At 39.9% G+C, this 57,671-nt stretch carries 55 protein-coding genes and 1 pseudogene (1 of these 56 running past the window's edge); 7 read left to right on the top strand and 49 right to left on the bottom strand.

Annotated features, from left to right (window positions below):
• Nucleotides 1-54, top strand: partial view of a sigma-54 interaction domain-containing protein gene (locus tag BABA_RS17795; protein WP_007086614.1) — the end only. 1,983 nt of this gene lie to the left of the window's left edge; only the last 54 of its 2,037 coding nucleotides appear in the window; its start codon lies off the left edge, out of view; the stop codon is at nucleotides 52-54.
• A 76-nt stretch (nucleotides 55-130) separates the two neighbouring features.
• Here BABA_RS17795 and BABA_RS17790 read toward each other — a convergent pair whose 3' ends face one another.
• The 5 genes from BABA_RS17790 to BABA_RS17770 form a co-directional block, all read right to left on the bottom strand.
• A complete protein-coding gene (locus tag BABA_RS17790) occupies nucleotides 131-1,504 on the bottom strand; it encodes a sensor histidine kinase (RefSeq protein WP_007086613.1) in 1,374 nt (457 codons plus the stop codon).
• Nucleotides 1,501-2,178 (bottom strand): response regulator transcription factor, encoded by a 678-nt coding sequence (locus BABA_RS17785; protein ID WP_007086612.1) that lies wholly within the window; start codon nucleotides 2,176-2,178, stop codon nucleotides 1,501-1,503. The genes BABA_RS17790 and BABA_RS17785 overlap by 4 nt, the downstream gene beginning before the upstream one ends.
• A gap of 207 nt (nucleotides 2,179-2,385) precedes the next feature.
• Nucleotides 2,386-3,321, bottom strand: coding sequence for an HPr(Ser) kinase/phosphatase (gene hprK, locus BABA_RS17780; RefSeq protein WP_007086611.1), 936 nt, complete (start codon nucleotides 3,319-3,321; stop codon nucleotides 2,386-2,388).
• A 69-nt stretch (nucleotides 3,322-3,390) separates the two neighbouring features.
• Nucleotides 3,391-3,831 carry a YaiI/YqxD family protein gene (locus BABA_RS17775; RefSeq protein ID WP_007086610.1) on the bottom strand — a complete coding sequence of 147 codons (441 nt, stop codon included), beginning with the start codon at nucleotides 3,829-3,831 and terminating at the stop codon, nucleotides 3,391-3,393.
• Nucleotides 3,832-4,051: 220 nt separating this feature from the next.
• Nucleotides 4,052-4,336, bottom strand: coding sequence for a hypothetical protein (locus BABA_RS17770; RefSeq protein WP_007086609.1), 285 nt, complete (start codon nucleotides 4,334-4,336; stop codon nucleotides 4,052-4,054).
• Between the two features lie 334 nt (nucleotides 4,337-4,670).
• On the opposite strand from BABA_RS17770, the gene BABA_RS17765 reads away from it, so the two are divergent.
• Together BABA_RS17765 and BABA_RS17760 are read left to right on the top strand one after the other, a co-directional pair.
• The gene (locus BABA_RS17765; protein ID WP_007086608.1) at nucleotides 4,671-5,819 is read left to right on the top strand and encodes a glycosyltransferase family 4 protein; all 1,149 of its coding nucleotides are present in this window, start codon (nucleotides 4,671-4,673) and stop codon (nucleotides 5,817-5,819) included.
• Between the two features lie 46 nt (nucleotides 5,820-5,865).
• Nucleotides 5,866-6,855, top strand: coding sequence for a metal-dependent hydrolase (locus BABA_RS17760; RefSeq protein WP_007086607.1), 990 nt, complete (start codon nucleotides 5,866-5,868; stop codon nucleotides 6,853-6,855).
• Between the two features lie 84 nt (nucleotides 6,856-6,939).
• On the opposite strand, the gene BABA_RS17755 is transcribed toward BABA_RS17760, so the two are convergent.
• The 38 genes from BABA_RS17755 to BABA_RS17570 all read right to left on the bottom strand — a co-directional run bounded on the left by BABA_RS17755 (nucleotide 6,940) and on the right by BABA_RS17570 (nucleotide 48,997).
• Nucleotides 6,940-7,797 carry a PhnE/PtxC family ABC transporter permease gene (locus BABA_RS17755; RefSeq protein ID WP_007086606.1) on the bottom strand — a complete coding sequence of 286 codons (858 nt, stop codon included), beginning with the start codon at nucleotides 7,795-7,797 and terminating at the stop codon, nucleotides 6,940-6,942.
• Nucleotides 7,797-8,582, bottom strand: a complete 786-nt coding sequence (locus tag BABA_RS17750; RefSeq protein ID WP_040346827.1) for a phosphate/phosphonate ABC transporter permease — start codon at nucleotides 8,580-8,582, stop codon at nucleotides 7,797-7,799. The genes BABA_RS17755 and BABA_RS17750 overlap by 1 nt, the downstream gene beginning before the upstream one ends.
• Nucleotides 8,572-9,360: a phosphonate ABC transporter ATP-binding protein gene (gene phnC / locus BABA_RS17745; RefSeq protein ID WP_040346824.1), complete on the bottom strand. Its 789-nt coding sequence runs from the start codon at nucleotides 9,358-9,360 to the stop codon at nucleotides 8,572-8,574. The genes BABA_RS17750 and phnC overlap by 11 nt, the downstream gene beginning before the upstream one ends.
• A 40-nt stretch (nucleotides 9,361-9,400) precedes the next feature.
• Entirely contained in the window at nucleotides 9,401-10,462 is a 1,062-nt protein-coding gene (locus tag BABA_RS17740) for a phosphate/phosphite/phosphonate ABC transporter substrate-binding protein (protein ID WP_007086603.1), read from the bottom strand.
• Nucleotides 10,463-10,602: 140 nt separating this feature from the next.
• Nucleotides 10,603-11,313: a phosphonate C-P lyase system protein PhnL gene (locus BABA_RS17735; RefSeq protein WP_040346821.1), complete on the bottom strand. Its 711-nt coding sequence runs from the start codon at nucleotides 11,311-11,313 to the stop codon at nucleotides 10,603-10,605.
• A gap of 52 nt (nucleotides 11,314-11,365) precedes the next feature.
• Nucleotides 11,366-12,544: a phosphonate metabolism protein PhnM gene (gene phnM / locus BABA_RS17730; protein WP_007086601.1), complete on the bottom strand. Its 1,179-nt coding sequence runs from the start codon at nucleotides 12,542-12,544 to the stop codon at nucleotides 11,366-11,368.
• A gap of 26 nt (nucleotides 12,545-12,570) precedes the next feature.
• Nucleotides 12,571-13,416: an ATP-binding cassette domain-containing protein gene (locus BABA_RS17725; RefSeq protein WP_007086600.1), complete on the bottom strand. Its 846-nt coding sequence runs from the start codon at nucleotides 13,414-13,416 to the stop codon at nucleotides 12,571-12,573.
• Nucleotides 13,403-14,272 carry an alpha-D-ribose 1-methylphosphonate 5-phosphate C-P-lyase PhnJ gene (locus BABA_RS17720; RefSeq protein WP_007086599.1) on the bottom strand — a complete coding sequence of 290 codons (870 nt, stop codon included), beginning with the start codon at nucleotides 14,270-14,272 and terminating at the stop codon, nucleotides 13,403-13,405. Before BABA_RS17720 ends, BABA_RS17725 begins: the two co-directional genes overlap by 14 nt.
• Nucleotides 14,256-15,401: a carbon-phosphorus lyase complex subunit PhnI gene (locus BABA_RS17715; RefSeq protein ID WP_007086598.1), complete on the bottom strand. Its 1,146-nt coding sequence runs from the start codon at nucleotides 15,399-15,401 to the stop codon at nucleotides 14,256-14,258. Before BABA_RS17715 ends, BABA_RS17720 begins: the two co-directional genes overlap by 17 nt.
• The gene (gene phnH, locus BABA_RS17710) at nucleotides 15,401-15,997 is read right to left on the bottom strand and encodes a phosphonate C-P lyase system protein PhnH (protein WP_007086597.1); all 597 of its coding nucleotides are present in this window, start codon (nucleotides 15,995-15,997) and stop codon (nucleotides 15,401-15,403) included. Before phnH ends, BABA_RS17715 begins: the two co-directional genes overlap by 1 nt.
• A gap of 13 nt (nucleotides 15,998-16,010) precedes the next feature.
• Nucleotides 16,011-16,436: a phosphonate C-P lyase system protein PhnG gene (phnG, locus tag BABA_RS17705; RefSeq protein WP_007086596.1), complete on the bottom strand. Its 426-nt coding sequence runs from the start codon at nucleotides 16,434-16,436 to the stop codon at nucleotides 16,011-16,013.
• Nucleotides 16,437-16,602: 166 nt separating this feature from the next.
• Nucleotides 16,603-17,304, bottom strand: a complete 702-nt coding sequence (locus BABA_RS17700) for a GntR family transcriptional regulator (RefSeq protein WP_007086595.1) — start codon at nucleotides 17,302-17,304, stop codon at nucleotides 16,603-16,605.
• A gap of 122 nt (nucleotides 17,305-17,426) precedes the next feature.
• Nucleotides 17,427-18,062: a DapH/DapD/GlmU-related protein gene (locus BABA_RS17695; protein ID WP_007086594.1), complete on the bottom strand. Its 636-nt coding sequence runs from the start codon at nucleotides 18,060-18,062 to the stop codon at nucleotides 17,427-17,429.
• Complete coding sequence (locus BABA_RS17690) at nucleotides 18,063-18,947, bottom strand: PHP domain-containing protein (RefSeq protein ID WP_007086593.1); 885 nt, start codon at nucleotides 18,945-18,947, stop codon at nucleotides 18,063-18,065.
• 304 nt (nucleotides 18,948-19,251) lie between these two features.
• Nucleotides 19,252-20,427 carry an amidohydrolase gene (locus tag BABA_RS17685; RefSeq protein ID WP_007086592.1) on the bottom strand — a complete coding sequence of 392 codons (1,176 nt, stop codon included), beginning with the start codon at nucleotides 20,425-20,427 and terminating at the stop codon, nucleotides 19,252-19,254.
• A gap of 1 nt (nucleotide 20,428) precedes the next feature.
• Complete coding sequence (locus tag BABA_RS17680; protein ID WP_007086591.1) at nucleotides 20,429-21,658, bottom strand: Zn-dependent hydrolase; 1,230 nt, start codon at nucleotides 21,656-21,658, stop codon at nucleotides 20,429-20,431.
• A gap of 17 nt (nucleotides 21,659-21,675) precedes the next feature.
• On the bottom strand, nucleotides 21,676-22,881 hold the full coding sequence (locus tag BABA_RS17675; RefSeq protein WP_007086590.1) for a hypothetical protein: 1,206 nt from the start codon (nucleotides 22,879-22,881) through the stop codon (nucleotides 21,676-21,678).
• Between the two features lie 523 nt (nucleotides 22,882-23,404).
• Entirely contained in the window at nucleotides 23,405-25,000 is a 1,596-nt protein-coding gene (locus tag BABA_RS17670) for an FMN-binding glutamate synthase family protein (protein WP_007086589.1), read from the bottom strand.
• A 152-nt stretch (nucleotides 25,001-25,152) separates the two neighbouring features.
• Nucleotides 25,153-26,337, bottom strand: coding sequence for an acyl-CoA dehydrogenase family protein (locus BABA_RS17665; protein ID WP_007086588.1), 1,185 nt, complete (start codon nucleotides 26,335-26,337; stop codon nucleotides 25,153-25,155).
• A gap of 56 nt (nucleotides 26,338-26,393) precedes the next feature.
• Nucleotides 26,394-27,239 carry an alpha/beta fold hydrolase gene (locus BABA_RS17660; RefSeq protein WP_007086587.1) on the bottom strand — a complete coding sequence of 282 codons (846 nt, stop codon included), beginning with the start codon at nucleotides 27,237-27,239 and terminating at the stop codon, nucleotides 26,394-26,396.
• Between the two features lie 22 nt (nucleotides 27,240-27,261).
• Nucleotides 27,262-28,209 carry a VOC family protein gene (locus BABA_RS17655; protein WP_040346830.1) on the bottom strand — a complete coding sequence of 316 codons (948 nt, stop codon included), beginning with the start codon at nucleotides 28,207-28,209 and terminating at the stop codon, nucleotides 27,262-27,264.
• Nucleotides 28,210-28,429: 220 nt separating this feature from the next.
• A complete protein-coding gene (locus BABA_RS17650) occupies nucleotides 28,430-30,307 on the bottom strand; it encodes a XylR N-terminal domain-containing protein (protein ID WP_007086585.1) in 1,878 nt (625 codons plus the stop codon).
• Nucleotides 30,308-30,569: 262 nt separating this feature from the next.
• Nucleotides 30,570-31,871 carry an MFS transporter gene (locus BABA_RS17645; protein ID WP_007086584.1) on the bottom strand — a complete coding sequence of 434 codons (1,302 nt, stop codon included), beginning with the start codon at nucleotides 31,869-31,871 and terminating at the stop codon, nucleotides 30,570-30,572.
• Nucleotides 31,872-32,231: 360 nt separating this feature from the next.
• Complete coding sequence (locus tag BABA_RS17640) at nucleotides 32,232-33,122, bottom strand: alpha/beta fold hydrolase (RefSeq protein ID WP_007086583.1); 891 nt, start codon at nucleotides 33,120-33,122, stop codon at nucleotides 32,232-32,234.
• Nucleotides 33,123-33,148: 26 nt separating this feature from the next.
• Entirely contained in the window at nucleotides 33,149-34,129 is a 981-nt protein-coding gene (locus BABA_RS17635; RefSeq protein ID WP_007086582.1) for a DODA-type extradiol aromatic ring-opening family dioxygenase, read from the bottom strand.
• Nucleotides 34,130-34,162: 33 nt separating this feature from the next.
• Nucleotides 34,163-34,984, bottom strand: coding sequence for an FAD synthetase family protein (locus BABA_RS17630; protein ID WP_007086581.1), 822 nt, complete (start codon nucleotides 34,982-34,984; stop codon nucleotides 34,163-34,165).
• A 22-nt stretch (nucleotides 34,985-35,006) separates the two neighbouring features.
• Complete coding sequence (locus tag BABA_RS17625; RefSeq protein WP_007086580.1) at nucleotides 35,007-35,486, bottom strand: flavin reductase family protein; 480 nt, start codon at nucleotides 35,484-35,486, stop codon at nucleotides 35,007-35,009.
• An 86-nt stretch (nucleotides 35,487-35,572) separates the two neighbouring features.
• Nucleotides 35,573-36,757: an acyl-CoA dehydrogenase family protein gene (locus tag BABA_RS17620; protein WP_007086579.1), complete on the bottom strand. Its 1,185-nt coding sequence runs from the start codon at nucleotides 36,755-36,757 to the stop codon at nucleotides 35,573-35,575.
• Nucleotides 36,758-37,264: 507 nt separating this feature from the next.
• Complete coding sequence (locus BABA_RS17615; RefSeq protein ID WP_007086578.1) at nucleotides 37,265-37,936, bottom strand: GntR family transcriptional regulator; 672 nt, start codon at nucleotides 37,934-37,936, stop codon at nucleotides 37,265-37,267.
• 189 nt (nucleotides 37,937-38,125) lie between these two features.
• Nucleotides 38,126-38,830 carry an ABC transporter ATP-binding protein gene (locus BABA_RS17610; RefSeq protein ID WP_007086577.1) on the bottom strand — a complete coding sequence of 235 codons (705 nt, stop codon included), beginning with the start codon at nucleotides 38,828-38,830 and terminating at the stop codon, nucleotides 38,126-38,128.
• Nucleotides 38,814-39,590, bottom strand: a complete 777-nt coding sequence (locus BABA_RS17605; protein ID WP_007086576.1) for an ABC transporter ATP-binding protein — start codon at nucleotides 39,588-39,590, stop codon at nucleotides 38,814-38,816. Before BABA_RS17605 ends, BABA_RS17610 begins: the two co-directional genes overlap by 17 nt.
• On the bottom strand, nucleotides 39,574-40,560 hold the full coding sequence (locus tag BABA_RS17600; RefSeq protein ID WP_007086575.1) for a branched-chain amino acid ABC transporter permease: 987 nt from the start codon (nucleotides 40,558-40,560) through the stop codon (nucleotides 39,574-39,576). The genes BABA_RS17605 and BABA_RS17600 overlap by 17 nt, the downstream gene beginning before the upstream one ends.
• 6 nt (nucleotides 40,561-40,566) lie before the next feature.
• Nucleotides 40,567-41,436 (bottom strand): branched-chain amino acid ABC transporter permease, encoded by an 870-nt coding sequence (locus BABA_RS17595; RefSeq protein WP_007086574.1) that lies wholly within the window; start codon nucleotides 41,434-41,436, stop codon nucleotides 40,567-40,569.
• Nucleotides 41,437-41,511: 75 nt separating this feature from the next.
• Entirely contained in the window at nucleotides 41,512-42,774 is a 1,263-nt protein-coding gene (locus BABA_RS17590; protein ID WP_007086573.1) for an ABC transporter substrate-binding protein, read from the bottom strand.
• Between the two features lie 548 nt (nucleotides 42,775-43,322).
• A complete protein-coding gene (gene hpaD, locus BABA_RS17585; RefSeq protein WP_007086572.1) occupies nucleotides 43,323-44,279 on the bottom strand; it encodes a 3,4-dihydroxyphenylacetate 2,3-dioxygenase in 957 nt (318 codons plus the stop codon).
• Between the two features lie 68 nt (nucleotides 44,280-44,347).
• Nucleotides 44,348-45,814 carry a 4-hydroxyphenylacetate 3-hydroxylase family protein gene (locus BABA_RS17580; RefSeq protein WP_007086571.1) on the bottom strand — a complete coding sequence of 489 codons (1,467 nt, stop codon included), beginning with the start codon at nucleotides 45,812-45,814 and terminating at the stop codon, nucleotides 44,348-44,350.
• Entirely contained in the window at nucleotides 45,814-46,680 is an 867-nt protein-coding gene (locus tag BABA_RS17575; protein WP_007086570.1) for an alpha/beta fold hydrolase, read from the bottom strand. The genes BABA_RS17580 and BABA_RS17575 overlap by 1 nt, the downstream gene beginning before the upstream one ends.
• A gap of 439 nt (nucleotides 46,681-47,119) precedes the next feature.
• Nucleotides 47,120-48,997 (bottom strand): XylR N-terminal domain-containing protein, encoded by a 1,878-nt coding sequence (locus BABA_RS17570; protein WP_157273222.1) that lies wholly within the window; start codon nucleotides 48,995-48,997, stop codon nucleotides 47,120-47,122.
• 296 nt (nucleotides 48,998-49,293) lie between these two features.
• Between BABA_RS17570 and BABA_RS17565 the strand changes: the two genes are divergently transcribed.
• Nucleotides 49,294-50,130, top strand: a complete 837-nt coding sequence (locus BABA_RS17565; protein WP_007086568.1) for an RMD1 family protein — start codon at nucleotides 49,294-49,296, stop codon at nucleotides 50,128-50,130.
• On the opposite strand, the pseudogene BABA_RS26705 reads toward BABA_RS17565, so the two are convergent.
• A pseudogene (locus BABA_RS26705) lies at nucleotides 50,127-50,822 on the bottom strand (beta-ketoacyl synthase N-terminal-like domain-containing protein); the annotation flags it as partial. The gene BABA_RS17565 and the pseudogene BABA_RS26705 overlap by 4 nt on opposite strands.
• Before the next feature lie 134 nt (nucleotides 50,823-50,956).
• Here BABA_RS26705 and yedE point away from each other — a divergent pair.
• The gene (gene yedE / locus BABA_RS17555; RefSeq protein ID WP_007086564.1) at nucleotides 50,957-52,186 is read left to right on the top strand and encodes a selenium metabolism membrane protein YedE/FdhT; all 1,230 of its coding nucleotides are present in this window, start codon (nucleotides 50,957-50,959) and stop codon (nucleotides 52,184-52,186) included.
• Nucleotides 52,187-52,255: 69 nt separating this feature from the next.
• A complete protein-coding gene (locus BABA_RS26700; RefSeq protein WP_268870167.1) occupies nucleotides 52,256-52,435 on the top strand; it encodes a sulfurtransferase TusA family protein in 180 nt (59 codons plus the stop codon).
• Nucleotides 52,436-52,918: 483 nt separating this feature from the next.
• Here BABA_RS26700 and BABA_RS17550 read toward each other — a convergent pair whose 3' ends face one another.
• From BABA_RS17550 to BABA_RS17530, 5 genes are all read right to left on the bottom strand, one after another.
• Nucleotides 52,919-53,371 (bottom strand): NUDIX hydrolase, encoded by a 453-nt coding sequence (locus tag BABA_RS17550; protein ID WP_007086562.1) that lies wholly within the window; start codon nucleotides 53,369-53,371, stop codon nucleotides 52,919-52,921.
• Nucleotides 53,372-53,469: 98 nt separating this feature from the next.
• Entirely contained in the window at nucleotides 53,470-54,393 is a 924-nt protein-coding gene (gene cysK, locus BABA_RS17545) for a cysteine synthase A (RefSeq protein ID WP_007086561.1), read from the bottom strand.
• Nucleotides 54,394-54,470: 77 nt separating this feature from the next.
• Entirely contained in the window at nucleotides 54,471-55,469 is a 999-nt protein-coding gene (locus tag BABA_RS17540) for an aliphatic sulfonate ABC transporter substrate-binding protein (RefSeq protein WP_007086560.1), read from the bottom strand.
• Between the two features lie 13 nt (nucleotides 55,470-55,482).
• Nucleotides 55,483-56,244 carry an ABC transporter permease gene (locus tag BABA_RS17535; protein WP_007086559.1) on the bottom strand — a complete coding sequence of 254 codons (762 nt, stop codon included), beginning with the start codon at nucleotides 56,242-56,244 and terminating at the stop codon, nucleotides 55,483-55,485.
• A complete protein-coding gene (locus tag BABA_RS17530; protein WP_007086558.1) occupies nucleotides 56,228-57,013 on the bottom strand; it encodes an ABC transporter ATP-binding protein in 786 nt (261 codons plus the stop codon). The genes BABA_RS17535 and BABA_RS17530 overlap by 17 nt, the downstream gene beginning before the upstream one ends.
• Nucleotides 57,014-57,293: 280 nt before the next feature.
• On the opposite strand from BABA_RS17530, the gene BABA_RS17525 reads away from it, so the two are divergent.
• Nucleotides 57,294-57,479, top strand: coding sequence for a hypothetical protein (locus BABA_RS17525; protein ID WP_007086557.1), 186 nt, complete (start codon nucleotides 57,294-57,296; stop codon nucleotides 57,477-57,479).
• Nucleotides 57,480-57,671 lie beyond the last annotated feature (192 nt).

The following is a 57,671-nucleotide window of genomic DNA, read 5'->3' as shown; positions in this document are numbered from 1 at the left end:
ATTACCTCTACCGGGGCGGAGTATTTACAGATACTTAAATTACACGCACATTAATTTCGACTTTTTGTGAAAATACCTGTGAATTCATTAGTGTAAACCTTGTGAATTCACAGGATTTGAAATTTCCGTTTTACCGTTTTTCATCGTGAACACGACGCTTACTATTCTGTGCTATCCGAATCTTAAACGTAGTTTCTTGCCCTTCTGTACTTGTAACGGATATTTCCCCATTGTGAAGTTCGATAATCCGTTTCGCCACTGCTAATCCGAGCCCATAACTTTCTGCTGCTCGCGTATGAGCTTTCTCCACTCGATAAAATCGCTCAAAAATATACGGTAAATCCTCTATTGGAATACCTTGACCTGTATTGCTGATGACAACCTCGATTTCATCTTCGAAGTCATAGCCCTGGACGGTTATTTTTCCGTTTTGCCAATTATATTTGATGGCATTTACATATAAATTTGTCCACACTTGATTCAACAATCCCTCATCAGCGAATATTTCGATGTTTGGGAGATCAAAATCAACGTCAAGCTGTTTTTCCGCCCATAATGGCTGAAGCGCTACGAGTTGATTGCGCATTTGTCGGTCTAAACGGAATCGTTTTGGGTGGAAAGGAGACTTGCCCGCCTCCAAAATTGACAAGTTCAACAATTGCTTAGTTAAGCTGGAAAGACGATCACTCTCTTGTTCCATCAATCCGAAATAACGCTTTTGCTCTGAATGGTCAACGACTCCATCTTTTAAAGCGATGACCATTCCCTTGATCGCTGTCAGCGGTGACTGTAGCTCATGGGATACATTCGCAACAAAGTCTTTCCGCATTTGCTCTGTTTTTTCTAGTTCCTCGACCATGAAATTAAAGCTTTTCGCCAGTTGGCCGATTTCATCTTTACTTTTTACATGCAAACGGACTTGGAAATTTCCTCTAGCTAATTGCCTTGTCGCGTTTGTTATATGTGCTAGTGGTCTTACTAAAAATTTGGTCGTGACCAAAATAAGCGAAATTCCTAGGAGTAAGACTAAAAAAAGTGCAGTAAGGATGATGCTTCGGATTTGGCTAAATTGTTCTTTTAAACTAGGTGTAATAAAGAGCGCATATGGTTCATTTTTTATATCAAATGGCAATCCAACCGACATATGGTGCCTGCCCGAGATATTTCGATAGACGCCCCCGTCTAGGACATAATCGATGTTTTTTCTATTCAATTCCCGCTTTTTTGCTGCCTGTGGTGATTTTGACGCTAATCCATTCTGATTATAAATATAAACATCATAGGGTAAGGAGGAGAGGCTGTTTAAGTATTCATTAAACCCACTCTTATCTAATCGTTGATATAGATGAATGATGGCTTTTCCTTGTTCAATGACCTCAGCCTCACGATTTTGTGTCACTTGATTTTGAAATAGAAAAAACGTAATCACAAATGAAAGTATTAAGGACACGATGATCACAAAAAAATAGTTCAAGATATTTTTTGTATAAATAGACCTAATCATGATGGTATTTCTACTTTATAACCCAGTCCCCTTACCGTGACAATTTGCAGCAAATCTTCGTATTCATTCAGCTGTTTGCGGAGTTTTTTAATGTGCGAATCGACCGTTCGTTCATCGCCTTCATAATCCAATCCCCAAATTCTCTCAATCAACTGATCTCTTGTAAAAATTTTTCCGGGGTAACTTGCTAACAAATATAGTACTTCAAACTGTTTCACCGGCAGCATGATCACTTCATTCTTTATCTGCACTTTATAGCTACTACTGTCAATCGTAATATGGTTAAAGGTCAGATTTCCTACGGCGATCACCCGATACCTTTTTAACAGCGACTTCACCCGCATCACCAGTTCACCTGGATGAAACGGCTTTGTCACATAATCGTCCGTCCCGATTTGAAATCCTTTAATGATATCGTCTGATTCAGCCCTGGCAGTTAATATTAAAACAGGTATCTCGTAGTAGGATTTAATTTTTTCACAAAGCTGCCAACCATCGATATTCGGCATCATCAAATCAATGACAGCGCAATCGATTTTCTCCTCTTCTAAGATGTTGAGCGCTTCCTTACCATGACAGGCTATTTTTGTGTGGTAGCCTTCTTTCTCTAAATAAAGCTGTGTCACCATGCGGATATTTGGGTCATCATCTGCAATTAAAATTGTTGGCTTCATTACGAACCTGCTCCCCCATCCAAGATAATCTTTATCTAGATTGAAGTTTAATGAACTTTTTATGTAAACACAAGTAAGGTAAATGATAAAGAGCTAAGCCAGTTCTAGATCTGACTTAGCTCATTTCCCATTTAGTAATGGTTTTAATACATCTAGTGTGAATCATGTCTGTAAATAGATTACTAGCAAACTCTACTCCTTAAATCATTATTCCCCAGCAGAATTCGACATATCCGCCTCGATCCTGCTCATGAATTCTTCTGCTGCACTGTATCCTTGCTGCTTCAAATACCAGTTATTTGCGGCCGCTTCAATTAACCCCGCCACATCACGTCCGGGCTGGAGTTGGATTTCCATGGATGGAATCTTCACACCCATATAATCTGTATATTGAAGTTTCTGGTCCAAATCATTATACAAGGCATCTTTTTCCCATTTCGTTAAATTAATATCAAGGGCAATTCGTGATTCATCTTGAAAAGCCTTGCGACCGTAAAGGCGAACCACATTCAACAACCCAATACTACGAAGAGCCAAAAACTCCTTGGTTTTCTCATCATGCGTACCCAAAATGGTTTGCGGGCTAAGCTTTTTTAGGACAACAATATCATCTGCAACCAGGCGGTGTCCCCGGCGAATTAACGTGTGCGCCGTTTCACTTTTCCCTACCCCTGAATTTCCGCGAAGTAAGATCCCAATGCCGGACACATTCACACAAACTCCATGCACTGCAATTTCCTGGGCTAATTCCTTCACCAAATAAGCATCCAATTTTGTGATAAACTCTGAAGTTGTCTCAGGCTTGTTTGTTAGTAACAAGGGTATACCTTGTTCAACACAATGGTGAGTTAAATAGGTAAGTCCTTCCGCGCCAGCCGTTACAATAAAGCAGGGCGGGTGATAATGAACGATATTTCCAATTCGTATTTTACGTTCTTCTTTACTTAATTTATGTAAATAGGTAACTTCCTTTTTCCCTAAAATTTGAACCCGTTCTGTCGGAAAAAAGTCAAAATGGCCGACAAATTCCAAGCCAGGACGATGCACCCGTGATTGCGTAATCATTTTCCCCAGTTGATTTTCACCGGCCATTACTTTCAACGAAAACTTACGAACTAAGTTTTCGACTGTTATTTTTTTCACCTTTACTCACCGTCCTTATAGCCTTTCTATAGTTGAATTATACTGAAGTACACTGGAAGTGTCATCCATTTACGAACTAATGGCTTTTTTAAAAAGCTCCCTAAATTGATCCCTATCTTCAGTTGTAAAAGGCTTTGGCCCCTTTGTACGCTTTCCACTTTTTCGAGCCATGGCGCTAAAATAACGTGTTTGTAATAATTGATCAATGTTTTCATTTGTATAGATAAACCCTTTATGGTGGAGAACTATACACCCTTTTGCTAAACCTAACGAAGCAAGACCATAATCCTGCGTAACAATTATATCTCCTCTCGCTGCTAACTTCATAATTCGATAATCCGCAGCATCCGCCCCAGCATCAACATAAATGGTTTCCACTCCTGATGGTTGCTCCGCATTAGAAAAATGTGAAAAACTTGTAACAAGGATTACAGGAATGTCCGCATTCGTACCTTCTGAAATAACAATATCTTTTACTGGACAAGCATCCGCATCAACATAAATTTTCATTTTTATCTCCCTTGTAAATGAGTTCAATTAATTCCTAATATTCTTTACCTCATTGATTTAGGGCTAATGCCCGTTTAACAGAAAAAGTTAACGCTTGGATCTGTTTTGATCCAAGCGTTAAATGCGAATGTCTTTCGTTAATCCTAAGATTCCATCATCATTAAATCCGAATAGTTCTTTCCCATGCGAGTCAATAGAATCTTCATAATAAAGCCATTTCTTACTCCTGAATCCTCTTCATCATGTATTCAATCAAATCAATATTGTTATCAATGAGGTTCAATCTCTCACGTGCAATAACAGCCCATTCTGAACTTTGACCCATAGATGAGAAAATATGGCGATAGCTAAATGCGTATTTTGAATAAAGTTCAGAAATGACATAGCTGATTCGTAATTTGACAGTCTTCTCTTTGTTCACTATATTTTCAAGATCCTCAATTAACCAAGCAGGAGCATTTTCAATCGCTTTGTTTACTAAAATGTCACTTTCCACAATATTCATCGCTTAACTCCTTATGTAGTTTTGTAATTATTCTAGCAAATCATATACATTGAAGCAAGGTAACCATTCTCGTGTTCATTGCAGAAAGATGCTTGTATTTTTCATTTTGGAAAAATCATCAGTTCCTTTTTATGTTTATCCACGAAAAATGTTTAAGTAAACGCCTACATGCGTCTCCAATATACAGAATCTTTACAAATGCTTAACAGTATCTTAAGAAGATTCCCCCCAGAATTCTAATACAATAAAGAGGAATTGACATAAGGGGAATCACCATTAAGGAACCAGTGTAGTCCGCTTGCGGCAGATTTAAACTGTTGAGGAGGAGAATGTTATGAAAATTGCTATTTTCACAGATACCTTTTATCCGGATATCAATGGTGTGGCAAGAACGCTTAAGCACTTTACAAATTATTTAGAGAAACAAGGCATCTCCTATAAAGTTTTTGCACCAGATTCGGAGTCCCACGCAAATGAATACATTTCGTCCCAAATCAGCCGCTTTAAAAGCTGGTCCTTTTTCTTATATCCTGAGTGTCGCCTGGCCTTCCCCAATCTGTTTCGAATTAAGTCTGAACTAGAAGCCTTTTCTCCCGATATCATCCATGTTGCGACGCCTTTTAATATGGGACTATGCGGCATCTATCTTGCCAAAAAATTATCGATTCCGCTTGTCGGCTCCTATCATACTGATTTTGACTATTATTTAAAATTTTATGACCTTCAATTTCTTTCAAAAATCCTTTGGAAATACATGAAATGGTTCCATAAGCCCTTTAAAAAGCTATTCGTCCCGTCACAGGAAACGTATATGCAGCTCCATCGCCGAGGGTTTGCTAATTTAGAAATTTGGCCACACGGAGTAGACTGCCAGCTTTTCCATCCGCGTTACGCCAAACACACACTACATGAGAAACGAGGGATCACCAAAAAGTACCTTTTGACCTTTGTGGGCAGATTAGCACCAGAAAAAGATGTTAAGACACTACTCTCTGTAGCAAAAGCACTTCCTACCCGGGTCAATGAGCAGGTTCAATGGTTAATAGTTGGTGACGGGCCATTAAGGGAAGAACTAGAGGATAATTCTCCTGCCAATATGGCCTTTACAGGATATTTAACTGGGGGAGAGTTAGCGGAAATTTACTCTGCATCTGACTTATTTGTATTTCCTTCACCCACTGAAACCTTCGGAAATGTTGTGATTGAAGCGTTGGCTAGCGGTACTCCTGTCATTGCAGCTAATTCGGGCGGTGTAAAAAATATTATCCAGCCAGGGGTTACAGGATATTTGTGCGAAACAGGCAATGCAGCAGAGTTTGCACATGCCATCCTCAAGCTGCTAGAAAACAAGAGCTTGCGAAGCCAATTTGCTCAAGAAGGAAGAGATTATGCTCTAGCACAAAGCTGGGATGCCATTTTAGCGCAATTACTTTGGCATTATCAAGCCGTTTTCGAGGAAACGAACATAGAAAAATATGCTTGATTGATATCAGGAGTTAAACCCAATTAATAAGTTAAGGGGTGGCCAGATGGATACTTTTTCACATATCGTGATTGGCTTAGGCATTGGTGCTCTTGCTCAGATTGATCCTTTTGTCTCTGAAAATCAAACTCTATCACAGGCAGTCCTTTTAAGTACGGCCATAGGTTCAAATGCACCTGATTTTGACTTTATCTATCGGTTACGTGGAAAAGGAAGTTACTTCCGAAATCACCGTGGTCTGTCACATTCCCTTCCAGCACTTCCATTATGGGCTATCCTGGTTTCAGGATTACTTTATCCATTCTTCCCAGGGATTGATTTTCTTCATCTATTTTTATGGACGCTTTTAGCAGTCATACTTCATGTACTATTTGATTTATTCAATGTTCATGGAACGCAAATCCTCCTGCCATTTTCCCGAAAATGGTTTGCCTTTGATGCAGTTCCATTAATCGATCCCTACATGCTTGTCCTTCATTTTCTAGGATTTGGTTTACTTCTATTCTATCAACCTGGCATAACCTTTTTGGTCATATACCTATTTACCTTTTTATACCTAGGAATTCGGGCTTTTTTTACATCAGCAGCAAAACGTCACTTAAACCATCACTTTATGAATGCTGTCCGGATTAAGCTTATTCCTCAAATCACTCTATTAAAATGGGATGTCATTATTGAAACCGATGAAGATTTCTTATTTGGCGTCTATTCTGAAAAAAGTCTAGCCATTGAGCACACTCTTTCTAAAAAAAATGATTTTCCCGTGTTAGTTTCAGAGAGTCGAATGGACCAATCTATTTCAGATTTTCTTGCTTGTACAACGTTTGCCTACCCGTTTGTGGATGTAAGAAAAAACGGATACTTTATTTATTGGAAGGATCTCCGCTTTCGAACAAAAAAATTTTTTCCCTACCTAGCTATTCAATTTATTTCATCTGATTTCAAACATAAGAATAGCTATATAGGAAAAGTACACTCGTTAAAACACTATAAAAAGGTGCTAAGACTGTTATCCAACTCGACCTCTATGAAATAAAAACAAAAAGATGACCACGGGCCCAACCCCTGGTCATCTTTTCTCCCATTACACATCGGATCGATTTCTTCATTCGCTAGGTTATCAGCGGGTTTTCAAATGATGTTTTATTCTAGTGGCTGCGAGTTCTAGGACAATGGCAACGGTTAAGATGAAATAAGTGATCACCCCAACTTCTCTTATATCATAATAAAATCCGCTTGCCATGAACATGTCGAATCCAATTCCGCCTGCACCTGCAGCAGCACCCATCGCAACTGCGACAGCAAAATTAATTTCAAAGCGCAGGAAAGTCCATGAGATTAAATATGTAATAGTGGATGGGATAACGGCTTGAAAGACAATCTGCCACCAATTTGCTCCGCTTGCCCGGAGCGCTTCTATTAACCCTTCATCCATTTCCTCAAATGCCTCGGAATACGCTTTGATTAAATAACCGACAGAGTGAAATGTCATTCCAATTACCGCAGCCTCGCTTCCCAGACCAGCAGCAACGGCGAATATTAACACCCATAGGACGGTCGGGACCGATCGGATGAAGGTTACCACTCCCTTAATGCTCATCGATACTTTTTTATTCGTTAAATTCTGTGCTGCAAGTAACCCAAAGAGCAGGGCGATCACAGCCCCAAATAACGTGGTTAGAAACCCAAGACCAAGGGTCACCGCTACTTGATAGACAGCCTTTCCAAATGTGAAATGGCTAAATTGGGGTTCAAGGAACATCGTTTTGACATTTTCTACTGTAGAGAGAGCAGCGTTGGCGAAGTTAATATCCTTATAATCAAAGCTATAGAATCCATAAATCGTCAAAATCACAAGAGAAATTAAGGTTCCAGGTATCACCAAGGACGTTTTGTTCATTGCCCTTTCTCTTTTTGGTCTTGATCCCCTTGCTTGAAGTCTGGTCCCTGTCCCAACCGTTACCGATTTTATTTCCACTATAAAATCACCCTTCTGATATAATTTGAAACCCATTCAATCATAAAAATTGCCGCGATAATCACGATTACTACTAAGGATGCACTATTATAATCAAGACTTTTATAGTACAAATTAAAAGCAAATCCTATCCCCGTACCCGTTAGAATTCCTACTAAAGTGGCATTGCGGATATTGGTCTCAATCATAAATAGAATCCAACTGATCAACTGTGGAATAGTGGATGGAATGACAGATTGAAAGATAATCGATAAATAGCTAGCACCTGTTGCCCGGAGCGCTTCGACTGAACTGCTGCTGACTTCATCAATGGATTCAATAAAGGCTCTGGTCAGAAAACCGAAAGAGCCAAAAAACAAAGCAAAATATCCTGTTAACGCACTTTGTCCAAATGAAAACAATAGAATCATCGACCATGCAGAAATATCAATGTTCCGAAATACGGTAGCGATTCCTCTGCTGATTTTACTTAAGAAAGAATTAAATTGGGTTGCAGTCGAACCTGCGATGGAAAAAAACAAAGCTAGGATAGAAGCAACCGTCGTTGCTGCAATAGAAACTAATATTGTTTGCTGAAGTTTATCCAATATATTGGGCAGTTTCTCCATAGAAGCCGCATCAGGATAAAAATTTGAGAATGACCATACAATCGCCTCTGGAATGGAGGAAAAACCTCTAGCCAGATTAAATTCTGTCATGACGACAGCTACAATCGTGACGGCTACGAGCAATAAAATAAATGCCAATGAACGAATCTTTTTTGTTAAAAAAATATCAGCCTGCATTTCTTCCTCCATGTTCAAAGATCAATTCTCCCGCTTCAGAGCCGTAAATTTTGTGGATGATCTCATCTGTTATTTCATCGGGAGCGCCATCAAAAACCACTTTCCCCTGGTTAACTCCAATAATTCGATCTGAATATTTTAATGCTGCATCTACCTGGTGAAGATTAACCAGGCATGTAATACCATAGGAAGTTGTGATATTTCTTAGATGATCCATTATGACTTTGGATGAATTCGGATCAAGTGAAGCAATCGGTTCATCACACAACAGCATTTTTGGCTCCTGGATTAACGCTCTGGCAATTCCTACACGCTGTTTTTGTCCACCGCTCAGTTGATCAGCTCGTTTATAAATCTGTTCCCCTAGTCCCAATCCTTCGAGCAAGTTCAAGGCCTTTTCTTTTTCATCTTGATTGTATATTCCAAGTACACCAGCAAAGGTTGATTTATATCCTAATCTTCCATGGAGAACATTTTCCATGGCACTCAATCGTTTAACTAGATTGTAATGTTGAAAAATCATTCCAATTTTCGTTCGGAGTGTTTTCAGATTCTTTTTTCCTAGTGTACAAACATTGTCACCATCAAAAATGATGTCTCCGCTGCTAGCATCAATCATCCTATTGATGCAGCGAAGGAGAGTTGATTTCCCTGCTCCTGACGGCCCAATGATGGAAACAAACTCCCCTTCTTTAACAGAGAAATTAACATCTGATAGCGCTTTTGTATCCTTCCCATATTGCTTTGATACATTTTTCAGTTCTAATAGCACAGTCATCGTTAACTCCCCTTGCATTCAATTAGTTTTCACCCTTCGATTACTTAGACAGTTCTCGAATCGGGTCAAAAAATTTATCTTCAACCTTTAACAAACTTTCTTTTCCTGATTTCTTGCTGAACAACCCGGAAAATTTAGAGTCTGCGGGCACAAATACTTTTTCATTTCCAGCTATTTTATCACTCGTTAATAATTCAAGAATCTTCTTTTGATCCTCTTCATTGATTTCCTTCGTGTTAACAACAAATGGTGCGTTTAAAACTGGTGTAACAGAAATAAGTTCAAATTCTTTACCTGGAAGAGTATTAAACGGCTCAGCTGCATCTTTTTTCACTTTGTAAACAGCCCCAGGTCTGTTTTCATCTCCATTGGCAAGTTCCACGTAGTTGTTTACACATGTATCACAAAACGCAGCAATATCAGCTTTACCCGTTAATAGGTTGACGGCAGAGCCCTGATGAGATCCTCCATATAATACTTCACTAAAAAACTTGTCCTTTCCACCTTCTTGTAAATCTTCTGCTTTTAAATCCTTGTAGTCACCCTTTTTACTGAAATAGTCAACAATTCCTGTTGAAGGAACTTTGAACCCAGAAGTAGAGCTGTTCGAAACAAATGAAAATTTCTTTCCAGAAATATGACCAAGAGAAAATTTATTACCGTCTTTATATTTACTTGCATCCCCTTTATTTACTGCCAGCCAGCTGTAGTAAACGGCATCATCAAGCGTGCCCGATTCACCGCTTGGAACAGCCAGCGGAAGGACTTTCTCATTTTTATTATGTGCTTCAATATAACCTTGTGCCCCCAGGAATGCCATATCCGCATTTCCATTTGCAATGGCTTCAATCGCAACAATATAATCCGTTGTTGTCTTATGTTCTACCTTTTTCCCTGTTGCGGCTTCAATTTCTTTTCCAATTTCTGTTCTAGCTGCTTCTAAATCTGCACCGGATTCATTAGGCAGCCAAGCAATCGTAATCTTGTCATCAGCTGATTTCCCTGTAGTAGCCCCTTCAGTTTTTGATGAACATCCCGCTGCAAAAATGGTTAAAGCAGACATAGAAACTAACAACGCACTTTTCAATAGTGATTTCTTCATTTGTAGAAAATCCTCCTAGGGATACAGAATTTTGGTCTTTTCAATTTCCTTTCATGCCTAGACAACTGAATTATACAAAGCTAATATTAATAGACTGTAAATTTACTATTTTAAATATGCTAAGTTATGGTAAGAAATTATTAAGACTTTGTCGAAATGAGAAATTTCCCTGCCTGAATATTGTATTCCCTGTCGCACAAATCCTTCATAAATTCGAGGTCATGAAATATTCCAAGCATTGTGGTTCCTTCCTCCATTAGCTGTTTGATTAACACTTTCACTTTTTGTTTGGAGGCTCCGTCAAGACTTGCCGTAGGTTCATCTAATAGCAAAAGCCTTGGCCGCTTTACCATTGCTCTAGCAATGTTAAGACGGAGCTTTTCTCCTCCTGAAAAAGTGGCTGGATAACTATCCCATAGTTCCCGATCTAATTCAAAATGCTCAAGCATTTTCACTGTTTCCATTTCTGCGGTGTATTCCTGATAGCCCATTTCCATAATGGATTGTTTCACCAGCTCTCTGGCAGTTGTTCTAGGCATCACATTAAGAAACTGCGACACATAACCAATTTCATGCTTTCGCAAATCAACAATCTCCCGCTCATTAGCTGATGCCAGGTTAATCGGGCCGAATTTCGTTGAGTTGTACCAAATATCACCTTCATCTGACAAATAGGTGCGATAAATACATTTTAAAATGGTCGATTTCCCGCTACCGCTTTTACCTGTTATTCCGATGAATTCCCCTTCTTTAACATACAGGCTGATATTATTAATTGCTTTAATCCGCTTGTTCAGATTGTGCAGCTTAAACGATTTAGCTAAACCTTCAATTGATAGGATGTTTTCCATTGATCCACCTTCTTTCATTAAAATAAACCAACTCTTCCGCTTCTGCTTCCTGTCAAATACGGTAGTTTGTTTTTTGAATCAGCTTCCCGTCTACCATTACCGCTGTAATCACTGGAAAATCAGGCTGGATTTTTTCAATAATGAGCAGGTCTGCCTTTTTACCTTCCTTGATCGACCCTATTTCATGATCAAGGTTTACTGCCTTTGCCGGATTGATCGTTACTAACTTGAACATTTGTGCTAAATCAAGGTCATATTTCTGATGCAGTTCAAAAATGGAATGCAGCATCGCTGCTGGGTAATAATCACTGCATAGAATATCGATGGCCTTCTCCTTGATGGCCTCAGCCGCGGAAAGATTCCCGCTGTGCGAGCCTCCCAGCAGGACATTTGGCGCCCCTGCCACCGTGTACAACCCTTGTTCTTTTGCCATTTTAGCTATTTCCATCGTAATTGGAAATTCGCTGATTTGAGCACCTAAGCTTTTAACCAGTTCCAGCTTTTCTAGTGAATCATCATCATGTGAAGCAATGGCAATATGATTTTCCGCTGCTGCCTGGGCGATTTCCTGCATCGCTTCAATCGCAACCTTCTCTTTGGTCAGATGCTTGGTTATGATTCTATCAATCTCTGCATCACTAATATCGTTGTAGCCTTTCACTGTATGCCGATAGACTTCCAGGTCACGATATTGTCCCTGCCCCGGGGTATGATCCATGAAGGAAATCAGGTGTACCTTTTTTTCGGCAATATATGACTTTAAATTATCAACCTCATCCACATTGTCGATTTCAAACCTCGCATGAAATCGATGGCGCACTAAATGGCTGTTAGTATGGCTCTGTTCAATCAGGTCAATAAATTTCCTGACGTTTTCAGGTTCACGAATTGGTTTATAGGCATACTCCGTAAACTTAAACAAGGAAAGGGAGTGAAACATGGTAGTAATACCATGGGCAATTAACTCTTTTTCCGCTTCCCTCAGACTTAAATGGAAATTCATCAAGGAAGTAGGCCTTGGTGCTGCCATACTTTCTATATAATCAGAGTGAAGGTCGATAAATCCTGGGGAAATAAAGCCGCCAGCAGCATCAATGACCTCCATCGTTTCCTCGACCGGTATTTCACCCCTGAAAGCAATTTGTTCAATTCTGTTTTCTTTGATGAGCAGGTCAAAGCCCTCCAATATAGCTGCTTCTGTCACGATTTTACCGTTTGTAATCAGGTACATCCTTTTTTCCTCCTTCTATACAGAACTTAAAGAAGCGATTGAACGAGCTGCTGTGTGTAAGGACCTTGCGGGTCTTCAAGAATTTGATCAGTAAGTCCCTGTTCGATAACTTTCCCATCTAGCATGACTAACGTGCGATCCGCAAGCATCCGAATTACCCCAAGGTCGTGGGAGACAATAATCATGCTGATGGCAAGCTCCCTTTGCAAATGCTTGATTAAATCCAAAACGCTTGCCTGAACGGATAAATCTAGCCCGGTCGTCACTTCATCCAGCAGTAGGATTGGTGGATTATTGGAAAGTGCCTTCGCGATCTGGACCCGCTGCTGCATACCGCCGGAAAAATTTTTGGGTGCTTCTTTCATGCGGTAATCCGGAATGTTCACATATTCCAGCAGTTCCTTTCCTCTCGATTCCATCTGCCCTACATTCCGATTCCCAGCTGCAATCAGTTTTTCAGCAATATTCCCGATAGAAGAAAAATTCATTTTCAAACCTAGCAAAGGGTTTTGGTACACCTTTCCCATTAAGTGATTACGAATATACCGTTTTTTCTGCGAAGATTCCTGAAATAGACTCTTCTCCCCTCCTTCATACTGGCTCAGATAAGCCTCACCACTTGTTACTTCCTGGTCAAAATAAAGACATCTCATCAGCGTGGATTTGCCGCTCCCGCTTTCACCAACAATTCCTAAGATTTCTCCGGGATACAAGTCAAAGCTGATATCCTGGCAGGCGTAAACTGTTCCGCATGCCTTGCAATAATTTTTTATCAGTGCCCTTCCCGTTTGATCCTGGCAAGTACTGCAGCCAGCGCCAAATTGTTTGTGTACGTTTTTAATCGATAGGATCGGTGCCTCAATGCTGCTCATTTCCTTCACCTCCTACTATTGGTTTTTGATTCATTTGGGATAAGCAATAGCTGGTATCATTGCATTGAAAGTAAGTTTCGCCTGTTTCATCATCGAAAAGCTCATCCATAAAGACCCCTGTGGTGCCACACAGCCTGCAGCTTTCATCCTCAAACGATTCCACTGAAAATGGATAATCCTCAAAAGCCAGCGATTCGACATCCGTATAAGGAGGCACAGCATAGATTTTTTTCTCTCGGCCTGCACCCAGCAGAATTAATCCCTTAGACTTGTGCATTTTAGGATTATCGAATCTTGGAATTGGGCTTGGTGCCATAACATATCTGTCGTGGATCATGACCGGATGGTCGGCATCTGTTGTAGTTGTCCCAAATTTCATGATCTGCTCGAACAGCATGACCCATGCCCCGCTGTATTCCTTTTCAGCATGAAGCTTTTTCGTTTCCCATTCACTCGGCTCATAAAAACGCAGGGGTTCTGGAAGAGGGACCTGTAAGACTAGAATCTGATTTTCCCTTAATGGGACTTCCGGAATCCGGTGTCTAGATTGAATAATCGTTGCCTTTTCGGTTTCTTCTGTCACTTCAATTCCGGTTGTATCGGAAACAAGCTTTTTGATATTGACTGCATTGACAGATTCATCAGAACCCTGGTCAATCACTTTTAAACTATCGTTTTTGCCGACAAGGGAGAGTGTTAACTGAAGTCCGCCTGTCCCCCAGCCTCTGGCTATGGGCATTTCTCTTGAGGCAAATGGCACCTGATACCCGGGAATAGCGATGGCTTTTAACGTTGCTCTCCTGATTTCCCGCTTGGAGCCCTCATCAAAAAAAGCAAAATTATATTTTAATTGCATTTGTGCCGGTCTCCTCCCTGTTCGTCAACTCTTCCTGTTTTTTCGTTTTTCTGACACTGTCCAGCTTCGATTGGAACGTGACATAATGCGGCATTTTCAGATGTGAAATAAAACCTGTGGATTCCACGGAATCAATGTGGTAAAGAACAAACTCCTCGTCCTGTGTAGGAAACTCGGCATTGCCTTTTTCAAGGCTATGATCGAGAATTCCCATGGCGATGGCTTTTGTTTCATTTTGTCCAAAGCAAATGCCATAGCCAATTTCAAACTCAATCTCTTCCTTCCCGTTTCCCTTCTGAATCGGCACAGGAATCAGCATTTCCGCTTCTGTCACTTTGATTTCCCCAATATAATAGGAATCCTCATCTTCCTTCCACTCATCCACTGGATTATCAATATAGAGCGGCTGGCTCCCGATACGAAGTTCACCGACGGTTGGGTGCAGGGCTCCATACCCGCGAATAACAGCATAAGCAAGCGAAGTTACAGCCCCGGTCTGACCGCGTGTTAAAATTTGCATGCGCTGGCTTCTAGTACTTGGGAACTCCAGACTTTTTTTTGTGACGTCATCAGGCACTCTGTCATCAGGGCTGCACTCTGCCATTAACCCTTGTTTTCTTAGATAGTCAAGAACTTTGGGAAAACGCCCTGTATGATTACTCTCACTAATCTGCAGGCTTTCAAGCTGATAGTCATGGAGCCATCGTCTAGCATCCTCATCTGTTTCCGAAACCAGACCAAAATCCAGCAGACGGTGGGTATAGTCCGTGGTCGCCCCTAAAACCTGCCCCCCTGGTATATCTTTAAAACTTGCTGAAATCCTTCTTTCGATTACCATTTCCTCAGGATCGGCAATTCTGGTGTAATGTTTTCTTGGCAGCGTGGACCTGTAGGCCCTGAGCTGGAATACAGCTTCTTCAGGATTCCCTTCCGCCTGTTTGATGGCAATGGCAGTAAGTATCGGTGAATAAAGGCTACTTTCTGACATCACTTGGTCAATCAACCCCCTCATTCCCGCTTCGATTTTTTCTATTCCCAGAACGGTTCCATGCTTTAACCTTTCATATTTCATTCGCTTGATTGATTCTTCAATGGCCTGTGTTCCGCCTTTTACCGCAACGTATCCCATTAAACTGTCACCCGTTTCTTAATTTGAGTGGTTCTAGGCAAACAAAGAATAGAATGGCTGGTATCTGTTAAAATGGTGTCAATTCCCAGCGGGTATTCCTTATTTTTTTCAGCTCGTATATCCAGCCATGTATCAGCTCCATCAATACTTGCTTCCTGTTCTGTTTCAATCCCGGGGCCGGCCATAACAAGGTCAGTGCCCGTACTGACACTTTCCGTTTCAATAATCAGAATGGCTGATTCATTCGGATTCATGAGATTCCCAGTCTTGGCTGACTTAATTGCTGTCTCAAGTTGATTCCGATCATAATCCTTTAAGATAAAAATAAAGTCAGCCTCATTAGCCTCTACTGCTTTTGCATAGGTTAACTGATTCAACATGCCAGTTATTTTCTCTTCCCGTTTTGAAACCACCTTAAAGGTTACTTCTATATCCAGAAGCATCAGGGCTAAAACCTCTGTTGAGGGAAAACAGCCTGTATGAAACTCAAGCATGGCGGTCTCCTCCTTCAGGGTCGAAATCAAGCCCGGTCTAGAAATCGAATCAACTACCTTGCGATAGGCCCTTTGTATATCATGAACTAAATCAAATTTCATCATGTCACCATCCTTATTCCGTATCCATTGTTTCAAAGCTTACCTTTGTATTCAGAACCTGTTTCAATTTGTCGGCACGATCCATGGCAATCTTTTTCTCTTCCTGCAACAGCAGTTTCTCCCAGCTTTCCGTTTCTTTCAGTCCGGCTGTATAGGCTGCATCAATGACAGCTAATTGATAGGCAAGCTCTTTCTCGTGCCCGGTCACCACCCCAATACCCAACGAATCATGAATGCTAACTTTGCATTCCGTAACAAAAACTTCACCTATATAGAAGAGGCTTTTCTTGGCGGATTCTCTAACTTTCACCATGACGAGTCCATCATTCGGCTCCTCCATCATTGAGGCTATATAGTTTTCTAGTATTTCGTTTGCCATTGCGGCTGCCAGTTTTTTAGAACCGTTGATTAAAATCTCTGTTCTTCTTTTTCTTTTCATCAGCCTGCCTCCGTTTTTAATAGATTTCTTATTTCCAATGTACCTTGTTGCCAAGCTGGTGAATGTTAAGAGACTGTTAAAAGTGATAAGGTATTGTTAACCACGTGTAAATAATTGTTTGAACGCTTTTGTTGCAAAAAAAATAACCAGCATTTCTGCTGGCTGGTTATATGCCATAAGTGAATCGATCACTTCGATAGATAATTTTTGTACATTCCAATACAGTTCCTGTTACCTGATCCAAGCAACCAGATTCTAAAACTAACAACGGTACCAAGCTCGAGCAGCCAAGAACCTCCCTTTCAAATTTACTTGGGAACTTCACGCTTAAAGTACTGGAAGCTGAAGTAAATTCCGAAAACCCTCTTTTATGATAATAATCAAACATCGACGTAATATCCCGTCCCTCAGCTTCGATATCTTGAAACACCGATTGAGCCACAAAAGAAATATGTAAGGCTACCGGTGTTTGATCTACCAGCCTAAGCCTGCCGATTTTAAATACTTTGTCCATCTTATCAACGCCTAAAAACTGGAAAATCCCCTTATTATAATCGGTTTTCTCACAGAAAATGGCTCTAGTTTCAAAAGGATAGCCCATTTCGCTCATTTTTTTGCTGAAGGAAACATTACCGGAAAGCATGAGAGGAATTTGTTTTTTTCTGTCTTTCACAAAGCTCCCTTTCCCTTGTTTGGAATAAATATACCCAAGCTCCTGCAGCCTTTCATACGCCTTCCGTATCGTTATTCTTGGAACCAAATACTGATCTGCCAGCTCATTTTCCGAAGGAAGCTTCTCCTCCTGTTCATATTTTCCTGATTGAATATCTGCAATCATTTCATCAACAATCAACATTTCGTCTACCATAACCATCCCTCCGAAAGCTTAGTTCTTCTTTAGTATTTCAAAGCAGCTTTATAAAGGGATAATTGAAAAAAGACGGTATACCTTTTTCGGCAGCACCGCCTGCAGCCGCATATCTGGCTATCCTATTGCCCATATTTCTCAAGGAACATTTCCAAATCATTTAGTTCATAAAATCGCTCTTCCATCACTTCTCGCGGCCAATTCCACCAGGCAATGAGCTGCAATTTTTCTGCAACCCCTCTTGAAAATCGCTCCTTTATTAGTTGGGCTGGGACTCCGCCAACAATGGTGTATGGCTTGACATCTTTTGTCACAACAGCCCCGGAAGCGATGACTGCTCCATTTCCAATTTTTACACCTTTCATGATAATGGCCCCATGCCCAATCCACACATCATGGCCTATCGTGACACGATTTACCCGTCTCCAGTTAAAAATCTCCTCATCATCTGTGTCAGCAAATCGATAAGCAATTCGACGGTAGGTCATGTGGTGCTGTGTCACACGGTCCATTGGGTGATGGACAGGATTGATGCAGACATGGGAAGCAATCGAGCAATACTTGCCAATTTCGGCATAATTGATTGTTACATCATCCATGGTATACGTGTAATCCCCTATTTTTGATTCAATAATTTTATTGGCAGGGCCAATGGATGTCCAGTTTCCTGCGTAAGTATTGACGATATGACTAGTTGGATCAACGATAGGCTTGGACAACTGGATTTTCTCCTTTTTAGGCTGATGGATAAAGTTCATTTACATCCTTCCCTTTTCGACTAAAGTTTGGAATGACAAGACTTCTTTCCGTTTCTTTAATCCCTCGATTGCCTTTTTTCCCGGATCTTCCGAGCCAAGTACCACTTCATTTTCACCATAAAATCCATGAAAATCGGTGCCTCCGGTCGTAATTAGGTCATATTCTGCGGCGAATTGTTTCGCTCTTTCCACATCCATTCTTGTATGAAGCGGGTGCCATACTTCAATTCCTTGGAGTCCTGCTTCCACAAGCTCCGGTACAGCCTCAAAACTTTTGTATTGGCCAGGGTGTGCAAGAACCGGAACTCCTCCAGCTTGAAGAATCACCTGAATGGCTGATCGTGCATCGACATACTTGACAGGAACAAACGCAATTCCTGGTGCCTCACCATTTTGGCCGCGAGAGAATAACTTCTTATATAGGTCTCCATAGATGGAATCGGTATAACCATTATCGATTAAGGCATGCATGATGTGCTGCTTGTAGACACCCGTTCCGCCTGCTGCATTTTGTTCTACCTGCTCCCATGAAATAGAATAGCCTGCTTCTATTAAATGTTGAACCATGAGGTAAGAAGCCTGATGGCGTTCTGTAAGGAGCGGTTCACAAAGGTCTTGAATGGAGGAATGTCCAGGTTCAATTAAGTAACCTAGAACATGGATTCTTCGATTTCTCTTAAAGTCATAGGCTGATATTTCTATACCCGGAATGATTTCGATTCCTTTTTCCTTCCCGAGGACAGTCATTTCCTCCAGCCCTTTTGTTGTGTCATGGTTTGTGATGGCTAGATGGCTTACCTTTTCCTTCAGCGCAAACTGAACAATCTCTTCAAAGGAAAAAGAACAATCTGAGATATTTGTGTGGCAGTGCAAATCAACTTTCATCATAGCTTCCCCCATTCCAACTGGCATTCTTTTCATATTAAGCTTAACTTGATACCTTGGTGAATAGGTTAATCCAGTGTAAAAATATTGTTAAAACATTATAAAGTCGTAAAATAGTGAAAGATCCCTCCATCTTTTTTTGGAGCTAATCTGATATATCGGCGAATTTCCTAAGTTTATCAGCGGATTTTCCATTTTATCAGCGAATCCACCCACTATATTGGCGATTTTTCAATTTTATCAGCGAATCATTAAAAAGAGACTGCCCTAACCGAAGTTAGAACAGCCTCTCTCAACCCAAATATTATTCATTTAAGTACGCCCAAGCATACTGTGCATAAAGTTCCGCTCCGGTAACGAGTGCATCTTCGTCGATGTTGAATTTACCATGATGATGCGCCCATTCTGTATCTTTTTCAGGATTACCACTACCCACAAGAGCAAAACTGCCAGGTACTAATGCCATATATTCGCTGAAATCCTCCCCGCCCATTGTCGGCTTTTCAAAATAGACAGCATCTTCACCAAAGGCCTCTGCAGCCACCTTTTGGACCAATTTAGCACTGTACTCATCGTTATTAACAGCCTGGGTACCGTGAATATAGTCTACTTTTGCCGTTGCACCGTACATAGCCGCGACCTGTTCTGCATAATGCTTGAGCTGTGTTTCAATATGATCCCTTGTTTTAGGATCAAAGCAGCGGACTGTTCCTTCAATGACGGCATTCTCAGCGATGACATTAAAGCGGGTACCGACCACCATTTTTCCAACAGTTAGAACTGCTGGATTCAGCGTATCTACCGTTCTCGAGACGATTGCTTGCACATTCATCACAAACGAAGAGGCCACAATCGCTGCATCGATACAAGCATGCGGCATTGCGCCGTGGCCGCCTCTTCCTTTAAACGTTACTGTAAAAAGATCAGCAGATGCGAATGTTGGTCCCACTGGACAAGAAACCTTGTTTGTCGGCATTTGCGACCAAATATGAATACCGAAAACGTTATCCACTCCTTCAACAGCCCCTTGCTTCACCAACGCTTTCGCACCTTCCGCTACTTCTTCAGCTGGCTGGAACAGTAACCGGACATTGCCGGGAATATCATCTTTTATTCCATTTAAAGCTTTGGCAGCAATCATCAGCATGGCGGTATGAGAGTCATGTCCACATGCATGCATTTTCCCTTCCGTTTTTGATGCGTATGGTAAGTCCTTATTTAGTTCCTCGACGGAAAGGGCATCCATATCCCCTCTTAAGGCGACTGTTTTCCCTGGCTTGCCGCCTTTAATTTCGGCGATCACACCTGTCGGCTCCGCTTTTCTATACGAGATTCCCAATTGGTCGAGATAATCGCAAACAAAATTGGTTGTATTCACTTCCTCCCAAGATAACTCAGGCTCACTATGAAGCTTCCTCCGAATGGCTGTTAATTCCTCACTATATTGTTCAATCGCTTGTTTTATTTTTTCGTTAATCATGTTATTCCGCCTCCGTTAATTTCTTAGCTGTTTCAAAAAATATTTGTACGGCATTTGCGATATGCTTGGAATCTGACCATTCCTCCGGACAATGACTTAGGCCATCCTTACTTGGAATAAACAGCATTCCTACATTCGTAAAATCGGAAAAGACCATCGCATCATGGCCAGCCCCGCTGTTTATTGAACAAAACGGCTTTTCCAATTTGCTGCTCGTTTGTTTAAATAAAGCTACAATTTCCTGGTTCATGGCTTTTGGCTGCATATATAACTGCTGTTCAGCCGAAATCTTCATACCATCAGTACTATATGATTCTATTAAATCATTCATTTTTCTAATGACATTCTGGATATGTTCTTCCTTCCCAGACCGTATATCAACTGTAAAAACGGTCTTCTTCGGGATGACATTGGCGCCGTTCGGAAAAACGTTCAGCTGTCCCGTTGTCATTACCGTTCCTTCCCCTTCTTCAATTGCAAGATCAGGAAATTGCGCAATCATCTTAGCAGCGGCAACAAGTGCATCCGACCGGCGATCCATCGGTGTGGTACCTGCATGTCCTGCCTGCCCTTCAACGGTTATTTCAAATTGGGTCAGCCCGACAATGGCCTCAACTACGCCAATTGGAATATTTTTTTCCTCAAGAATCGGCCCCTGCTCGATATGCAGCTCCAGGAATGCCTTGATCGTTTTCGGATCCCTTTTTTTAGGAAGTGATGGATCCAGTCCGATTTTCACCATCGCTTCTTCTGTAGTGATCCCATCTTTATCTTTTAACTTTTTAAAATCTTCCTCACCCAAAAGCCCGGTAATGCCTCTTGAACCCATCAACCCGCCGCCGAATCGTGCTCCCTCTTCTTCAATTAAGGCAATCACCTCTAGCGGGAATTTGGGTTTGATTTGATTTTCGGCAAAAAGAGCGGCTACTTCCAGCCCTGCCACAACTCCTGCAGGGCCGTCATAAGATCCTCCATTTGGGACAGAGTCAAAATGGGAACCGATTAGAACGCTCGGCGCATCCCTCAGCATACCCTCCAGCTTTCCGAAGATATTGCCAAAACCATCTTCACGAACGGTTAATCCGTATTCCTTCATTTTTTCAATAATATAGTCCCGCGCCTGTCTGTCTTCTTTACTATAGGTCAGCCTCGTTGTCCCTTTTCCAGGCGTGGCTGTAAATTGACTTAATTTGTTTATATGTTCTTCAATTCGTTTTTGTAGGGTTTCCATTCAAATCGCCTCTTTAGTTACAAGAATTTCACAAAGATACCTGCTAGTATAACCGATACAATTGTAACAGTGATGAACCCGCCGACCAGCATTGGCGGCAGCATACGGCTTGTCAGCATTTCTTTTTCTTTCTCATCATTTGTTAATGATTTGATTACTTCGTTTGTGATGATGTAGTCAGCTGGAAATCCATATAAGGCCGTTAACGATACCGCGAATGCCATTTCTTTGCTTACCTTTAGGATTTTACCTGCGATAATGGAGAAAATATACATACCGATAACACCGATCACAATTATCCCCACAAGCGGATAAATAATTTCTAGCATCATGCTTGGTGTCGCTTGTTTTAACCCGTCAAACACAAATAGCATAAGACCCATTAAGGCAAAACCAAAAGCATTTGCTTTTTGAAGAACCTGCTTTTCCAGAAAACCAACGCTTTTTGCAATAATCCCAAACAATAAGCAGAGAACAAACGGGCTAACCGAGACAACAGGTGCCAATAGTGTTGAAATAAGATAGGCAAGAAACGCAACTATGGCCAGTCTAAAAAACTTAAAGTACTCCGTGTTATATTTTTCAGGCAGCTTTTTAAAAAGTTTAAGCTCATGCTGAGTTGATTCAACTGAAGCAGCTACTTCTGCAGCCGCTTCGGGATGGGCTTTTAATGCTATTTCACCCTGACGATACTGAGCAAGAAGTCTTTTCCCTTCTTTTTTCAACATGATTGAGGTAAGCGGGTATCCTGCAAACCCCTGCATAACGTAGATGACGATAGCAAACACGGATAGGGATGCGAGGCCAGCTTCCTTTGCTCCTTCCGACATGATTAATGCCGAAACTACACCACCAACCAAAGGTGGAATGGCGACAATGATTGTTTCAAAGCCGTAAATGAAGGTTCCAATCCCGAATAACAGGACAATAATCCCTAAAATCCCAGAAAGGGCAATGACAATAGTCTTCCATTGTTCTTTCAATTCCTTTAAAGACAGCAGTGTTCCCATATTTGTAATAAGTAAGTACATCAGCATGGTGGCTACAACCGGTGGTATACCTGCTACTGAAACAATTTCCTTTGGAAAGAATGTCCAATATCCGATCAGAAATAAAACGGCTGAGATAAAGATCGATGGCACCCAGGCTTTTGTTCGAATCGCCACCCAGTCTCCGATTAATAGTATAAGAACGACAATGACTAAAGCTAGCATTTGCGACATATAGTTTACCTTCTTTCTATGAGTATCTATTTTTCGTGTCACGAAGGATTAATTTATATTAAGATAATAATATAATTATATTTTTCTGTCAATTCAAATTATTAATATTTTTCTTGCAATCGTTTTCAAAAGGTTTATTATTTCCCAATATAGATTTTTATTATTTTAGAAAATTATTAATATTATTTTTAAAGGTAACGTTTAGTTTGGAGGGAGTGGTTAGAGAAAGGGGGACATTGATTCATTGAATGGAATAGATAAAAAGCAGGCTCATTCGGGTAATGAAACCCCGTTACATTTACCAAATTGTATTAAATTGCTCTCATTCGGGCAATGAAAACCGGTTACATTTACCAAATTGTTTTAAAGTAATCTCATTCAGTCAATGAAAACCGGTTACTTTTACCAAATTGTTTTAAAGTAATCTCATTCGGGCAATGAAAGCAGGATACATTTACCAAATTTAAATAAAGTTACCTCATTCGGGCAATGAAAACTGTAAAGGTCTATTAGTTTCCCTGCTTTAACTAATCTGTTGTCCCATATCATCGAGTATCTTTTCTAGAGAAATGACAACACCCTTGTCATCCTTATAACAAATATGTTTCGGATGGAAATGAACTGGCGAATCTAGACCTGCCGCTGCTGCAATACGAAATAATCCCTGTCTTAGGGTTACTAGATAATTGACGACACGATATTTTTTCTCATCAATGACGAGTGCCTTTTGCAAGTCAGGGTCAGTAGTGGCAACACCGACCGGACAAGCGTTGGAATGGCATTTTAATGTTTGAATACAGCCAACTGTAATCATGAAACCACGGGCAATGTTAACTAAATCTGCGCCCAACGCCAATGCAATAGCAATTCGGTCGGGGGTGAACAGTTTACCTGAAGCAATGATTTTAACGCGGTCACGTACACCATATTTTTTCAAAGTTAAATCTAAAATGGGGAGAGCTGATTTAATTGGCAGGCCTACACTATCAATTAACTCCTGATAGGATGCTCCTGTACCGCCTTCACCCCCATCCACAGTAATAAAGTCTGGACCTTTCCCGGACTCTTTCATATATTTTGCCAATTCTTCCGCACTATCATTGCTCCCAATCACAATCTTCATTCCAACTGGTTTTCCTGTGTGATTGCGAATTTTTTCAATAAAATCACACATCGTAGCAATATCACCATACAGTTTAAACCGATTTGGGCTGTCCACGGACTTGTAAGGTTCCACTTTCCGGATTTCCGCAATTTCCGGATTGACCTTTTCCGCGTCAATATGCCCACCGCGTGTTTTAGCACCTTGAGCCAATTTGAGCTCAAATGCTTTCACTTGTTGTATCTCGCTTTTCCTCTTCAGTTCATCCCAATCCACGTCACCATTATTGTCGCGGATTCCAAACAGCCCTGGACCAATCTGCATTATGATATCAACCCCGCCTTCTAAATGGTAAGGTGATAATCCGCCTTCTCCAGTGTTCATCCAGGTACCTTTAGCTAAAGCTAAACCTTTGGATAAAGCAGTGATTGCGTTTTTCCCCAACGCCCCGTAACTCATTGCTGACATACCAATCAGGCTTTTTAGAACGAAGGGATATTTGGTATTTGGACCAATAACCACTGTATCATCATCGTGCAATAAATTGGCAAGTGATTCCTCATCCTTCCACTTCTCTTCCCTGTCCGCAAACAGTGGATCTTTCAATAAAATATACTTTTTGGTAGTAACAGTGGTTTCCTGATCCATCTTAATTTCTTCGGTTAGTTTTGGAAACATATCATTTCGAACGAAAAACCCTTCTGCTTCAAAATCTCGTTTCGATCCAAATCCAACTACATCCCGCTTATATTTTGCACTCTTTACGATATGCTCATAATCATCTCTGGAAAACGGTTTTCCTTCCGTATCGCTATTAAACCAATATTGCCGCATTTCCGGACCGATTTTTTCAAAAAAATAGCGAACCCGGCCCAATGCAGGATAATTCCTTAAAATAGAATGCCTTTTTTGATTTCGGTCAAAAATAAGTAAATAAGCGATAAAAGCAATAATCGAAAAAAGCACAAGCACAAAAAGGACAAAAACAATAATGACAAATGTATCGGCAATATTCATTTCAAATGGCTCCTATGAAAGACTGGATTTTTTAATACTTTTTCCCTCGCTTGGAAATTTATTCAACAGAACATCCATCCATCTTTTTCAGAAAAAAAATAACGCTTGGATCTGCTGCATTCATCCAAGCGTTATTATGAAAATGTCTATTGTTATCCTAATGTCTCACCGTTAAATCCGAATAGTTCTTTCCCATACGAAGCAACGGAATCTTCATATAAAGAAGTTTTATGAGTACCGACAGAGATTAAATCTCTTAAGATCAATTCAATCGGACCGCCTTTATAGAGCGCTGCACCTCCAAGTGTCAGGAGAAGGCGTACAACGATATCTACACACGACTTGATAATTTTCGTCCGAATGGCAAAAAACTCTGCTGGGCCAGGTGTCCGCTCATTTTCATTTTCATAGTTTTCCAGCATTTGAATGTATTTCTCCATCAGAGCTTCAGCAGTACGAAACTCGGTTGTGGCTTCAGCAATTACCCTCTGGCTTCGCGGTGACTCGCTTTCCCTTGTGTTATCCATTAATCGTACCCGTTTTTCCGTGAGCTGCTTGAATTCAGCCAGTGCCCGTTCTGCCCCTCCGAGAGCAATATTGGCAAATCCAATATAGAATGCAGAGAAGAATGGTACATGATAAAAAGGGTATTCCGTATCGTAATCTTTTTCTGGCGGTCTTCTCGTTGAATCCATGACTTCTAACCGTAGAATCCGGTCAAGCGGGACATACACATTGTCCGCAATCACTTGATTGCTGCCTGTTCCTCTCAATCCAAACGTATCCCAGTTTTTCACAACCGTCACCTCAGAAATCGGAATGATCGGCATGCAAAACTCCGGCCGGTCGCTATCGGGATGCTCCATGACCACCCCTAAGCCGACCCAGTCACTAAACAGGACACCACTTGCAAAATTATAGGTTCCAGAAATCCGGAAGCCATCTCCATCTCTTTCTGCTTTTCCAACCGGTGCAAATACATCGCAGATTAGCCCGCCCTGATTCACTACTTCGTCCCTGCTTTTTGGAGGAAGATAGGAGGGCAGCGTATTGTGGAGCGGAAATAAATAGGTTAACCAGCCGGCAGAAACATTATAATAAGATACCGTACGGATAATCTTGGCGAACGTTTTTAAATCAATTTGGGGGCCACCGTATTTTTTCGGAAGCAGCAATCTTGTAATCTGTGTTTCTTTTAATAGGTCTACTACATTTTCTGAAATGGAGGCATTTTTCTCCGCTTCCTGTGCCTCAAGTTCAGCTAGCTTACCGACCTTTACTGCCCCATCTAACAGCTGCTGAATTTGTTCCATTTTTTCTACCGTATAATTAGACATCCTTACACTCCTTTATAAGTAAAATTCCTTACCTACTCCAGTTCATGAATACCGCCTTACATATCTCCTTCAAAAAAACGAACTAACATGTTAAAAAAACTTTCCCGTTTTTCGATTTGAATCCAATGACCACAGCCCTTGAAGAGATGCAGCTGGGCATTTGGAAGATGCTCCAGCATGGAGAGACTGCTTTCCTTTGCAACAAAGCGATCCTCTACCCCATGCAATAATAAAAATGGCTGCTCCATTCGTTTTAGTGCCGATGGAGGAATGATGTTTTCTCCCGGACCCATTGGAAACATATTGTTAAGGTACGATTTTCGAACCTCCGGACGCATGATCATTTCATAGCGCTCGCGTAGCACGGATTCTAACTCTCCGCCAAGGCTCTTTTCATCATAAACAAACCACTTTGTTAAATTTTCCAATGCTGCATGAGTGGGATTGCGATAAAATCCTATCATTCTGCCAATCTCCGGAGTTGGCGGGGCTTCACCGCCAGCACTACCCATCAACAGGACTTTTTCAAACCGTTCCGGTGCTGTCATCACCAGATTGAGTGAAACGTAACCCCCCATTGAATTTCCTACTAGCTTCGCTCTCTCAATTTTCAATTGATCCATTAACGCTAAAACTTGTTCCACTCGGCAATTGGTCCATTCCCAGAAACTCTTGGGCGGTTCATCAGGATGGTCTGTATTTCCAAAGCCATACATGTCAGGTGCGATGACATGATAGCGATCTGTTAATGCAGGAAGAATATTTCTCCAGTTTGTTTCCGAGGTAGCTCCAGGACCTGAACCATGAAGGAATATGATCGTTTCCGAATTAGATTCTCCGCCTTCACAATAAAAGGTCTGAAAATTTCCTGTAGTAATTTTCTTTGTTTCATACGAACCCATCTACTTAAAGCTCCTCTCTCTTTTAGGCTTCCGTGGTATCTTCATTGCCTGCAACTGCGTTTTCTCCCCAGAAGGTAAGCCCTAACTCCATATCCTTCGGTGTCCACTCGATTGGCTCCCAGTCTGGTTCAAATATTAAATAACCATTCGTAAAGATCTCAACTCGGTGGCCGCTTCCAGGATCCTTGACATAGATATACATCGCCTGAGAAATCCCATGCTTCCCAGGGCCAACAAATTTAATAGATTCTTCACTTAAAATATCGGCTGCACGCAATAAATCCTGGGCATTATCAAGCCAATATGCAAGATGATGAAGACGATTCGGACCAGCGTTTGTGGTATCCCCCATTACAGCCACATCGTGAACAAGTGGGGTGACACTCATCCATCCTGATACAACAGGGCCATTTGGTATTTTTATATATTCTCGCATTTTAAATCCTAGATTCTCTGACAGCCATGTGTGAATACCTCCGGGATCCATGTTGGTTGCAAGATTCACATGATCGATTCGGCGAGGGGAAACCCCTTTTCTCCATGACTTATAGGTTTGGTTTTTCAAAACAGATTTTAATCCTTCTGGTGCTTTGGGTTTTTCCATATCATAATAGATTTCAAATGGATGCTTGCTTGGCAGCTGGAAGCGAATGGCTCTTCCTTGCCCTGCTTCATGGCCCGCTTCTATCCACTTCACTTCAGTCCCTGCTTTTTCAAGCATCTCTGCAAATCCTTCTACATCCTCAGGACGTTTTGTACGCCAGCCAATATGATCCACATGGGAACGGTCGCCTGCAGTTAAGGAAAGAGTATGGTGTTCAAAGTCACCCCATGCTCGTAAATAATGTGTCCCCTCTTTTTCTTCCGATTCTTCTAATCCAAGGACATCCCGGAAAAACCAAAGCGATTTTTCTAGATTTGGTGTGATTAAAGCAATATGGCCTAACTTTGCAATTTCTGGTACTAACATCATTATTCGCTCTCCTTAGGTAAAAGATAGGTATTTCACAATTGTCATCGCTTACATTTAAATCTTGTCTTAATACTAATTAATTTCGAATTTTCAGAACAGGGCAATATTTATTTGACATTCTTTTAAACTTTAACTAATATTTGCCCTTGACAAACTACCCAGTCCATGGCTTTACCTAAAAAAGACCAGTTCAATGTTTGAACTGGTTTCAAAAGGTCTATTCTATCTCTAATTCTCCTAAAGCAATTAAGGATTTTACAATAGTCAGCAACTGATGATTTTGGTTTGGATCTCGAAGATCTTTTTCAACTAGAATTTCAATCTTTTCTAATCTATGCCTCAACCCGCTCATGGATAACGAAAGATCATGCGTGGTTAGTTTTAGGTTTCCTCCATTTAGTAGAAAATAATACAATGTTTTCAATAGCTCTAGATTTTTAGGATCTTTGAAATCATATAAAGGTCCAAGCGCCTTTTTAGCCAATTTATAGATCTTATCCTTATTTTTTGAATTGATCATGACACCCATAATTCCTAAAGAATCAAAAAATACTAGGTTCATTTTTTTATTTAATCTTAAGGCCATAACAGCCTCTTCATAGTAATCTTGTATTTCTTTAATCTCATCCCCTGCACTGCTGATTCCTAATTTGAATTCCATTTTAGGATAGTTTTTTTGTAAATCTAGATGAAATTCCTTTATCGAGTTATAGATCATGGAAGTAGTCATCGTTTCGGTTGAAATTAGGAGAACGATCGTATTTTCCCGCTGGCCTGCTAAAATATTTTGATTTTTTTTAGAAAAAAATCGAAAAGTCGCTTCGAGGATTTGTTCATGTAAACGAAATTCCTCTTCAAAGGAAATTTGTGACTTCTTATGGTCCATTACTGCAATAACATAGGGTCTTCCCAAATCCAAACCTGTATATTTTCCTCTGCTAAGGATTTCATTTTCAGGGAGATGACCATCTAAAAGCTGCTCCAGAAAATTACCCTTCATTCTCTCAAAGGATTCAAACCTTGTTTTTTCATTTAAGAGAATGAGTGAAGCTGCATTGGCAAACCGCTCGAGAAATAAATAATCTTCTTCCGATTTGCTCTTTTTCACACCATCATATATGAAGGCACAATATCCAATAACTTCTTTTTGCACAAGAATGGGGGCAATCAATCGTTCCTGAATGGTTGTTTTAATCGTTTTATTTCGAAAAGGTAATTGTTGTTTTTCTCTTCGGCTTAAAGTTGATACATGTTCATCAATATAAAAATGTTGGATATCTGCTGTTAATTCCTTGAACACTTCACTCGATACACCTGAATAACTGATGGTACGGAAATCAATATCATCAATCATAGTTGGCAGGTGAACTATTTTCTCCACAGTATTGGCAATAGATTGTAAATCCCCCCCGCTTGCTATTTCCTCTGTTAATCTTTTTTGAAAATCTGCAAGCCGTGTGATTAAATTTTTTTGTTCAAGTAATTGTTCATACGTATACTCAAGTTCCTTAACGATAGGAGTTTCATTAAAAATATCCCATTCGTCTCCGCCTTCATCTTCCCATTCTTTTTGTGTTCGTACAATCCAGCGGCACTCCTTATCCCCTTTTCCAATACATGAAACCTCTTTTACGATGACAGGCTTGCCACAAACCGTTGACATAAAGCCGCTGGAATAGCCAACAAGTGTATGACAAACTGGTGCAGCAGAAAGCCCTAGTTGTTTAATATGCTCCAACGCCTCATAGGAGTCAATCCAAATCCCTGAACCTTGGGTTGAGATCAGGTTTTGGTCTTCGTCTAACTCAGCATATCCTTCATATTCTGTACCAAGAAAATGCCCATTCTCCCCATGAAGGATTGGCCCATTTTTAATTAAATAGTCAATTGACTGATTGGTTTGCATAATTTCCTTTGCGTCGTTCACACCTAATTCCCAGCCAAAACGAATAAGAAACCCTTTTATTCGTTCAATTCCAATATTCTTAGCCAGCTGCTCACGGAGAATACCGAGCGCTGTGGAGGATGTTACAATTTTGCGGCCATAGACCGGTAAATTGTGGTTATAATTATGTTCAGAAAAACTGATTCTCATGTTATCGTCCCCTTCATTTTGGGATGATGATATCTTTACAAATATGTACCTGACTTTATTGTGTAGTTTTGTCCACAGGGTTCTTTTCTAGCAATTGGCATTGCAATCTACCAATGTAACTGCTTTCATTTTTAACTAAAAGGGCGAACAGTTACACTGTTCGCCATCATACGCAACTTAAGACTAAGCAAGAATTTTGCTTACTGCTGCCAAGTATCCTGCTGATTATCAAATCATAAATTAATAAGCTATTTACCTTATTTTACACAACATTTGTTATATTTGCATCTAATGAAGCAGAATTTTCGTACTTTTTCGGACGAACCGCCAGCCACACTAAACCTCCGCAAACAAGCAGGATCAGTCCACATAACTGGAACGCGTAATGAAAACCTGCAGCCTGGTTGGCTGAGTGCCCAATCAGCCAGCCCGTTACATATGGACCAACGATACCGCCCAGTGAAGTGATGGCCATAAACCAGCCTTGAATTTTCCCTTGATGCTTATGAGAAACCAAATCCACCAGAATGGCCGGTCCCATAACTAAGGTAATACAGCCAAATGTTAATCCAAGTGATAATAAGGCAATTGCTAAAATATTGGAGCTGACGATTGTACCCAAGAAGTAGCTGACCGCTCCTGCTGCCATGACAGGGCCAAGGACAAAAATCCGTCCCTTTACCATGCTCTTTGTCTTTTTATAAATCCGATCCGAAACAGTTGAAAATGTAATCTGCGATAGAGTAATCATAATCCAAGGCAATGCGACAACAATACTTAAGGTTTCTGCACTCAATTTCCGGACATTTTCCAGATAGTTAGGCAGCCAGTTCAATCCAATCGTAAACGACCAATAAGTGGCAAACCCACATAAGGCAACGAAGATAAAGTTTTTCGAAAATAAAACAGAGGTGAATTTTGTTTCATTCTGAACCACTGATCCTTGAGAATTGCCTTTCGTCTCAGCAGATTCTCCTTGTGTAACTGCTTTCCCCTTAGCGGCGAAAATCCACACTATTGTCCAAATAAACCCGACTGCTCCGGTAGCAATAAACGCCGAACGCCAGCCATAATTCATAATAAGATGCATTAAAACAGGTGCTGAAATCGCAACACCAAGCGGTCCACCGACCGAAACCAGTGTTAACCCAATACCCAACTTTTCCTTTGGAAGATACTTTGAGGCTGCTGTCATCGCTAAAGCGTATGATGGACCTTCCCCGGCTCCTAAAATGATTCTTGTCACCAATAAAAAAGCAAAACTGCTGACAAAGACGGTTGAAACTTGAACAATCGACCATAACACAACCATACCGACAATTACTTTTTTCGTACCAATTTTATCGGCCAGACTTCCACCTAATACAGCCGCAAGTGAGTACAGTAGGAAGAAGACACTGCCAACTACACCCCATTGCTCTGGCGTTAATCCCAATTCCTTGATAATTGGAACCGAAGCGAACCCAATAATTGCCTTATCGGCATTACTAATAACGGTTAATAAAAATAATAAGAAAATGATAACCCACGCTTTTTTGGAAACTGCACCTTTCTTTTGCTCCATATGGAACCTCCTTAAATTTCTCCCATTTTCATATGAATAGAAATAATTGCTTTACAGGAAGACCTTTCCACTCCCCAATGGAAAGACCCCTGACCTATTACTTAAAGAAAAACTCCTTTTAATAAAAAATAGAGCACTATCTCATAGATTCAAATTTATGTATACTAATGAATCAATGCAGGTAGCGCTCTCAATGGTTGGTCTAAATTATTTTGCTCATTTCTGTAATATGGTTGCTTATTTTGATTCGCAAATAAACATGCCGTATTCGCAAATAAGCGTGCTAAATTTGCAAATAAGGTGTAATTATACACTAAAATGTAGTTCTTTAAGGCAACTTTCTCTAAAAAAAACGGCCTTTTATTTAGATGCTAATGCAGGATCTTCTTGATTAACTGCTTCTTTTCCACTATTAAGTAAGAAATCTATTAAAACGTTGTTAAATTCTTCTGGTTTTTCCCATTGCGGCCAGTGACCCGCATCTTTAATGACCACTAATTTGCTATTTGGAATCATATCTTGAATTGGTTTCGCTTCTTCGACCGTTGAAGTTGGATCATGGTCTGTCCAAGCTAACAATGTAGGAACGTTGATTTTTCCGCACCATGATGGATCCCAGCTGTATAGCTTTCTTATCTCGATGTCCTGAAGGCAAACGATATGATGTACGGCTTCTTGATAGGATGGCTGTGTATAAATTTTATAACGAGTTTCAATTAATTCTTCTGTTACTTGGCTCTTATCATACATTAACCACTCAAGGCGTGTTTTCACATTTTCATAATTTGCTTCAAGTACAGCTTTTAAAGTAGAATCCTTCAATCTTTGCATCACTTCAGGCTTGTTGTTCACGTTTCCAGGAGTATTTAAAACCATGGCTTTTACATATTCTGGATGTTCAGCTGCAAACCAAGCGGCTACCCATCCGCCCAGGGATTCACCAGAAAGATAGACTTGCTTCAAATCTAAGGCTTGAATCACCCATAATAAATGGTCACTATAATAGTCAATACCGTACTGACGATCCGGTTTATCTGTAAAGCCATGCCCTACCATATCAATATTGATGACGCGAAAATGCTCACTTAAGCCCTTCATATTTCTCGCATAGGCCTCAATATGGCCGCCGGTGCCATGAAGCAGAATCAATGGTTCCCCTGTTCCCGCTTCTAGTACTCGCGTTTTAATCCCATTAGCGTCCAAATAATAGAGTTTATATTCTAAATCAGCTAAATCTGTCCAAATAGTCATCTAAATCTCTCCTTTTTCAAAAAAGTTTATTTACTTAATTCGTATTCCGATGATTGACCTGTCTTTTGCTCAACTGGCTGTGAGAACTGGACAATTGCCATTCCAGTTACCCATTCCGGAATCGGCTCATAGCAGGCGACACTTGCATCAAAATTTTTCAGGATCCCTAGCAGTACAAGCCAGTTATGAATTTCCTGACCGCCGTTTCCTAAATGTTCCTCGATATAAGCAGCACTCCAGTTTCTTAAGGTTGTAAAATCCTTTTCAGTCACCAGTCGTAAAAATTCCCGGTCAATCTGCTCATTCACTGGACCTGATTTAATTCTTGTTACATTCGTTTCCCGTAGCTTTAAATATTCATCAAGCTGGTCGATTTCCTGGCGGCCATTTTTTAAGACATTAATCAAGAATTGGTCTTCTGGCTTTTCACTTTCAATCTTTGGAATCGGCACCCAGTGCGATAACCCGCCAGAGGCAACAATCGCCACTTTAAGATCCTGATCCCATGACTCAATCGCCTTCCGGACGATTTCACCAAGCTGAAAACAGCGGTCCATTGTGGGCAGCGGCGGTGCAGACGTATTCACTGCAATTGGAACAACTGGTATTTTAAGATCAGGATTTAAAAAGTAAATCCCTTGTGTGTGACCGTGGTCAATCTTCATTTTCAACGTAAAGGCAAAATCAACATTATTTTCCAAGCTAGTATGAAGAATGTGTTTCGCTAGTTCTTGCTGTACAGGAACATTGTATTTTGGCAGCTGCCAGTCTCCCCAGCCTTCACATTCACCAATCCCAATCGTAAAGGACGGCATGTGGTCGTAGAAATAACTATTAAAATGGTCATCAGATATCAATACAATGACGTCAGCACCAACGTTCTCCAGCCATTTTTGCATTCCTGCCGCTGTTTGTAAGAAACGCTGCCCTTTTTCTCCCGCACCCGCTTCATTCGTCATGATCATCGGGCTGTGTGACATTGCCACACCTGCAATAATTTCAGCCATATTTCCCACTTCCTTTTTTTTAAAATAATAAGCTTAAGAGATTAATAATTTCTTTTTATTTGTTTCTTCTAAAATGCGGCTATGCCACACAATGGATACCCTGCCCTTCATGAAGGAAGGAATATCTTTCACACATAAAAGTGATAGGTCTTCCTTAACGAGTAATTCGGATTGGATGGAACTGCTTTCATTTTTGAGTGTAACGAAGTAGCGTCCTGGTGCAGGGAGAGTATAGAATGGCTGTGTCCTCAGTATAACGCCGTCCCACTCACATTTAATTTCATATAGCTGACCAAGAAAATCAGGCAGTTCCTCGACATTCCCTGTTAACAATCGTTCGCGGATACAAGTAGAGCTAACTTTCTCCCCGCGGCATTCTACTTTTGCTACTTTTGTCACCTCGATTAGGCCCTCGGAATCATCGCCTAGGCGATCGAGATGCCCCGCACCGCGGCAGCCATAGGAAAAATCAAAACCAGCAACTGCATGCACCACTCCGAATTCGACTAAGTAGTTGGTCACAAACTCTTCCGGTGACAATCCGGCAAACTCTTGGTTAAATTCAACGATATAAAAGGTATCGACGCCCATTTCCCGAAGCTTTGCCTCTTTTTCTTCAAGAGGCATTAAATAATGAATGTGAACTTTCCCTTTTGAGATAACAGTCTTCGGATGAGGAAAGAAACTCATAACAGATAACGATACCTGTTTTTCTTCTGCCTTTTGTAAGGCGGTTTTGATTACTCTACTATGACCGTGATGGAGACCATCGAAACAACCAAGTGCCATCACATTTGGCCTCGCCCTTTTCTGCCATTCTGCCAAATTACTCATGTTTAAGTGAATTGTTTCCATAAATGGTCTCCCTTCAAGTTTTTTAAATGGTCACGGGCTGTTGTTCAACTATTGAACGATACTTGCCACTGTAAAAAATTAATGGTTCTTTGTCTTCAAGGTGAATATCGGTTACTTTTCCAATAAACAAAGTGTGGTCGCCTTCAACATGCTCGGCCGATACCTCACATGCAATCTGTGTTACTGCACCAGTCAATACCGGCTTTCCATCAAGGCGGCCGAATTCGACTTCCTTATGCTCTTTCAATTGACCGGCGAAAATCATCGAAAGCTCCTGCTGGTCAGCTGCTAAAATATTTACAGTGAAAATGTTACTTTCTTTAATTTTATTCAAGATTTTTGCCTTTTCCCCGATTGAAATGACAACAAGTTTTGGATCGAGCGACACAGACATAAAAGCATTCGCTGTCATGCCGTGGACATCACCCTCTACTTCTGTTGCAATAACGGTAACACCTGTTGCAAATTTCCCCATTGCTTGACGAAATTGACGATCATCCATTAAAAAAAACCTCCTGTGATAAAAATTTCACTAAATAAAACTTTTAATCTTTTATTTACTCCAAACATCCCCCGCTGGAAGGATAGTTATCCCCTAACACCGCTTTCAAAACCAAACAAATCTTTACCATATGCAGCAACCGCATCTTCATATAATGAAGTTTTATGTGTAGCGACGGAGATGATATCCCGTAAGAACAATTCCATTGGACCGCCTTTATACAGAGCGCCGCCACCTAAAGTCAATAATGCTCTGACAGCGATATCCACGCAAATCTTAATAGCTTTCGTCCGAATCGCGAAGAATTCAGAAGGCTGTGTTTTACAGCCATCCTTTTCATAGTTTTCTAGCAAGTCAATATATTTATCCAATAAGCTTTCAGCAACGTGAAAGTCGGTTGTCATTTCCGCTAATACCCGCTGGCTCCTTGGTGACTCACTTTCCCTTACACCATCCATTAAACGTACGCGTTTTTCGGTAAGAACTTTGAATTCTTGAAGAATCCGTTCTGCCCCGCCAAGTGCCATGTACCCAAATCCAAGATAGAAAGAAGGAAAGAATGGAACATGATAGAATGGATAATCAGTATCATATTCTTCTAAAGGCGGTCTTCTTGTAAGCTCGGCTTGATCTAACCGTAAAATACGCTCCATCGGAACATATACATCATTGGCAATAATCTGATTGCTTCCCGAACCTCTTAACCCAAAGGTATCCCAATTGTGGATGACTTCCACTTCAGAAACGTTTATCATCGGCAGGCAATACACAGGTTTTTCACTTTCAGGGAACTGAATCATCACCCCGACACCAACCCAGTCACTATAGTTGACACCGCTGACAAAGCTCCACTTTCCGCTGATACGATATCCATCGCCATCTCGTTCTGCTTTACCTAATGCTGCAAAGATATCGCAAATTAATCCGCCCTGGTTGATGACTTCGTCTGCACCCTTTTCAGGAAGAAAGGCCGGGAGCATATTGTGAAGTGGATATAGATAGCTCAGCCATGCTGCTGAAATATTATAATTGGCTACCTTGCGGACAACCTTCGCAAACGTTTTCAAATCTGCCTGCGGACCACCATATTTTTTTGGAAGCATCATCCGTGCGATTTTTGTTTCCTTAATAAGATCGACTACATTTTGTGAGATTGTGGCGTTTTTCTCTGCTTCCGCTGCCTCCTGCTCGGCTAATTTTCCGATTCGCTCCGCCCCGGCTAATAATTCCTCAACTGTTACACTTTTTTCTCCTACTGCATAATTTTCCATGTTAACACCCCTAACGTTTTTCTAATGATGTACATAATCCAACGATTCTGCGGATCAATTAAACAAAACATCTGTTACCGCTTACATTAACTTCATTTCTAACTTGTTTATATTGTTTACCATATCTATAGTTTAGTTAATTTATAATTTTCAGACTAGGGCAGAAAATGTCCATAATTTATCTTTATGTAGTAAGTTTTTGTTCTTTTCAAATAAAGTAGATTACCAGTAGAATAGAGAATAGGGGTTTAAGGGTGTCCCACCTCTTCTCCGGGTATAGTGTTCGAAATCTTCGGGTCTATTAGGCACGGAATTGCAAGGTGCAATGGCTATATTTGCAGTAAATCTAAAAAGAATATTGCAACTAATTGATAAAAATAAAAATAAAAATGAGCTCAATTTAAATAAAAAAGCGACTCAGAAATCACATTTTAATTTTGAGTCGTTTTTTTGGTTACTTCCATAGAATCTTTTTAAAAAATCCAAAGGATCTTCAGTTCCCTTGTTTTAAGGCAGTCGGTTTCTAAGTGTCTCAATAAAGTTTAATGTATATTCCTCCATCGATTTCTTTGCTTCAGTTGCGTTTCTATTTTTAATACAAGTTAAGATTTTATTGCGTCCCTCTATCGACTCTGATGGATCAAACATAAAATAATCAAAAGAATTTAATAAATAAAAATCTGTTAACGCCCATATCTGCATCGTGTTTTTTATTATGATTTCCGAATGAGTCATCATTTGGACTGAATAGTGGAAATTACGAGAATATTTATGATATTCTATTTTACTCCTCAACTCTTCAGGCTTATTTTTGATTTGTAAATGGTAATTTTCAAGTTTTTCGATTTCTTCCCTTTGATGATGGATTGCTGCTAATTCTGCGGCCAAGGATTCTATTGCTGAACTAAGCAAGAGCTGATCTATTATGTTTTTTTTAGAGTAATCAATAACCTTACAGCCAGATTGGGGAATAATTTCAATAAAACCATTGCCTTCTAGCATTTTCAAGGCATCCATAATTGGCCTTCTAGAGACCTTGAATCTATCAATTAATTCATTTACTGATATTTTTTCACCAAAATCCCACTTTCCCGCTAACAAATCCATCCTCAACTGTTCATAAACAGAAATAAATTTCATTTTTGGGGCCTTTGGAAAAGATGTATAGAAATCTTCCATAAATAACTCCTTTGTGGACAATCCTTTATTTTTAAAATTATATTAGGTTTTGTTCACAAATATTTTACCACAAAAATAAAACTCCAACAGATTACGACTAAAGGTTTGGATTATGTACTTCGGTCAAGGTTTTCACTCCTTTTTCATTTTCCTATCCCTTACAAACATCTAAAAATCAATTTCAAATCATTAACCCCCTAAGTAAAGTCTGCGTACTTCAGGGTCATCTTTTAGGTGCTCGGATTTCCCTTGTAAAGCAACATGACCATTCTCTAAAACATAGGAATAGTCTGATATTTCTAAAGCCATATTTGCATTTTGCTCAACTAATAAAATCGTGGTACCCTCAGAGTTTATTTCTTTAATAATCTCAAAAATTTCCTTAACAAGAATCGGAGCAATTCCTAATGATGGCTCATCCAAAAGTAATATTTTAGGATTCCCCATTAAAGCTCTTCCAATCGCTAACATTTGTTGCTCCCCGCCGCTAAGTGTGCCAGCCTTTTGATTTTGGCGCTCTTGAAGTCTAGGAAAATAGGTAAACACTTTTTCCAGATCATGTTTAATCTGTTCTTTATCTTTTCTAATGTATGAACCAGCCTTTAAGTTTTCCATCACCGTTAATAAAGGGAATACCCTTCGCCCTTCTGGACAATGAATAATTCCGGCTTTTACTACATCACTTGATGATTTTTTAAGCATAGGTGAATCTTCAAATAAGTAATCACCTTTTTTAGGCTTTAAAAGTAGGGATATGGTTTTTAATGCAGTTGATTTCCCGGCCCCATTTGCTCCCAAAAGGGAGACAATCGAACCCTTCTTTACCTCTATTGATATTCCTTTTAATGCATGGACATGGTCATAATAGACATGAATGTTATCTAATTTGAGCAATGGACTTATCCTCCCCTAAGTAGGCTTCAATTACTCTAGGATTATTTTGAACATCATCTGGAATTCCTTCAGCGATTTTTTGACCAAAATTCATAACCGTGACATAGTCAGAAACCTTCATGACTAAGGACATATCATGCTCTATTAACAAAATGGTGTAATTCATCTCACGTTTTATTTTTAATAACAAATTACTAATTTGTTTCGTTTCCACTGGATTCATTCCAGCAACTGGCTCATCAAGAAGCAATAATTTAGGTTCAGCCATCATCGCACGAGCAATATCTACCATTTTTTGATACCCAAATGAGAGATTTGATACTTTTTCGTTTGCAAAATGAGATAATTGCATGAGTTCCAATAATTGATAGGCCTTTTGTATGGATTCCTCTTCTTTCCTGCGGTTCGAAGGCAAGTTCAAGGCAATTGAAAATATATTTCTTTTAATCTTTGAATGCAGCCCTGTTAACATATTTTCTAAAACGGTCATCTCTGAAAAAAGTTCAACGTTTTGAAAGCTGCGTGAAATCCCGCATTGAATTACTTGATGGGGTTTTACGGATAATAAATTTTTATTTTCAAATGTTATTTCACCATTTGAAGGAGTATAAAAGCGGCTAATACAATTAAAAATGGTTGTTTTCCCAGCACCGTTTGGGCCAATAATGGAATGGATATTTCCTGGTGTTATTTCGAAGGAAAGACCATCAATGGCTGTTAAACCATCAAATTGCACTGTCACATCATGAAATTTTAACATCCGTTTCAATCCCTCCCCTACTTGGGGGCTTTACCCCAATTTCCTTTTTGCGATTTTTTATTGAATCATATATTGAAACTAAACCTTTCGGTCGGAATAGAATGATGATGACAACAGCAATTCCAATGGCAACATTGGTCACTCCAATATAGGAATCTGTAAAATGTGGTATTACTGTTAATAGGATGGCACCAATAATGGATCCAGAGATGGTCCCAATCCCTCCAACAACGATCATGGCAAGAAGGATTAGGGAACTAACAATCGAAAAGTCATCAGGGCTAACATAGCCAATCCAGTAACTATAGAGTCCCCCAGCAATTCCAGTAAAAAAGGCACTAACCGCAAACATGACAGTTTTATAGAAAGCTACATTGATTCCATTGGCCTCTGCTGCTACCTCACTATCGCGAATAGCCACAAAAGCCCTTCCCATCCCGCTTTTTATAATGTTCTTTAACATCCAGCAAATGAGGAGTGTAAGTCCTGCTATAACGTAAAAAAACTCAGTATCGGAAGTCACTAGCATAGGACGATTAACCGATAACCCAGAATAACCGTTTGTAAGTGACTCCCAATTCAAGGCGATTTGCGGAACGGAAACAGCAAACCCCAGAGTAGCAACTGCAAGGAAGGGACCGCTTAATCTCACAGCAGGAATCCCTATAACAATGCTAACCAGGCCCGTAATTATACCAGACAAAGGCAATGTAAGCCAGATTGGCAGTCCAAACATATTGGAAACAATAGCTACTGTATAACCACCAATTGCCAAAAATCCAGCATTCCCCACTGAAATTTGACCACCGAAACCGACAAGTAAATTTATGGACAAAGAGCTAATGATATAGATACAAGTCATAGCAGAAAGCGTTAAAAAATAACCGGAACCCCCAACAATGAATGGAAAGAATAATAGGAATAAAATTAAAAGGAATAGAAAAATTTTATTTTTTAAAAATGTAAGCAAACCTTATCACACCTTTTTGATAGTTTTTCTTCCACCAAAGATTCCCTGAGGGCGAATATACAAGACAATGACAATAAGTAAGAATGTAAAAACAACCTTAAATTCAGGTCCAATATAGTAGCTTATAAGGCCCTCGATAAGCCCAATAACCAATCCACCAAAAAGGGCACCAGGCAAACTAACAAACCCTCCCAATACAGCCGCTGCAAAAGCCATAATGACAACATCAAACATCATGTTTGTGGTTAGGTATGTAATCGGTGCCGTCATCATTCCGGCAATACCGCCTAGAACAGAACTAACCACCCAAGTCGTCATAAACACTTTTGAAACCTTAATTCCCATTAATTTAGAAGCAGTTATATCTTGAGCTGATGTCCTAATTGCCAAACCTACTTTGCTATATTTAAAAATTAAATAAAATAGTGCCATCACGACAATAGTCAATCCAACTAAAAAGATCTCATTTGGTGTAATAAATACGCTTCCGATGTTCAAAGGCTCTCCCTCTATGGCTACTGGAAAACTAGTTGGCGTATGACCCCAAATCAAACCTGCAACCCCATTAATTACTAAAAACAATCCCAACGTAATAACCATCTGGTTCAAATGATGCTCTGATTGAACCCATTTCATAAAAAATAGATAGATCAAGAATCCTATTATGGCCGCAACAACTAAAGCTAGAAAAAAGGAAATGGCATAGGGCATATTTAATTTTTTTAGAAATTGATAGCTTATAAAGGTGGTAATCATCGCCATTTCGCCTTGAGCAAAATTGACTACTCCCGTTGTCTTAAAAATCAAAACCAGTCCAAAAGCCGCTAACCCGTATACACAGCCAAAAATTAATCCACTCAATACAACCTGTAGCATATAAATCCCTCCCTTGTTGGCTATATTTAGAAAGAAACAGGAATGAGGTACCATTCCTGCTCTTTCCGGGTTATGCTAATAGGTGATTTTCCCCGTTACCGGGTCAAAGGAAATAACATCAGATATTGGCTGGATTTTTCCATCTTCTGCTTTTGTCATAAACAACGAAGTAAGACCATGATGATTTTCTTTAGAGAAAGATACATCTACAAACATAGAACCCTTCCACTTGTCAAAAGTGTAAAAGGAGTCTAAATATTTCTTCCATGTTAAATCTTTCCCTGTACGCTTTAACGCTTCAACAAGAACCTCTGCCTCTGCCCATCCTAACTGGCCATAGCCAATCACCGGGGCATCCGGCCAATCTTTACTGAAACGTTCTTCGTATAATTTAGCGCTTTTATCATCAGCAGACTGTTCAGGATCCACAAGTATATTACTTGATATAGTCCCATTCCAAACCTCTTTACCAGCGAGATTAAATAAATTAGTATCTCCTCCCCCTACATACGTAACCATGTAAGGAATATCTTTTAAGCCAATTTTATACATTGCTTTCTTGAGATTTGCTGCTGGAGAGGGTGTGGAAAAGTCCATAATCACATCTGGGTTTGATTCTTGAAGTTTCTTAGCTTGAGAGCTTAATTCCACATCACTGGTTTGGAAATTCACCTCAGCAACAACTTCTACCCCTTTATACTCTTTAATTGAATTCTTAACGGCCTCATACCCTTCCTTACCTAAATCATCATTCTGGTAGGCAATCGCTATCTTTTTAGCTCCCAGCTTTTCGACGGCATAATTGAGAAAGACTTTTCCTTCTATACCATAGTTAACTGGGTGCTGCCCCAAGACGTTTGGAATGAGTGGCTCCACAAATGGCTTTGCTCCAGAAGCAATCATTGTTATCGGTATTCCCTTTTGTTTATAGTAGTTTAACGCGGCTAGATTGCTGGCTGTTCCGACAGGTCCCAGCATTGTAAATACCTTATCTTCCTCAACAAGACGCTTAGCCAATTGAACAGCTTTAGCAGGCTGGTATTGATCATCATAAGCAATCAGCTTTAACTTTCGCCCATCTACTCCACCATTTTCGTTCACATATTTAAAGTATGTTTCAATTCCTTTTCTCATATTGTCAAATGTTGCTGCAGGACCAGACTGCGGTCCTATATGACCTATAAGAATTTCATCTTTCGTTACCCCTTGTACATAATTTCCTTTATCGTTCTTTGAAGCGCTTCCAGAACTTGCTGAGTTTGAAGAAGAATTACTTGAACATCCCGATATTACTAAAAGGAATGCAAGCAAGAAATGTAAGGTTAAGAACTTTTTCATTATAAAACCCCTCGTAGATTAGAATGGTAAAAATTTATTCTGTAAAGTGTTAATTTGGGTAAAGCACGATGTGGTGGGAAGATTGCGGTTGTTTTTAGTTCAAATTCTAAACTGAAAATCCCATTGTAAACCCTTCCAATTTTATCAAGGATGTAGAATAGTTATGAGGAATGTATGAATTGTTCCCATGGCTAAGATTGTTTTTAAGGGATTCTTTCAAAATAGCAACATTCCGCTTTTATGATACCTTGGGAATAATCTGTCGAGCAATATAATCTTAATTTGAAAATAGAATTATAGTTCTTTCCCCCTTTCAACATTTAATACAACATAATCACTATACAAACCTTATTAATTTGATTACATCACATATACTAATATATTAGTATATGTGTGTCAATATATTCTGAAAAATTTGTAAATTTATAAAGTGAATGTCCAATTTAGATTGAATCCCTTTTATCACAATAAAATATAAAATCCCATTAATTTTATTGCTGGAAGACCACTCCAATGCTTTATGTGGAGTGGTCTTCATTCTTCTTCCATTACTTATGAGTAACAGAATTAAGCCATGCTGAATTAAGTGGTGTTGTCTCAAAGAAGCGTTCCGGTACTGTTGGACCCCACCACAATCTTCCTTTTTCGTCATACTCTTCTTTTGTCCACCCGATTGGAGGTAGATCCGTATCCCTTTTATAATCTCCCGAATAGATTTCGACCCGATGACCATCCGGATCCCTAACATATAGGAAGAATGCATTGGTTACTCCATGTCTACCAGGGCCATATTCAATCGAATCACGGTACCCGGCATCTGCCAGCAGATCCGCTGTTCGAACAACACCTGAAACACCATCGACAATATACGCAATATGATGAAGAGAGGCTTTTTGATGTTTCACTAGGGCTACATCATGGGTCGAAGTTTTGGCTCTTGTCCATGCAGCAAATTTTCCATCGTCTCCGCGAACAAATTCAGAAATACTAAATCCAATTTCTGTCCAATATTCTAATGCCTTATCGACATTTGGCACTCGTAAATTAACGTGATCAATACAAATTGGCGGAATTCCTTTAAAAAGATGAGAATGACGCATTGGTAATGCGTCCACACCACCATTTGGATTCCCTACCTGAATTTGTTCCATAGAATGATAGAATTCAACTGGGAAACCATTTGGTTCCTCAACTTTTAAAGTAGGACCCTTGCCAGGGTGTGGACTTTCTAAACAATATTCCGTTTTAATTCCTAACCCTTCATGTTTCTTTTTCAATACCTCAAGATATTCAGGACTTGACACTCTTAATCCAAAACTACCCAAGGCTGCCTTTGGTTTTTTGGTCAAGATAAGGGTATACCTATCAAACTCATCAATAGCTCTTAAATACAAACTTTCCTTTGTTCTCTCCACTTCAATAAATCCAAGGACATCTACATAAAATTCCTTTGATTTATCTAAATCCGTTACGAAAAGTTCAATTTGCCCCAATCGTAAAATCATTCTATACCTCTCCTTAAAGTATCGCGATTTATTGAAATTCTAATATATTAGTTTAAAGATAAAAATGCTCAAGATTTATTTGCTAACACTTTTGTGTCTGTACTAATTTGGTTTATTAACTGATCCACGAGAGAGTAACATTCTGTTTTGTCATATTTTTTATACTGGGAATTAATTCTTAAAAACAACGGATCACCTGCATAGTATCGTTCATACAGCTCATGACGTGAACCAAAGCTGGACACAGCCAATTCATTTGCAATTTTGTAAATTTGAATTTTTTCCTTAGCTGAAATATCTGCTCCTCTAAAATACTTTTCAATATCTTCCTTAATTGGGCTGTCGAAAACACTAAATGAAGCAGGCTGATACATCAATCCTCCAGCTAAAATGATTTGGAGAATTTCTCGTGAACGTGGGTACCAGCGATTTCCGGAGTTCCGAATGGCACTTAAAGGTCTGAAGTCAGGAATATAAATTCCTTGTTCATTTGGTTTCGCTCCTTCTTCTGCAGCCGTAATGGCAGCTCTACATAATTCAATATACGTCGTTATTTCTCCCATTAAATCTTGCACTTGAGGGAAGACATTTGTATTAATAACTTCTGTTGCCTTCATGGCAAGACCAGCTACAAATTGAAGCTTTGTCATTAAGCGAATAGTGGATTGGTGGCCTGTAAAAAGGCTCGTATAATTTAGAACTTGATTTACTTTCTCCGGTTCCTGATAAATAAACACCCGGTTCCACGGTACAAACACATCATCAAAAACTAAAATACCATCAAGCTCATCAAATTGACTAGCTAAAGGATAATCCATTTGAGATTCCTTCACATATGACTCCCTGGCTATACATCTTAATCCAGGTGCAGACATTGGAACTGCAAATGAGATAGCATACTTATAATCTTCGATATCCATTTTTTGATTTGCAAACGGAAAGACGAGAACTTCATCTGCATAAGGCCCAGCAGTCGCCATCATTTTTGCCCCTCTTACAATGATTCCATCTTCCGTTTCTTTTACAACACCTAGATAAGTAAATTCATCTGGCTGCTTGGACGGCGGCTGACTTCGATCCACTTGCGGATTAATAAGTACGTGCGTTAGAAATAAATCGTTTTTCTGAACATAGCGGAAATACTCTCTAACATTATCTGCGAACTTACCGAAAAATTCAGCATTGGAGTACCAGCCTAAAAGCTGTGCGCTCATAAAATCAGTTGAACGACCCATAAACCCGTAAGATGCTTTCGCCCATTCCAAATGCATTTGGCCTCTTTTTTTCAATTCTTCCTTTGATCGTGGTACCAAAAATTGTGTTCCTTCTAATTCACCTGTAATTGGATCCGTATACAACATATAATCCTTTTTATCATCATCCCACTGCAAATCATAAAGTTTCGCGATAGATTTAGCTGGCGAAGCAACAAGTGGATGGGATGTAGGATCAATAATTTTTTCATCCCCCAGCCACGTTTCAGGAGGGGTATTTTTTAAACGACTTAGATAATCTTTTCCTTTAATTGCCGCCATTACACAAGCACTCCTTTAGCAAATTTTACTTGAATTTCATTAAATTCTTCTGGCTTTTCCCACTGTGGCCAGTGCCCAGCATCGGTAATAATTTGGAGTTTACTGTTAGGAATAAGCTGTTGAAGATATTCTGCATCTTCTACGGTTGCCGTTGGATCATGATCAGACATTAAGATAAGCGTAGGTGCTGTAATTTTGTGTGTCCACTCTGGTTCCCATGTATAATTTTTTCGTACTTCCCACTCTTGTAAAACAACGATATTGTGCACTGCTTCTTTAAATTCCGGCTGTGTATAAATTTTATATCGGGTTTCCACTAATTCATCAGTAACAAAGTTTTTATCATAAAATAAAAACTCTAGTCTTGATCGGACAGTTTCATAGTTTGCTTCCAATACTGCCTTTAAGGTAGACTCTTTAAGTTTTTTCATCACTTCTGGTTTTGCCTTAATATTCCCCGGTGTATTTAATAAAAGTGTTTTTACGTATTCCGGGTGACGTGCAGCGAACCAAGCAGACATCCATCCCCCTAGAGATTCACCGGATAGGTGTACCTTATCAAATGAGAGCGCTTTAATCACAGACAACAAATGATCACTATACACTTTTATGGTATATGGAAAGTTAGGCTTTTCTGTGTATCCATGCCCAAGCATATCCAGCGCAATGACGCGAAAATGTTTACTTAAACTTTTAATGTTTCTTGCATACGCTTCAACATGACCGCCAATACCATGCAATAATATCAGTGGTTCACCTTCTCCTGCTTCAACAATCCGTGTATTTACCCCATCTGCATCTATAAAATATTGCTTGACGGAAATTCCAGATAACTCATTCCAAATACTCACATCATATTTTGACATTTTTATTCCTTCTTTCATTTATAGTAAAAATTAAACCCAATGTTGCTTATCCATTCCAGCAACTAATAGACGATTATTCTCTGTTTTTCCACTCTTTACTTCAACACTTTTTATTACTGTAAAATTTTCACGCTCCTTTAAAAAGGTTTTTAATTTACAATATATTCACTATGCTGACGTTACTAACATACTAATATATTAGTTTGGATGTGTCAATATTTTCTGAAAACTTTTTAAAATAAAATGTTGATCTTACAGCCATAGCTTGTAGGATAGTGCTCATGGATCCAAATCCTACTCCAATAATAGCAGCTGAGGCTAAAAAGAATTGAAAATACCACGGTCATATGGACTGTGGTAGGCCTAAAACTTATACTTTTTAATCTTCCAAAAAAACCAGGCTGACTAACTGGCTAGCTGGTCTTGACATCTATTATGATTAATCGACTTCTATTTCCCCTAAAGCAATTAAAGATTTGATAATCAATAATAATTGATGCATTTCATTCGGTTCGCGAAGGTCTTTTTCTAGTAGACTTTCAATCTTGTTAATCCTGTGTCTTAACCCGCTCATAGACAAGGAAAGGTCCTGCATCGTCTGCTCCAGTTTTCCTCCATTTAATAAAAAGAAGTATAACGTCTTAAGAAGTTCTACTATTTTTGGTTCCTCTGTATTATAAAGAGGCCCTAGTTCCTGTTCTGCAATCATTTTGATCCCATTCATATTTTTGGAGTTAATCAGCACCCCGACAATGCCCAATGATTGGAAAGGAACTATTTCTTTTCTAACTGACAGCCGCAAAGCAATCACGGCCTCTTCATAACCCTTTACAGCGCTTTCAATTTCATTATTCACATTACTTATGCCAAATTTGAAAGTGCCATGAGGGTATCTTTGCATTAAATACCCATGAAATTCTTTCAAGACATCCGTAATTGGTGAATTTTTAACAGTGTCATTGGTCAGCAATAAGATGATGTTTCCATCATACTGGCCTGCTAATATCGTTGCTTTTTTGCCATTAAAATAACGGAAGGTCGTTTCAAATAGGTGCTCTTGTAATAGAAATTCTTCCTCAAGCGAGCCTTGTGTTTTCTTATATTCCATCACCGCAAGAAAAAAAGGCTTCCCCAAATCTATCCCAATAAACTTACCTCTTTTGATTATTTCACTTTTCGGAAGCTTTCCCTCTATTATTTGTTCTAAAAAGTTCCCCTTCATTCTTTCGAAAGACTCGAAACTTGTCTTTTCATTTAAGAGAATAAGAGAAGCTGCATTAGCAAAGCGGTCCAGAAGCAGGTAGTCCTCCTCATGTTTTTCCTTTTCTGCATCCACATATATAAAGGCACAATACCCTAAGACCTCTTTTTGGACCTGAATTGGTGTAATGAGTCGCTCTTGATTTTCCGTTTTAATAATCTTTTTACTAAATGGTAACGGGTTTGCATGTTTCACTAATTGATCCTTTTGCTCATTTTCTCGAATAAATTGATCCATATCTACTTTCAGTTCCAAAAATCTTTCCTCTGATACACCCGCAAATACAATCGTTCGATGATCTGTATCCTCAATCAAAATGGGAATACGCAAATTGTCATATACCATATTAGCAATCGTTTGCAAATGACTCCCATTAATAATTTCTTCCGTTAATTTTTGTTGAAAATCCGCCAAACGCATCACGACATTTTTTTGTTCAAGCAATTGATCATACGTATACTCCAATTCCTTTACAATCGGTGTTTCATTGTAAAAATGGAGATCACTCTCCCCTTCTGCCTCCCATTCTATTTGTCTTTTAATCTCCCAGCGGCATACATCATCACCTTTCCCGACGCAGGCTACCTCCTTCGCCAGAAGCCTCTCTCCGAAAATCGTCGACATAAATCCACTCGCAAAACCAATCAATGTATGACAAACTTGGGTCTTAGATATCCCTAATCGCTTAATATGCTCGATAGCTTCATAGGAATCAACCCACGTTCCTGTTGAATAGAAATAGGTAATTTTATGCTGCTCATCCAGTTCGTATGTGCAGTTATGCTGTGTCCCTCTAATATGGCCATTCTCAATATGCCGAATAGGTCCATCTTTTATTAACTCTTGTAACGATAAATTCGTTTTCAAAGCATCTTTCGCATCATTAACGCCCATTTCCCAGCCATAATGAAAAAGGAACCCCTTTATTCTATCGATCCCGATATTCTTCACTAGTTGCTGTCTAAGAATTCCAAAAGCCGATGAAGAGGTAATGATTCTTCGATCATCCAAAGCTATTTCTTCGCAATGGCTTATTTCGGAAACATTCATTCTCATTCTAACACCTCAATTCTTTTTAAAGAAAAATATGTAAATAGATCAATAAGGAACTAGTCTTAGTTTTCTGAAGTTTATAACTTTAGTATATCAGAAACATTTCTTCAAATGAGGAATAATATTTCCATTTCACCAGCCCTTTGTTTATCAGGATGATATTACGAAACATTCTCTATCAAATTCATTTCCTTTAGTAGTTTATATGCCTAAGACCTTGATTCTCTCCATCAAGCATGTTTTTTGAAGGGTCAGAATACAATCGAAAAAAGACCACTTTTGCGAAAAGAGTGATAATAATGAACCCCATAACCTTTAAAGCATTTGCGATTACCAATGAAATTGATTTGAACAAAATTGCCATTCAATGCAGCATTCCAAAAAAATTCACCTGGGAACAGCCATTAATCCTGAAAGGTGATATTCTATCATCCATTCTCGGTAAGAATGTGGACAACTTTCAATCGGTACTTATTTTTTCATTTGGGAGCCTTGTCTTCATTAACCACACACACGTTGATGAGGTGCAGCGGCTTTTCGCCTATATCCAATCCTTCGAGCCTGAAATTGACCTTACCTATGCAGAAAGATTCACCGATGACTACAACCTTCATTTCAGCGAAACCGAAACAATCGAGTTAACGGACGAATATGTAGTCGTGCCTGAATATGAGAGTTTCTATCCCGAATTAATTTCTACAGTATTGGCAAAATCGGTGGCCCTTGAGAAAACGGAGGAACAGCTCGGGAAAATCCATGATAAGCTTGAAACGATGATTAACCGGCTGGAAAAAGGGAAGCTAAGAATCGGCAATAAGGAACTGGCTCGAACGACCGCGAAAATCGTCCGCCATGAGTATAACACCCTTGCCTATATTATGATTCTTGATAAACCCGACATTACGTGGACAAGCAGCACCGCAGGGGAATTTTACGACAAGATGCTGGAGTTCTTTGAATTAAACGACCGTTATATAATCCTAAAAAGCAAAACAGAAATTCTCTATAAAATATTGGATGGATTCTCAACCATCAGCCATTCCATCAGGGGACTATTCGTCGAATGGATCATTGTCATTCTTATTATATTTGAAATTATCCTCACCCTTTTACAAATCGGAGATTTCCTCCCTTAGATTAAGGTTAAAAAAAGACCTGTCCCTTGAATCAGGTGGCAGGTCTGGTACTTATATGGTAATTTTCTAAAAATCAATGTGGCATTATGGCTGCCAAACCCTAACGAGTTGGATAAAACGACTTGTACATCCTTCTTCTTTGCTGTATTCGGAACATAATCTAAATCAAGTTCTTCATCCGGCGTTTCATAATTAATGGTAGGCGGGATGACCCCTTCCTTTATGGCTAAAAGATCCATCACGGTTCTTATCGAACGGACGGCTGGCTGTGTTCGGATCTGGATTTTTCGTAAGAGCGGTCATATTCGAAAATCCCACGATGGTCATCTCGGTCATGGTTGCTTCCATTCCGCCGGCAAATATCATATCCGCGTCCCCTTATTGAATAACGCGAAGGCATCACCGATGGAATTTGCTCCGGACGCACAGGCCGTCACCGAACAATTGTTGATTCCTTTCGCCCCCAGTTAATAGAAACCTGTCCTGCCGCCATGTCCGGGATAAACATAGGAATTGTAAAACGGATTGACCCGTCTTTGCCCTTTGTCAATAAATCTTCGGTGCTGTTCCTCAAACTCAGCTAATCCTCCAATTCCCGATCTAATCCAAACACCAACACGTTCGGGCTGTACGTCCTCACCGATTTGAATCCCGGCATCGAGGGCGGCCATCTTACGTGCCGCCACAGCGAACCCCATTTTAACTAATTCGGGATGGTTGGACAATCTTCAATTTTACCAGCAGAATTCCATTGATGTTTCGTCATATTATATATAAAATTATTTATTGTGCATATAAATTTTTTTTATAAGGGTTGGTTGAAATAATGAATCTCTATCAGAAAATTTTTAAGGAGTATTGGAACCCCTATGTTGCCATCAGTATTGCCGGCATAATTAGTGCGTTATATTTTGGAATTACCGGGACTGTCTGGGCCGTAACAGGGGAATTTACCAGATTAGGAGGCCACATTTTAGGTTGGTTTGGAGTAGATGTGTCAGACTGGGCCTATTTCAAACTCGTTGGTTATGATGGAACGCCCATTAGCCGAACGGACGGATGGATTGTCATTGGTATGCTCATTGGTGCACTTATTACAATTTTGCTTAGCAACAGCTTTAAAATTCGTGTTCCAAAGCAAAAACGCAGGTTAGTTCAAGGATTTATCGGTGGAATTATTGCAGGTTTCGGGGCACGCCTTGCATTAGGCTGTAATCTAGCTGCCTTTTTCACAGGTGTACCGCAATTTTCCTTCCATTCATGGATTTTCATGCTGGCAACAGCTATTGGAACCTATTTTGGTGTAAAAGTGGTCAATACGAAATGGTGGCGTGGGAAGCCTAACTTACAAAAAGGGGCAGTTAAACCAGCTGCAGCAGTTCAAAAGAAAAAGTCCAACATTCAACCGAAATTAGGATTTCTTCTATTCCTTGTCTATTGTGGTGTAGTTATCTACTTTTTTGCCACAGGTAAGAACATGTTAGCTGTCGCTTCCATCGCAGGTGCCTTTTTTGGTATTTTAATTGAAAGAGGCCAAATTTGTTTCACTTCTGCTTTCCGTGATTTATGGATCAGCGGTCGTGCGGTTATGTCTAAAGCGATTGCCGTTGGGATGATGATCAGTGTCGTAATTACATTCTTCTACCTTCAAAATGGCTCCGTCGCTTTGATTAAGGTGGCAGCACCAAGCACCGTCTTTGGTGGACTATTATTCGGCTTCGGAATTGTCCTTGCGGGCGGCTGTGAAACTGGTATGATGTACCGTGCGATGGAAGGCCAGCTATTATTCTGGGTTGTAGGAGCAGGGAATATCGTAGGTGCTACCGTTTTAGCCTATGGCTGGGATCACCTTGGAATTTACAATGCGCTTACTGCCAATTGGACGAAGGTAAATTTAATCGAAGTATGGGGACCTGCAGGCGCCTTAATCGGAACACTTGCCATGCTGGCTGCGTGGTTTATCCTGTCTAGCTGGTGGGAAAAACGGTTCCGTTATGGTTCTGGTATTAAACAGCAAAAGGCCGCAAAGGTTATTCCTCAAACAAAGGAGGCTTAAAATATGTCACAAGTGATGGATGTAAATTACACCCTAGACATTCGCGGTGAGCCTTGACCATACCCTGTCATTTATGCGCTGGATGCGCTAAAAAACATGAAAATTGGTGAGGTATTACAAGTCATTGCTGACTGTCCGCAATCATTTAGAAGTGTCCCGGAAGAGGCAGTCAAACATGGCTACCAACTCATCACCGAACCGGAAAAGGTTGGACAGGACATTTATTTCTATATTAAGGTTGTAAAATAGGATAGGATCTAGCTGTCCTTAAAAATGGTGCCTGACCCCCTGTGCGTTAAAGCAATAACACATCGGGGGCCAGGCACCATTAATTTGTGCTCCTTTAGCCCTTATTGGCAACCGTTCCTTCAGAAATGATACCTGCCCCCCACTACTTTTATACTTTAATGATAGAGGTCAGGCACTAAGTTTTAGAAGGTAGCATAATTAGAAAAATGAACACATATATTTATATAACATTTCTCTAGAAAGGAGATCTAAGCTTATGGATAAGTGCATCTCTTGTGGTAAGGAATTATCCATTATGGAGAGGAATAGAGCCGAATGCTGGGAGTGCAGAGATACGACGGTAGAAGCCTATACAGAGGAGGATTAAATCGTTCTTATGCAAAGAGATTTTCCTCAGTAGAGATTCCTGTCCCCCAATTGCTTCAAACGTTTCCGCATCGGGAGACAGGTGTTACTGCTCCTAAATTATCCGTCCAAGACGATCTATTTAAAAAAATGAGAATATTGTTGAATCAGCGTCCTAACTAAAGGACTTGTATGCTCCGGTAATTCGCGTCTGTCAAAGAAACCTGCATCAATTGATTCTTTCCCATCAATTTTGATAATGTTGTTTTTTATATCCTTTGAGGTATAGGCGATTGTAACAGGATAGAATTCATCACCGTTTGCTAATTTTCTAAAATACTGCTTCCCTGAAAATACATCCACTAATTGAAGCTGGCCAATTTCAATCCCTGTTTCTTCAAAAACTTCCCTTCTAGCAGCGTCCTCAGCAGATTCAGCTAATTCCATCAGGCCTCCCGGCAGCCCCCAGATGCCTTCGGGACGTTTTTGTAAAAGAATTTTTCCTTCTCCATCCATTACAGCCACAACAGAGCCGACTAAAATGAGCGGTCGATTTCCGATTATTTCTCTTAACTCTTCTATATAGCCCATCTTCATCCCCCAATATTTAGATTACTATTAGAAAAAGCATACCATAAAAAAAGGCGAACAGTGCCAGTCACTGTTCGCCATTTAAAAATGATAGTTCTTTAACCTAGAAATAGGTCAGAAGATAGGTATCGCTCTCCTGTATCCGGGGCCAAACATAGCACCCTTGCTGAAGATGGAAGTCCTTTTGCAATCTCAACAGCAAAATGGGCAGTGGATGCACCGGATGCACCGACAAAGATTCCCTCCTCGGCAGCAAGACGGCGAGCCATCACTTCAGCATCTTCATCTTTTATGAGCAGGATTTCATCAAAAATTTCACGGTTTAAGATTTTCGGGATAAACCCTGGACCTGTTCCCGGGATTTTATGAGGCCCTGGATTCCCACCTGATAAGACCGGTGATCCGAATGGCTCGACCACAAATATTTTTAAATTTGGGATCGATTTTTTTAATTCTTCTCCAACACCGGTAACAGTCCCACCAGTTCCTGCCGTTACTACCAAAGCATCCAGTTTTCCTTCAAAAGCATCTAAAATCTCTACAGCAGTCGTTCCACGGTGGGCGTCAGCATTTGCCGGATTCTCAAACTGCATAGGAATAAAACTGTCAGGGAACTCGCGCGCCAAACGGCTGGCCTCATCAATAGCCCCTTGCATACGTAATTTTCCCGGAGTTAAATAAACTTCTGCACCATAAGCTTTTAAGATTTTCACACGCTCCGCAGTGGCATTGTCAGGCATGGTAATAATACAGCGATAGCCTTTCACGGCGGCTACCATAGCAATACCAATACCTGTATTTCCAGAAGTCGGTTCAATAATGATGCTTTTTCCAGGGATCAGCTTCCCTGTTTCCTCGGCACGCTCAATCATTTTCTGTGCTGCACGGTCCTTCACGCTTCCCCCTGGGTTAAAGGATTCAAGTTTTATATAGACTTCACCACCAAATGGTTCTGGTATTTTATTAAGTTTGACAGTTGGAGTATTCCCTATTAAATCAAGAATGGAGCTATAAAGTTTCATTTTCTTCACCTTTCATCATCATTTTCATAAAACAAAGCAGGGATGCTAAGTGAACTCACTTAGTATCCCATCATTTTTTAGTTAATAAATTGAGTATCGATTAATGCTTTAAAATCTGGCTGATCTTTTAAAAATCTTAGCTCAACAGATGAATTTGCAAATTGTTGAATCACGTCTTGGTTTACATCTTCAGTAAAACGGATGTGTGTCCAAGCCGTATCCATTACGTCCTGGTCAAGTCCTTGCTTTGTAATCTCTTTAATGCTCTGAATAGTAATTTTCTTTGCTTCCTCAGGGTTTTTATTGATAAAATCAATTGCTTCATTTTGTGCCTTTACAATTTTAGCAATCACTTCTTTATCCGCTTTAATTTTCTTTCCACTGGAAACTAAAATGGTATTCGGTAATGTTTTTCCGTAAGAAATTTGGGAACTGTCGACAATAATTTTCGCGCCGGCCTCTTTTACTAATTGAGATGCCCACGGTTCCGGTACAGCGGCTAAATCAACTTTACCAGATTCAAACATGCTTGCATATTGAGCAGGATTTCCGGTTACATGCTTCAATGTTCCGCCAATTCGAGCCGATGAAATGCCGTAGTCTTGCAGGAATGTTTCCATTTGGACATCATGTGTGCATCCGACACCAGGTGTGATAAACGATTTACCAGTGAAATCCTCAACAGAATTGATTCCGCTTTGTTTACTTGCCACGATTGCAGTACCGCCTGATGATGCCCCTGCAATAATTTTAACATCTGCACCGTTTGTAAAATTGTTCATAACCGGTCCTGGCCCTACCAAACCGGCATCAATATCACCGGTTTTTAAAGCGGTCATAAAGGCACCGCCATCAGGAAACGTTTTGTACTCTACTTTCACGTTTTTACCTAATTCCTTTTCATAATACCCTTTTTCTCTCGCTACCATTGCAGGTGCATGGTCGATATTTGGAAAATACCCAATTACGACTTTTTCAGAGCCAGCACTGCTGCTCGTTTCGCTCGAATCGCAGCCAGCTAATAATCCCATACTTAGTAAAAATGACATACCGATGATTTTTGTCTTTTTATTCATCTTTTTCTCCCCCTTATTTACTAGTTTCTAATCCCCAACGGCGAATGACATTTTGTTCGATTCGTTGGAAGAACGTAAGATCTACAATCGTACCAATGACTCCGATAATAATCATAATACCGATGACCATACTCATATTTCCGAAATCGGATGCGTACTTGAGTGTGTAACCCAACCCAGGCCCGGTACTCAAAATTTCTCCTGCCATCAGTGCGCGCCAAGCGAAGGCCCAGCCCAGTCTAATTCCGGTAACGGCATATGGAACGGAGGCAGGAAGAATAACCTTTGCAAACAGATCGAATCCGCCCGACCCCATCGTTTGTGCTGCCCTGATATAAAGAGGCGGAACATTCTTAATCCCAATCCTCATATTGATGGTAATGACAAGTGTTGCCCCCAGTATCACGATAAAAATAACAGAGCTTTCATTTAGGCCAAACCACATAATGGCGATTGGCAGCCAGACAATACTTGGTACACTTTGTAGGGCTAAGATTAAGGTACCTAATGTCTCATCAGCTGTTTTATTTTTGGCTAGCAGGATTCCTAAACAGAAGCCGATAATAATGGAAATAAGTAAACCAATGGCTAATCTTCGAAAACTTGCAAGAATATCGTAAATGAGCGTTTTATCTTCAAAACCTGTGCCTAGTGCTTTCATAACATCAGTCGGCGCAGGCATAAGGGCCGGTGAAACATTCAATATCTTAACAGCGGACTGCCAAATGATGAGTAAAAGCGCAAAAAATATAATTCGTTTAATTGTTCGCTGCATACGCTAATTCCTCTTTTACTACTTTATCAATCTCCGTTTTTAATAAGCCATTAATTTTCTCTTCTAATTTAGCCACTGCCTGTGGATGCGTGCCGCGTGGTCTTGGAATTTTTACATGGATATCCTCAAGAACCACACCCGGTCTTGTTCCCATGACAATGATTCTGTCTGATAGTTTAATAGACTCACTAATGCTATGGGTGACAAAAAGAATTGTCTTTTTTGTTTCAACCCAGATTTTCTCTAATTCATGATGAAGTCTTGCACGTGTCTGTTCATCAAGAGCACCAAACGGTTCATCCATTAGTAATACCTTGGGATTCATTGAAAGTGCCCTTGCAATGGAGACCCGTTGCTGCATTCCGCCTGAAAGCTCATGTGGGGAATGCTTTGTATAGTTGCTCAGCTGAACCATTTGTAAATACTGATGAGCAACTTCCCTTGCTTCCTTTTTCTTCATTTCCTTGCGCAGCGGGAACATAACATTTTCTTCAACCGTCATCCAAGGAAATAAGGCTGGCTCCTGGAAAACCATCCCTCGGTCTTTCCCCGGTTTTTTGATTGGATTCCCACCCAGCAGGATTTCACCGCTCGTTGGCTTCGTTAAGCCGGCAACAATCGATAACAGGGTGGATTTCCCACAACCAGAAGGGCCAAGAATCGAGACAAACTCACCTTCTTTAATATCGAGATTTATATTCGTAAGGACATCACTAGTAACCTTTTGATTAATAAATTGTTTGTTAATGTTATTTATTTGGAGAAACAAATCCTCACCCACTTTACCCATAATTCATATTAATTTAATCGGATTAATGATATTAATTATATAATTTTCTTAACTTAAGTCAAGGAATTTTCAGAAATTTATACTGATACATTCAAATCGAGTTCTAATAAAAATTAGTGAATGACATTTGATTTGTATTAGCGTTTTTTTGCCATCTTTACATATATTAAAAAGAAAAATACTACCTATCAAAAGAAGGTGTTTACAAATCACTGAAATTCAAGATGTTTCCTACGTCCTATCTAAGATGGATCATGCTTTGGCACATAAATGGCTGGAAAACGATATGGTCAAAAAGAATCTGGCCATTAGTTACGATTATTGGTTAGAAGATACGGGAATACCCATGACATTGGAGGAATTTGTCAGCCAATATCTTGAAAATGCCCACTATCTTGGTGGGGTATTTTCACCTCATTTAAACATAAATGACAACGGGTATTAATCAACGTGTTTTTCTTTGTGTGTGATGACATTCTTTGGGAGAGGGGTGACTTTCATACATGAAGGACTAATCACTGGATTTTTATTAAAGGTTAGTCCTTCATAGCTTTGATGAAGGACTAATCCCAGTCTTTCTATTAAAGATTAGTCCTTCATAGCCTTGATGAAGGACCAATCCCAGTCTTTCTATTAA

It is taken from the genome of Neobacillus bataviensis LMG 21833, assembly GCF_000307875.1.
Lineage (GTDB): Bacteria > Bacillota > Bacilli > Bacillales > Cytobacillaceae > Neobacillus > Neobacillus bataviensis.
Note: the sequence above shows the minus strand (reverse complement) of the source record. Positions and strands in the feature narration are given on the sequence as shown.

What these genes read in the sequence shown, in the direction of transcription:
- BABA_RS17790 (WP_007086613.1), bottom strand. Translation starts at nt 1,504, where the DNA reads ATGATTAGGTCTATTTATACAAAAAATATCTTGAACTATTTTTTTGTG.
- BABA_RS17785 (WP_007086612.1), bottom strand. Translation starts at nt 2,178, where the DNA reads ATGAAGCCAACAATTTTAATTGCAGATGATGACCCAAATATCCGCATG.
- BABA_RS17775 (WP_007086610.1), bottom strand. Translation starts at nt 3,831, where the DNA reads ATGAAAATTTATGTTGATGCGGATGCTTGTCCAGTAAAAGATATTGTT.
- BABA_RS17770 (WP_007086609.1), bottom strand. Translation starts at nt 4,336, where the DNA reads ATGAATATTGTGGAAAGTGACATTTTAGTAAACAAAGCGATTGAAAAT.
- BABA_RS17765 (WP_007086608.1), top strand. Translation starts at nt 4,671, where the DNA reads ATGAAAATTGCTATTTTCACAGATACCTTTTATCCGGATATCAATGGT.
- BABA_RS17760 (WP_007086607.1), top strand. Translation starts at nt 5,866, where the DNA reads ATGGATACTTTTTCACATATCGTGATTGGCTTAGGCATTGGTGCTCTT.
- BABA_RS17750 (WP_040346827.1), bottom strand. Translation starts at nt 8,582, where the DNA reads ATGCAGGCTGATATTTTTTTAACAAAAAAGATTCGTTCATTGGCATTT.
- phnC (WP_040346824.1), bottom strand. Translation starts at nt 9,360, where the DNA reads ATGACTGTGCTATTAGAACTGAAAAATGTATCAAAGCAATATGGGAAG.
- BABA_RS17740 (WP_007086603.1), bottom strand. Translation starts at nt 10,462, where the DNA reads ATGAAGAAATCACTATTGAAAAGTGCGTTGTTAGTTTCTATGTCTGCT.
- BABA_RS17735 (WP_040346821.1), bottom strand. Translation starts at nt 11,313, where the DNA reads ATGGAAAACATCCTATCAATTGAAGGTTTAGCTAAATCGTTTAAGCTG.
- phnM (WP_007086601.1), bottom strand. Translation starts at nt 12,544, where the DNA reads ATGTACCTGATTACAAACGGTAAAATCGTGACAGAAGCAGCTATATTG.
- BABA_RS17725 (WP_007086600.1), bottom strand. Translation starts at nt 13,416, where the DNA reads ATGAGCAGCATTGAGGCACCGATCCTATCGATTAAAAACGTACACAAA.
- BABA_RS17720 (WP_007086599.1), bottom strand. Translation starts at nt 14,272, where the DNA reads ATGCAATTAAAATATAATTTTGCTTTTTTTGATGAGGGCTCCAAGCGG.
- BABA_RS17715 (WP_007086598.1), bottom strand. Translation starts at nt 15,401, where the DNA reads ATGGGATACGTTGCGGTAAAAGGCGGAACACAGGCCATTGAAGAATCA.
- phnH (WP_007086597.1), bottom strand. Translation starts at nt 15,997, where the DNA reads ATGAAATTTGATTTAGTTCATGATATACAAAGGGCCTATCGCAAGGTA.
- phnG (WP_007086596.1), bottom strand. Translation starts at nt 16,436, where the DNA reads ATGAAAAGAAAAAGAAGAACAGAGATTTTAATCAACGGTTCTAAAAAA.
- BABA_RS17700 (WP_007086595.1), bottom strand. Translation starts at nt 17,304, where the DNA reads ATGGTAGACGAAATGTTGATTGTTGATGAAATGATTGCAGATATTCAA.
- BABA_RS17695 (WP_007086594.1), bottom strand. Translation starts at nt 18,062, where the DNA reads ATGAACTTTATCCATCAGCCTAAAAAGGAGAAAATCCAGTTGTCCAAG.
- BABA_RS17690 (WP_007086593.1), bottom strand. Translation starts at nt 18,947, where the DNA reads ATGAAAGTTGATTTGCACTGCCACACAAATATCTCAGATTGTTCTTTT.
- BABA_RS17685 (WP_007086592.1), bottom strand. Translation starts at nt 20,427, where the DNA reads ATGATTAACGAAAAAATAAAACAAGCGATTGAACAATATAGTGAGGAA.
- BABA_RS17680 (WP_007086591.1), bottom strand. Translation starts at nt 21,658, where the DNA reads ATGGAAACCCTACAAAAACGAATTGAAGAACATATAAACAAATTAAGT.
- BABA_RS17675 (WP_007086590.1), bottom strand. Translation starts at nt 22,881, where the DNA reads ATGTCGCAAATGCTAGCTTTAGTCATTGTCGTTCTTATACTATTAATC.
- BABA_RS17670 (WP_007086589.1), bottom strand. Translation starts at nt 25,000, where the DNA reads ATGAATATTGCCGATACATTTGTCATTATTGTTTTTGTCCTTTTTGTG.
- BABA_RS17665 (WP_007086588.1), bottom strand. Translation starts at nt 26,337, where the DNA reads ATGTCTAATTATACGGTAGAAAAAATGGAACAAATTCAGCAGCTGTTA.
- BABA_RS17660 (WP_007086587.1), bottom strand. Translation starts at nt 27,239, where the DNA reads ATGGGTTCGTATGAAACAAAGAAAATTACTACAGGAAATTTTCAGACC.
- BABA_RS17655 (WP_040346830.1), bottom strand. Translation starts at nt 28,209, where the DNA reads ATGTTAGTACCAGAAATTGCAAAGTTAGGCCATATTGCTTTAATCACA.
- BABA_RS17650 (WP_007086585.1), bottom strand. Translation starts at nt 30,307, where the DNA reads ATGAGAATCAGTTTTTCTGAACATAATTATAACCACAATTTACCGGTC.
- BABA_RS17645 (WP_007086584.1), bottom strand. Translation starts at nt 31,871, where the DNA reads ATGGAGCAAAAGAAAGGTGCAGTTTCCAAAAAAGCGTGGGTTATCATT.
- BABA_RS17640 (WP_007086583.1), bottom strand. Translation starts at nt 33,122, where the DNA reads ATGACTATTTGGACAGATTTAGCTGATTTAGAATATAAACTCTATTAT.
- BABA_RS17635 (WP_007086582.1), bottom strand. Translation starts at nt 34,129, where the DNA reads ATGGCTGAAATTATTGCAGGTGTGGCAATGTCACACAGCCCGATGATC.
- BABA_RS17630 (WP_007086581.1), bottom strand. Translation starts at nt 34,984, where the DNA reads ATGGAAACAATTCACTTAAACATGAGTAATTTGGCAGAATGGCAGAAA.
- BABA_RS17625 (WP_007086580.1), bottom strand. Translation starts at nt 35,486, where the DNA reads ATGGATGATCGTCAATTTCGTCAAGCAATGGGGAAATTTGCAACAGGT.
- BABA_RS17620 (WP_007086579.1), bottom strand. Translation starts at nt 36,757, where the DNA reads ATGGAAAATTATGCAGTAGGAGAAAAAAGTGTAACAGTTGAGGAATTA.
- BABA_RS17615 (WP_007086578.1), bottom strand. Translation starts at nt 37,936, where the DNA reads ATGGAAGATTTCTATACATCTTTTCCAAAGGCCCCAAAAATGAAATTT.
- BABA_RS17605 (WP_007086576.1), bottom strand. Translation starts at nt 39,590, where the DNA reads ATGTTAAAATTTCATGATGTGACAGTGCAATTTGATGGTTTAACAGCC.
- BABA_RS17595 (WP_007086574.1), bottom strand. Translation starts at nt 41,436, where the DNA reads ATGCTACAGGTTGTATTGAGTGGATTAATTTTTGGCTGTGTATACGGG.
- BABA_RS17590 (WP_007086573.1), bottom strand. Translation starts at nt 42,774, where the DNA reads ATGAAAAAGTTCTTAACCTTACATTTCTTGCTTGCATTCCTTTTAGTA.
- hpaD (WP_007086572.1), bottom strand. Translation starts at nt 44,279, where the DNA reads ATGATTTTACGATTGGGGCAAATTGAACTTTTCGTAACGGATTTAGAT.
- BABA_RS17580 (WP_007086571.1), bottom strand. Translation starts at nt 45,814, where the DNA reads ATGGCGGCAATTAAAGGAAAAGATTATCTAAGTCGTTTAAAAAATACC.
- BABA_RS17575 (WP_007086570.1), bottom strand. Translation starts at nt 46,680, where the DNA reads ATGTCAAAATATGATGTGAGTATTTGGAATGAGTTATCTGGAATTTCC.
- BABA_RS17570 (WP_157273222.1), bottom strand. Translation starts at nt 48,997, where the DNA reads ATGAGAATGAATGTTTCCGAAATAAGCCATTGCGAAGAAATAGCTTTG.
- BABA_RS17565 (WP_007086568.1), top strand. Translation starts at nt 49,294, where the DNA reads ATGAACCCCATAACCTTTAAAGCATTTGCGATTACCAATGAAATTGAT.
- yedE (WP_007086564.1), top strand. Translation starts at nt 50,957, where the DNA reads ATGAATCTCTATCAGAAAATTTTTAAGGAGTATTGGAACCCCTATGTT.
- BABA_RS17550 (WP_007086562.1), bottom strand. Translation starts at nt 53,371, where the DNA reads ATGGGCTATATAGAAGAGTTAAGAGAAATAATCGGAAATCGACCGCTC.
- cysK (WP_007086561.1), bottom strand. Translation starts at nt 54,393, where the DNA reads ATGAAACTTTATAGCTCCATTCTTGATTTAATAGGGAATACTCCAACT.
- BABA_RS17540 (WP_007086560.1), bottom strand. Translation starts at nt 55,469, where the DNA reads ATGAATAAAAAGACAAAAATCATCGGTATGTCATTTTTACTAAGTATG.
- BABA_RS17535 (WP_007086559.1), bottom strand. Translation starts at nt 56,244, where the DNA reads ATGCAGCGAACAATTAAACGAATTATATTTTTTGCGCTTTTACTCATC.